Here is a 57,073-nt window from a genome sequence, read left to right on the forward strand (position 1 = left end):
TTGCCCTCCCCCTAACCCTCTCCCACTGGGAGAGGGAACTTAACACACCCTCTCCCACGGGGTGAGGGGAAGCTACCCCGCCGGCTTAAACTGCGGATTCGCCAGCATAAACCCGCCATCGACGATAAACGACTGCCCGGTGGTGTAGCTGGCGTCGCTGTCGCATAACCACGCCACCAGACTGGCGATCTCTTTGGTATATCCCGGTCTTGCGAGCGGGATCGCTGGCATCGATCCTTCCTTCACTTCACTCTCGTCCATATCATTCATCGGTGTGGCAATCGCCCCCGGCGCAACGGCATTCACCAGAATGTTGTGCTGCACCAGTTCCAGCGCCATCGATTTGGTTAATCCTCCCAGCGCATGTTTTGCGGCGGTATAGGCGCTGGCTTCCGGCAGCGGCGTATGTTCATGCACCGAGGTGATATTGACGATTCGCCCTCCTTCCCCCTGCTCCACCATTTTACGTGCGGCAATCTGCGAACAGAGAAACGCACCGTCCACGTCGACGGTGAAAATGTTTCGCCACTCGTCAAACGGCATATCCAGGAAGGGCGCTTTGGTCATCGCACCCGCATTGTTAACCAGCACGTCCAGGCGACCAAAACGGGCAATTAACGTTTCAATCGCCTGCGCGCCCTGTGGCAGGGTGCTTAGATCAAGGTGGATAGCTTCAGCCCGCCGTCCCTGCGCCTCCACTTCGCGGCAGGTATCCCGCGCCCCTTGTTCATCAGAGTGCCAGGTGACGCCAATATCAAACCCACGTTCAGCCAGCATCAGGGCCGTGGTTTTACCAATCCCGGAATCCGATGCGGTAACAATCGCTACTCTGGTCATACTCACCTCCTGAAGAACGGCAAAGAGGTAAGTATAGATAATGACCCTGATTAGCCATGATGATAACCACCACCCAGCGCGGAGGTGAGCTGTAGCGTGGCGTCGATATACTCGCCCTGCAGCATCAATCCGGCGAGATGTTCCTTCAGCGCTGGAATTCTGGCTTCACTGACGCGCGAACCGGCAATAATTCCGGCGCTAAAACGTGCCTGCGCCAGCGCTACCACGCGCGCCGCATCTTTTTCTACCTGCTGCTGATGCTGATTTTTCACCGTCAGCATTTCCACTTCGCTGGCCGTGCGCGCCACCTGGTTCACGGCGTCCACCACCGCCTTGTTGTAGTTCGCCACCGACAGATTGTTCTGCGCCTGGGCAATATCCAGCTGCGCGTTCAGCCTGCCGCTGTCAAAAATGGGCAGAGTCAGCCCGGCGGTCACCCCCATTTGCTGAGCTGAAGAACGGAAAAGATCGCTCAGGTGCAGGGCATCCTGTTGTAAAAACGCCATCAGATTCACATCAGGATAAAACGCCGCTCTGGCGGCATCGACCTCGCTCATTGACGCTTCGATATACCAGTGCGCCGCCTGCAGATCCGGCCGTCGGGCCAGCAGTTCATACCCCAGCGTCGACGGTAACGACGCTTCAACTGTCGGTAAGGCATGCCGTGTGAGCGCCAGCGCGGGGATATTTGTCAACGCGTTCAGACGCGCCTCGATGGCTTTCATTTTGCCGTGAACCTCTGCGATCTGCTCTTCGGTTTTGCTGGCACTGATGTCGGTTTCGACACCTTCCACAGAGGAGGTGATCCCGTGCTGATACAGCTCGCGATCGGCACCGATGATATTGTCCTGTTGGGATTTGATCTGCGTGAGGACCTCCTCCACGGCGGCCTGAGTTTGCCAGTCCCAGTAGAGCCGCGCCACGCTGCTGGCAAGCAGTTGACGGGTCTGCTCAAGCTCCGCTTTTTGCGCATTCACCTTGCCTATCCGGGCCTCCAACCGGGCGCGATTTTTGCCCCACAAATCCAGATCCCAGCCCGCAGTCAGACCAAAGGTACCGTTGGTATACCAGGGGCCGGTGGTGCCCGCAGCCGGGTCGGTTATGGCAAAGGGCCCCATCAGCCCTTCAGCGGACATTTTCTGACGTTCGGCATCGGCCGAAAAATCAATTTGCGGACCGTCGGCCGCCAGGGCTGCTTTGGCCTGGGCTTCGGCAAGGGTAATACGCTGACGGGCAATCTGCATATCGGGCGCATCGCTTAATGCTTTGGCAATAAGCTTATCAAGCTGGGGATCGTTATACGCTTTCCACCATGCATTTTTCGGCCAGTCCTGATGAGGCAGCACCGTATTAACCGACGCCGTGAGTGACTGGGTATTAAGGGGAGTTACCGTGGCATGTTGCGGCGCACAGCCGGCCAGAATAACGGCAAAGGGAGCACTCAGAGATAAAATAAGAAAACGTTTCATTACGCCATTCACGCCAAAAAATAAAGGCGCAAAGTACGCCTGATGCCTCTCTTTTTTTTAGTAATGCGTGGCAATGCGCAAATTGTCATACATTTTTGTAATTAGAAAATTATACATGCCAAGAATAAGTCAAATTAACAAATTCATCTTAATTATAAATTGCCTGCTACACTTACTGTTGACATACATACGCAGGAGAAGGGAATGAAAATATTATTGTGGGTCATTTTAATTATATTTCTGATAGGACTGCTGGTAGTAACGGGTGTGTTCAAGATGATTTTCTGATTCATTTGCCCGGCACCGCGCCGGGCAAAGGTCAACCAGCCCATGCGTCTGGTCCAGCGCTTCACAGCGATAATTGCGGTCACACGCTTATTATTTTGCCTGGATCACCCGCGCAATATCCGCAGAAGTCTGTAATGTCCGAATTTCCTGAAATAACCCCAGCGCTTCATCGTACTCTTTGCGTAAATAGCTGAGCCACTGTTTGATACGCGCCACGTGATATAGCCCGGTGTCGCCCTGCTTTTCCAGACGGCTATATTTTTGCAACAGCGTAACAACATCAGCCCACGGCATACGCGGCTCGTTATATTTAATCACCCGGCTAAGGTTAGGCACATTCAATGCCCCGCGGCCGATCATCACCGCCTCGCAGCCGGTGGCCTTGAGACAGGCCTGCGCGCTCTGGTAATCCCAGATTTCACCGTTGGCGATCACCGGAATGCTGAGGCGTTTGCGGATCTCACCAATTGCCTGCCAGTTAATGCGCTCGGCTTTATAACCATCTTCTTTGGTGCGGCCATGCACCACCAGTTCAGTAGCCCCGGCCTGCTGCACCGCATCGGCAATTTCAAACTGCCGCGCGTCGCTGTCCCAGCCCAGGCGCACTTTCACCGTCACCGGCAAATGGGCAGGCACGGCTTCACGCATCGCTTTCGCGCCACGGTAAATCAGCTCAGGATCTTTCAGCAGCGTCGCCCCGCCGCCGCTGCCGTTCACCAGCTTCGACGGGCAGCCACAGTTGAGATCGACCCCGTAAGAGCCGAGCTCGACGGCACGGGCGGCGTTCTCGGCCAGCCATTCAGGATACTGGCCCAGCAGCTGAATACGCACCAGCGTGCCGGAGGTGGTCCGGCTCTGGCGGTGCAGCTCCGGGCAGAGTCTGTAGAACGATTTTACCGGCAACAACATATCGACCACGCGCAAAAACTCCGTCACGCAGAGATCGTAATCGTTCACCTCGGTCAGAAGTTCGCGCACAAGGGAGTCGAGCACGCCTTCCATTGGGGCCAGTAAAACACGCATAGCAGTACCTGTGAAAAAAGACGCGCTATAGTAATCGCTCTGTATGTTTGTTGAAAGCACGACGTTCTATTCTGGAATGACGGGTATGCTTAAAATTCATGATGTGATCCATGGCACACTTTCGGGTTTAATTGTATGATGAATGCGTTTCAGCAAGGATTTTAACCATGAGAAAATCATTGAACATTATCTGGCAATATCTGCGCGCATTCGTCCTGATTTACGCCTGCCTGTACGCCGGGATTTTCATCGCTTCCCTGCTTCCTATCACCATTCCCGGCAGCATTATCGGCATGCTGATCCTCTTTGTTCTGCTGGCGTTGCAAATTCTGCCCGCTAAGTGGGTCAACCCGGGCTGCTTCGTTCTAATTCGCTATATGGCGCTGCTGTTCGTGCCGATTGGCGTCGGGGTCATGCAGTACTTCGATCTGCTTAAAGCCCAGTTCGGCCCGATTGTCGTCTCCTGCGCGGTCAGTACGCTGGTGGTTTTCCTTGTGGTGAGCTGGAGTTCGCATCTGGTACATGGCGAACGTAAAGTGGTTGGACAGAAAGGAACAAAACAATGATGGCCAATATCTGGTGGTCGCTGCCATTAACCCTGGCGGTGTTCTTCGCGGCACGCAAACTTGCCGCCCGGTTCAAGATGCCGCTGCTTAACCCGTTGCTGGTGGCGATGGTGGTGATTATCCCGTTCCTGCTGCTTACCGGTATTCCTTACGAACGCTACTTTGCCGGGAGCAAAATTTTAAACGACCTGCTACAACCCGCCGTGGTCGCGCTCGCGTTTCCTTTATATGAACAGCTGCACCAGATCCGCGCCCGCTGGAAATCCATTATTACCATCTGTTTTGTGGGGAGCCTGGTGGCGATGATCACCGGTACTTCAGTCGCACTGCTGATGGGGGCCTCTGCGCAAATTGCCGCCTCTATTCTGCCGAAATCGGTGACCACGCCTATCGCCATGGCCGTGGGCGGCAGCCTCGGCGGCATTCCTGCCATCAGCGCCATGTGCGTGATCTTTGTCGGCATTCTGGGCGCCGTGTTTGGCCATACCCTGCTCAATGTCATGCGCATTCATACCAAAGCCGCACGCGGTCTGGCGATGGGCACCGCGTCGCACGCGCTGGGCACCGCCCGCTGTGCGGAGCTGGATTATCAGGAGGGGGCGTTCAGCTCGCTGGCACTGGTGATCTGCGGAATCATGACCTCGCTGATGGCGCCGTTCATTTTCCCCGTGATTCTGGCGGTGATGGGCTAAAATTTGCGATGCGTCGCGCAAATTTCATTTTGTTTTCATAAGTTGCATACATAATGAGATATGGATCACATATAAAGCCCCAGCGGCTCCGTACACTACCGATCCATTAACCTTTATGAGGCAAACGCCATGCATCCACGTTTTCAAGCGGCTTTCGCCCGGCTTGCAGAGAATTTGCAATCAGCTCTGGCCCCGATTCTGGCGGATGAGCATTTCCCCGCCCTGCTCACCGCTGAGCAGATCACCACGCTGAAACAGGCCACGGATCTTGACGAAGACGCGCTGGCTTTCGCATTGCTGCCGCTGGCTGCCGCCTGTGCACGTGCCGATCTTTCCCACTTTAACGTTGGCGCCATTGCGCGCGGCGTCAGCGGAACCTGGTACTTCGGCGGAAACATGGAGTTCCTGGGCGCAACCATGCAGCAGACTGTTCATGCGGAACAGAGCGCCATCAGCCACGCCTGGCTGCGCGGCGAAAAGGCCCTGAGCGCCATTACCGTGAACTACACCCCGTGCGGGCACTGCCGTCAGTTTATGAATGAACTGAACAGCGGGCTGCAGCTGCGCATCAATCTGCCGGGTCGCGCGCCGCATACGCTGGGCGACTACCTGCCTGACGCCTTTGGTCCGAAAGATCTTGAAATCAAAACCCTGCTGATGGACGAGCAGGATCACGGTTTCGCGCTGACCGGTGATGACCTGACCCAGGCGGCCATTCGCGCTGCCAACAAGAGCCATACGCCGTACAGCAAATCCCCGAGCGGCGTGGCACTGCAATGCCGCGATGGGCGTATTTTTAGCGGCAGCTATGCCGAAAACGCCGCGTTTAACCCAACGCTGCCACCGCTGCAGGGCGCACTGAACCTGCTGAGCCTGAACGGCTATGACTACCCGGATATTCAGCGCGCCATTCTGGCAGAAATTGCCGATGCACCGCTGATTCAATGGGATGCCACCGCCGCCACCCTGAAAGCGCTGGGCTGCACGTCAATCGAGCGTGTATTGCTGGCGTGATCCTTCTGGCGGGCAGACATGCCCGCCCGTTTTGCTGAAAAAGCCTTCAGTTGATGCGCTGTTTCTTGCGCTAACCAGGCGGGTACAGTAGCCTGAGTTAAATTCACCTTCGGTACGAGCCATCTGCATGTTAAAGCGCGTTTTTTACAGCCTGTCTGTCCTGGTCGGCATACTGCTGTTGATCGTGCTGGGTCTCGACCGGTGGATGAGCTGGAAAACGGCCCCCTACATTTTTGATGACCTGCAGGACCTGCCCTATCGCCAGGTGGGTGTGGTGCTCGGCACCGCGAAGTATTACCGCACCGGCGTCATCAATCAGTATTACCGCTACCGCATTCAGGGCGCGCTCAACGCCTACAACAGCGGCAAGGTCAATTACTTGCTGTTAAGCGGCGATAACGCGCTGCAAAGCTACAACGAACCGGTCACCATGCGCAAAGACCTGATCGCCGCAGGCGTTGATCCGGCAGATATCGTGCTCGACTACGCCGGGTTCCGCACGCTCGACTCCATCGTGCGCACGCGCAAAGTGTTCGACACCAACGACTTCATCATCATCACCCAGCGCTTCCACTGCGAACGTGCGCTGTTTATCGCGCTGCACATGGGCATTCAGGCGCAGTGTTATGCGGTGCCCTCGCCAAAAGATATGCTGAGCGTGCGCGTGCGTGAGTTTGGCGCTCGCTTTGGCGCGCTGGCCGATCTCTATATCTTCAAACGTGAACCGCGCTTTTTAGGCCCCCTGGTGCCAATTCCGGCCATGCATGAAGTGCCGGAAGATGCGCAGGGTTATCCGGCGGTGACGCCGGAGCAGCTGCTGGACATGCAGAAGAAAAAGTAATCAAATTCTATAATGCGTGATATAACACGCACTACTCTGTCATCAGATACCTAATGAGTGATATAAGTGGCGCTAGTTGCCATTTTCATTAACAATGAGTAATATTTTACTCATTGCTGTTTTATGGAGGTGAGATGGAGACGTTAACCGTACAAGCATATCTGAATGAAACATGGACGGATATCGCCCTCATCAAATATCCGGGAAGCGAAAAAAATGACTGGAACACCACACAGTTAGACTATCTTACTGAGTATGCGATTAATTTTCTTGACTATGATGATTTTCACGCGGTCTCAGTCAACCACCCTGTATCACTCTTTTTTGATGACCAAGGTCAACCGGGCTGGCTACGATTTATCGACGATATCATTCCTGCCGGAGCCAGTCGCCGTTATTGGATAAATGCACTCGATATCAGTGGGTTGCCTGTTGGTCAGCAGAATTTTTTATTGTTGAAATTTGGCACAATGTCCCCTGTCGGGAATTTGCGTATAAAAGAATCCGTTCCTGAATGGAATGAATTCGCACGCACTAAAACGTTTACGGTTGCGGACGTCATCGATCGTGCGGCAGATTTTCTGGATTATGCCCAGGAAAGAGGCGCGGCGGCGGGTGGTGCAACCGGCGCTGGGGGTGAAGCGCCGAAACTGTTGCTGCGCTGTAGTGAAACGGATGCCATATGGATCGATACCTGGCAAAACGAACCGGATAACCGGGACCGCTATTATTTGGTTAAATATCCACGCGGAAACAGAACAGAAGTTGATTGTAATATTCTCCGGGCTGAATTTCATTATTACCATGAGCTTAACGCGATGGGCTTTTCCACGATCCCAGTGGACACAATGCGCCTTGAAGAAGGTAGCCACTATCCTTCTCTGTGGTTGCCACGTTTCGACATAATGAGAAATGAGCAGGATCAACTGATCAGGCTGGGTATGGAATCGGTGTATTCACTACTACAAAAAGCACCCGGTACTCTCCTGGATCATGAGGCAACGCTGCGCGCGTTAATTAATAAAATTACCTCCAGCCATATGGTTCAGCAGCAGGGCTATCAATTTGATATCCCTGGTTTTGTAACAGAATGGGTACGTCGCGATCTGTTAAATATTATTTTTGGGAATAGTGACAACCATGGGCGAAATACCGCCTTTGTGAAAGCTGAAAATCACATTATGCTCTCCCCTGTTTATGACTTTGCTCCAATGAAAGCCGATCCAGAGGGGATACCGCGAACCCTAAAGTGGTCATTATCTTGTGAATCTGGGGGGGATTATAATTTCAACGCTATCGCGCAGGCGCTGGCGGAGTGGATCCCTCCCACAACTTTACTTGACGCTCTGCATGAGACAGCCGTCCAGCTCATCGATCTCCCGGAAAGGCTGGCGGCGCGAGGCGTTCCCGACCAGATAATGGAAATGCCCGCGATTGGTTTTCGCTATATTCCGAATAAACTTTCTCGTTGGGGTTTATTATGAAAATATCTAATAAATCTGAATCAGAGCTTCTACAAACATTAGCCCGGGTACGCAGCGTAAATGAAAAGCGACGACATGATGAGGATGAAGATCCGGACAAGTCATCGGTAGTAAAGAGGCAACGCGTTTCATCAGGCTTAACACGGATTAGTACTCTTGATCGCCAAGCTGTACTGCATGCAGCCATACGGGACATTTTACTGGGTAAAATCACACAGGGTGAGGCGCTGAAAAGACTCAGGGTCGAAGTGTTGGGGATGAAGCAGGATGAGTATGCAAAGCTGGTCAGCGTATCCCGGAAAACATTGTCGGATGTAGAAAATGGCAGAGGTAATTATTCCGCTGACATTATAAATAAAATCTTTAAACCCTTTGGGCTTCAAACCGGACTGGTGCCCATTTCCAAATCGCTTATAGCTTCACTTTTCACGTAAAAAACCCGCATGCCATTCACGGGCAGCGGGTTTTATTTATTCGCCTGATATTTATTTCTTACGCGCGTATTTCAGTGAGTCCAGCGCAACCGCGAAGATGATAATGGCGCCCTTGATGATGTACTGCCAGTACGGGTTCACGCCGATGTAGGTCAGACCATAGTTGATGACCGTAAAGATGATCACACCGGTGACCACGCCGAGCACAGTACCCACACCGCCGCTGAAGGAGACCCCGCCCACCACGCAGGCGGCAATCGCATCCAGTTCGTACATAAAGCCGAGGTTGTTGGTGGCAGAGCCGATACGGCCCGCTTCCAGCATCCCGCCGAAGGCATAGAACACACCGGACAGGGCATAAATCATCAGCAGGTTCAGGGCCACGTTAACGCCGGACACTTTCGCTGCTTCCGGGTTACCCCCGATGGCGAAGATGTTCTTACCAAAGCGGGTTTTGTTCCACAGGATCCAGACGAACGCCACCGCAATCAACGCGTAGAAAGTGATGTACGACAGGCGGAAGCTGCCCAGCGCAATAAATCCTTGCGTGAAGGTCGAGAAGCCGCTGTCGAAGCCCGAGATGGGGGACGCACCGACGAAGTCGTAGTACAGGGAGTTGATACCGTAAACGATGATCATCGTACCCAGGGTGGTGATAAATGGCGTCACGTTCAGGTAAGCGATGATGATACCGTTAATCAGACCAATCACCGCACCGATGGCGCAGACAATCAGGATCACCACGAAAATGGGCATGGTCGCCATTTCCGGGAACACCTTGTTGGCGTTTTCCATCGACTGCAACAGGGTTGCCGCGATCACCGCCGCCAGGCCGACCTGGCGCCCTGCGGAAAGGTCAGTCCCCTGGGTGACGATGAGCCCCGCCACGCCCAGCGCAATGATAATACGTACGGAAGACTGAGTCAGAATGTTACTCAGGTTCAGCAGACTTAAGAACGTAGGGTCCTGGAAAATGATAATGGCCAGCAATACTAAAAGAACAACGTAAATACCGCCTTCTTTCAGATAAGTGAGAAAACTTTTTTTATTTAACGCACTCATGAGGAGCCCCTGATCTTAAAGGTGCAAAGACGCTAAACGCAAAATTTCGTTTTGCGTTGTCGTTTTCGTGTCAACAATACCGGCAACGAGACCATTGCTCATAACCAGAATACGGTCTGTGATCCCTAACAATTCCGGCATTTCGGAAGAGATAATAATGATCCCTTTATCCTTTTTCGCCAGTTCAGCGATCAGCTGATAAATTTCAAACTTCGCGCCGACGTCAATACCGCGGGTTGGTTCATCCAGCATCAGAATTTCTGGCTGCGTTAATAACCAACGACCGATAATGACTTTTTGCTGGTTGCCGCCCGACAACGAACCAATTTGCGTACGATGCCCCGGCGTTTTTACGCGCATAGAGTCAATAACCCACTGGGTATCACTCTTCATGCGGGAGTTATCCAGCAGACCCACTTTGTTTTTATAGTTGCGGATATTAGAAATTAACGAGTTAAAGTTAATATCCAGATAGGCATAAATACCGGTCGAACGCCGCTCTTCCGTCACCAGTGCAAAACCATTATTAATGGCTTCGTTGGCGTTGTGGTTGTTAATTTTCTTACCGTGCAGCGTGATGGTGCCTTCGGCTTTCTCGCGAATACCAAACAGGGTTTCGACGATATCGGTACGTTTTGCCCCGACCAGGCCTGCAATGCCCAGAATTTCGCCCTTGTGCAGGTCGAAGGAGACGTCGCGAATAGAGGGCTGACGCAGCGAGGTCAGATTACGCACCTCAAGGATCACCTCACCCGGCTTGTTCTCTTTGTCCGGGAAACGCTGGTTCAGGGAACGGCCCACCATCATGGCGATGATCTTGTCCATGTCCAGCCCTTCGAGAGGCTGAGTGGCAATCCACTGACCGTCGCGCAGGATGGTTATCTCATCACACAGCTGGAAGATCTCTTCCATTTTATGGGAGATATAAACAATGCCGCAGCCGCGATCTTTTAGCTTACGAATAATGGTAAAAAGGTGGTTAACCTCTTTTTCCGTTAATGACGATGTCGGTTCATCCATGATGACAATTTTGGCATCATAGGAGAACGCTTTAGCAATTTCGATCATCTGCATTTGCGAGACGGATAATGTTCCCACGCGGGCGCGCGGATCGATATCAATATCCAGCTCATCGAAAATGGCTTTGGTGTCACGGTACATTTTGTCCTGATCGACAAAAACACCTTTGGTTGGATAACGTCCCAACCACATATTATCCATTACCGAGCGTTGCAGTACCAGGTTCAATTCCTGGTGAACCATAGAGATACCGTTTTCCAGTGCTTCTTTCGCTGAATGGAAATCGATCTCTTTCCCCTGAAAAAGAATGCTGCCAGAATCTTTTTGATAGATCCCAAAAAGACATTTTAATAATGTTGATTTACCGGCACCGTTCTCACCCATTAAGGCATGAATTGAATGAGGCCGAACTTTTAAATTAACATTATCGAGTGCCTTAACACCGGGAAACGACTTGTTGATGCCGTTCATTTCCAACAAGAATTCACCGGACGACGGAGTAGTTGTGCTGACCATAATTATACCTTGTTGGCCTCGCATATCGCGTTATAAAAGGGCGCAACATGTTGCGCCCTGTGGAGACATAACTAACTATCTTATTTACCGATAAACTCAGCCAGGTTGGACTGGTCTACGCCCACGTAAGGTACGCGAACGATTTTATTGTCGATTTTCCAGTTGGTGCCATCAGCCGCACCTTTACCGTCGGCCAGGTTTTTCGCCAGATCAAAGGTGGCTTTCGCCTGGTTGTTGGCATCGTTCAGCACGGTACCGGCCATCGCACCTGATTTCACCAGTGCCAGCGCTTCTGGCAGCGCATCCACGCCGAACACAGGGATAGAGGATTTGTTGTGTGCTTTCAGGGCTTCTACCGCACCCATTGCCATCGCGTCGTTGTTAGCGATAACCACTTCAATTTTGTTCGCGTTAGGACCAGACAGCCACGCGTCCATTTTATCTTTCGCCTGAGCGGTATCCCACATCGCGGTATCTAAAGCCAGCTGCTGGGTTTTCAGACCTTTGTCGTTCAGCTCTTTGACAACGTAAGTGGTACGCGCTTCAGCATCCGGGTGGCCTGGCTCGCCTTTCAGCAGCACAAACTGGATCTGGCCGTCTTTGTTCAGATCCCAGTTCGGGTTGGCCGCCCAGTGTTTCGCGATCAGATCGCCCTGGATAATACCGGACTCTTTGGAGTCAGTACCGACGTAATACGCTTTGTCATAGCTGTCCAGCGCTTTACGGGAAGGTTCTTTGTTGAAGAAGACGATTGGCACGTTCTGGCCACGCGCTTTCTCGATAACTGTGCCTGCAGCAGCCGGGTCAACCAGGTTGATTGCCAGTGCCTTCACGCCTTTTGCCAGCAGGACGTCAATCTGATCGTTCTGTTTGGACTGGTCGTTCTGGGAGTCATTCATCAGCAGCTGAACATCTGGCGCTGCTTTAGCATCTTTCTCGATCGCTTTACGCACAACAGACATGAAGTTGTCGTCGTATTTATAGATAGTCACACCAATACGGGTATCCGCAGCGTGCGCTGCTGCACCAAAAAGCATGCTTGCCATTACAGCAGACAGAGTCAACACCTTCTTATTCATGGTATCTCCGGTTTTTTTTATGCAGGGTAGTTCTTGTGAATAACGATCGGCGGGCAGGTGTTAATAAAACGTTACTGACAGCCGAAGTTCACTTATAAAATTTCTATCTTCCGTGTTCGGTAACGCTCCAGAAATGCGTTTTATTCGTTGTTTGCGGCACGTTGGCTATAGTGAAAGTGAATAATCACTGTTACATAGCGTTTCAGCCCTAAAACGCTGACATCATAGTCAGCGCCTTGTTAAGATACTGTGAATTTACTCACAGATTGAAAACGGTTACATCAGCTGGCTTTATCAGTTAGTGATCGGAACCACAATTTGCCGGGCAGAGACCGAATGGCGGCGCACTAACGTCGGCATGAAACAGTGTGTTGCCCCCGTATCAAGCAGCCCTGCCGCGCCCTGTAACGCCAGCTCAGTCGCCAGTTTGGCCATCGAGACAATGGGATAGCGTACCGTTGTCAGCTGCGGGTCGGTGTAACGGGCAATGGGAATATCGTCAAAACCGATCAACGACAAATGCTGTGGCACCGCAATGCCGTTATCTTTTAACGCCGTCAGTGCTCCGGCAGCCATGCTGTCGTTGTAGGCAAACACCGCGGAGAGTTGCAGGTTACGGCCCAGCAGCTCGACCATCGCAGCCTCCCCTCCCTGCATGTCCGGGGTACCGGTGCCTACCCAGCTTTCAGAAGGCGCAATGCCATGCTCTTTCAGGGCGTTTTGCCAGCCTTCGCGACGCAGTTCGTCGTCCTCAATCGCGTGGCTGGAGGCCAGATAACCGATTCGCTGGTGCCCGTTATTAATCAGCATGCGCGTGGCCATCATGGCGCCACTCACGTTATCCAGCCCCACGCAACGGTGGGCATAGCCGGGCACAATCCGGTTGATGAGCACCATGCCGGGGATTTGCTCCATAAATCCGGCAAGTTCCTCATCACTCAGGGCTTTTGAATGCACAATCAGCGCGTTACAACGCTGGCGGATCAGCACTTCGATGGCATAGCGCTCTTTTTCTGCTTCATGATAGCTGTTGCCGATCAGCACATACTTTTGGTGCTGCTGGGCAACAACATCCACCGCTTTCACCAGCGCGCCAAAAAACGCATCCGACACGTCCATCACCACCACGCCAATGGTGTCACTGACCTGCGTAGCCAGCGCCTGCGCGTTAGCATTGGGGCGGTAACCCAGTTGGGTCACTGCTTTCATTACGGTTTCACGGGTTTCAGGGCTGACCAGCGCGCTGTTGTTCAGCACGCGAGAGACGGTGGCCACAGAAACGCCCGCCTGACGGGCGACGTCACGAATGGTGATCATATTCACCATCCTTAAAAGGATTGCAGCAACTCACAGACACCCCCTGTGTTTAGCAAGGTGGCTATTTTGGCAGCGAGAGAAAGGGGACTACGTGAAGAAGCTCACACAGATGAAAACGGTTACATCCATTTTGTTAATGATTGTGATCCAGATCGTTATCTGGATGTATTATTCAATGAAACACCTGACGCTTTTGCGGTTAACTGACGCCACCCCCACTCCAGCGGCCCCTGGCGGAAATACCGCAGCCAGATAACCGAAAACGCCAGGTTTATCGTCCAGACCGGAAGAACAAACGCCACCAGCGTAAGGCGGTCGAATTTCATAAACAGGCCAAATCGATAGAACAGCGTGGTACAGATGAGGGTCTGCAAAATGTAATTGCTTAACGCCATGCGGCCAACGCAGGCAACGGCACTGACAATCCAGAGGCGGGAGAGCTGCGGCCAGTAGCCATAGATGAGCGCGGCGTAGCCGATGGTCTGGAACGGGGCACCGAGCTCGCGCGGAACCTGCAGCAGGAAAGCGCACCAGCGGTAATCCCAGTGAAGATGCCACTGCGCAATCACTGCCGGGAGATTGATCGCCACGCCCAGCAGCACCAGCAAGACTCCGGTGCGACGATAGTGGCGCAGGCTAAATTCCCCTTTCAGCCAGCCGGTGCGCATCAGGGATGCGCCCATCAGCATCATCCCCGCCAGCTGCCAGCCGTATTGCGCCCCCAGCGCCAGCAGGTTATCGCCCAGCATATCCGCGCGATTGCTTATCGCTTCCGCGCCGCCTTTTAGCTTCCAGAACTGCTCATACTGCAGGTTGGCGGCGTCCGGTATCCATGAGCGGCTTGTTGCGTCGCCGGCGATCATACCCAGCAACAGCAGCACCCCAAGCCCCATGACATAGAGCATCACGCCGGTGTTAAACAGGCTTTTGACGCTATGCGCATCACGGATGAGTCGCCAGCAAATTAGCCCGACTAATCCATAGGCGAGAAGAATATCACCGTCCCAGAAGAACAGGCCGTGAATAAAGCCAAGGAGCACCAGCAGGGTCAGACGTGACTGGATCCAGCGGGTGCCGCGTTTGAGCAGCAGTTGCAGACCGGCGCCAAACAGCAGCGCAAAGAGGGTGAGGAATTTCACCTGAGCAAAGAGATCGAGGATTGCCCACGTCCAGGCATCGCGACGGGTGATCTCGCCATACCAGGCGGGGTTAAGATAAGCGGCCTTCGGCAGACCGAAGGCGCTGATATTAAGCAGCAGGATACCGAGAATGGCGACGCCGCGAACAAAATCGAGCGTGACGTTTCGCTCCATGGTCCCTGCCCTGTCTGATTAGTTGTGGTGACGCACGGCGCGCAGGAACTCCTGGCGGGTGTTCTGGCTGGATTTAAACAGACCGCCCAGCGACGTGGTGGTGGTCGCACTGGTGGCATCACGTACACCGCGCGCCTTCACGCAGTAGTGAACCGCGTCAATAGAGACCGCGACGTTATTGGTGCCCAGCAGCGTTTGCAGCGCGGTCAGGATCTGCTGCGTCAGACGCTCCTGCACCTGTGGGCGTTGGGCAAAGAACTGCACGATACGGTTGATTTTGGACAGACCAATCACCGTATCTTTTGGAATGTAAGCCACGGTCGCTTTACCGTCGATGGTCACGAAGTGGTGCTCGCAGGTGCTGGTCAGCGTAATATCGCGCACCGTCACCATCTCATCCACCTTCATTTTGTTTTCAATGACGGTGATTTTCGGGAAGTTGGCGTAGTCCAGGCCGGAGAAAATTTCGTCGACATACATTTTTGCGATGCGATGCGGCGTTTCCATCAGACTGTCGTCGCTCAGATCGAGATTCAGCAGTTGCATGATCTCGGTCATGTGCCCGGCAATCAGACGCTTACGGGTTTCATTATCCACTTCCTGAACGGGTGGACGCAGTGGCGTTTCAAGACCGCGCGCAACCAGGGCTTCGTGGACAAGGGCCGCTTCTTTACTGAGTGATGACATTCTTTTCTCCTGCAGGTGTGGCGTCTTTTGCCCTCGTTGTGGCAAAAGTGTGCGCTCATTGTGCGTGAGGCCGCGCACATAATCCAGTATTCACGACGATAATTATTGCAATTGCTGCTGCCTTTCGGCCTGACGGTTCCACACCAGCGCGCCCGCAATGAACAGCGCAACGCCCGCCAGCCCCAGCGCAGGCTCAAGCTTGTGGGTAAGCCAGGTGGATAACGCCGAGGTCATCGGCCCCACCAGCTGTCCAATGGCATAACCGGTAGTCAGCAGCCCCGCCATATAGCGGGTATGTTCGGGTGCCAGCTCGCGCCCGTAGAGTAAAGAGAGCTGAACGGCACACAGGAATCCGCCGCCGACCAGCAGGCCGCCCGTCAGCAAGCCGCCAATTCCCGGCAGTAGCCACGCCGCCAGCACACCCGCCCCCTGTAACCACAGCACGATAGCCAGCCTGCGGTTCGAGGTAGAGGTGTGGCGCAAAACGATGCTGAGCACGATGCCCACAACAGCGGCAGCGCCAAATATCGGCCAGACAAACTGTGCAAACAGGCTGCCGGGAAAACGCACGGCCGCCATTTGCGATAAAAATGTTGCAGGCAGGATGTAGCCAAATCCGGCCAGGCTGTAGCTCCAGACCAGGCACTTCAGATCTTTCGTCAGAATAAGGGGTTCAGGCGCGCTGCCCGGCCGGTGCAGTTGCCCGGCACGCGGTAAATAGCGGGCAACCAGTGCGATAAGCACCAGCGCCAGCACGCCGTAAATCTGCCATGCGGCCCCGGCCGACAACGCTTTTGCGTGAATATAGACCGCAAGCAGTCCGCTCAGGGCGATACCTGCGCCCGGCCCGGCAAACACGGCCGCGCTCAAACCCGGTTTACCCAGTTGCCCCAGCCGCTCGTTGGTCCAGGCGGCAATGAGCACCATCGACCAGCCGCTCATGCAGCCAATCACAAAGCGCAGCAGACCATGTACCAGCGCGTTATCCGCTGCGGCGGAAAGCAGCGTCAGCGCCACAGCGCCAGTAATACCCAGCCAAAGGCGGGTTTCAACGAAGCGATGGGCGCGCATCGCATCCCATGCGCCCACCAGATAGCCCAGATAGTTCATCGCCGCCACCAGACCTGCGCTGGTGAGCGTGAGTTGCCCGGCGGCAATCATCAGCGGCACCTGAGGGGTAAACGCGAAGCGCCCAATTCCCATCGCTACCACCAGAACCACAAATCCACTGAGCGCAATTCGCAGCGCCATGACCGCTCCAGTTGTTAATAAAAAGTAAATTTATGATGCAGGATCTCGCTGTCTTGCGAAAGTGAAAGTTGCTCACAGGTAAATGAAAACTCTGTATTATGGGTTGAATGAATAGCAATTCGCATTAAGGAGCCCTGCATGGAACTGCTCGAAGAGCATCGTTGTTTTGAAGGTCGACAGCAGCGCTGGCGCCACGACTCCACTGTCCTGAACTGTGCCATGACGTTCAGCATTTTCCTGCCGCCCACTGAAGAGGGTGTTAAGCCCCCGGTTCTGTTCTGGCTCTCGGGATTAACCTGTAACGATGAGAATTTCACCACCAAAGCGGGTGCGCAGCGTGTGGCGGCCGAGCTGGGTATCGCCCTGGTGATGCCAGACACCAGCCCGCGTGGCGATGAGGTGGCGGACGATGCCGGATATGATCTGGGCAAAGGGGCCGGGTTCTATCTGAACGCCACAGAGCAGCCGTGGGCGAGCCATTACCGCATGTACGACTACATTGCCGACGAGCTGCCAGCCCTGATCCAGCGTGAGTTTGCAGTAAGCAACCGGTGTGCCATCAGCGGGCATTCCATGGGTGGGCACGGCGCGTTGATCATGGCGCTAAAAAATCCTGGCAGATACACCAGCGTTTCCGCGTTTGCGCCAATAGTAAACCCCACCCAGGTACCGTGGGGGCAGAAAGCCTTCACGAACTATCTGGGTGATGACGCACAACGCTGGCAGGAATGGGACAGCTGCGCCCTGATGCTGGCGAGCCGGCCTGGAAATGCGATCCCGACGCTTGTCGATCAAGGTGATGCGGATCAGTTCCTGGCCGGACAGCTACAGCCCGCCGTGCTGGCTGAAGCCGCACGTCAGAAAGACTGGCCGCTGACGCTGCGTATTCAGCCCGGATATGACCACAGCTACTATTTCATTGCATCCTTTATTGAGGATCACCTCCGCTTCCATGCGGAGCATTTGTTCGGGTAAGTGCGGTCTTTTTTGCCCGGTAAGCGAAGCGCCACCGGGCATGAAAAACACATCAGAACTTATAATCCACACCCACAAAGTAGCGGCGGCCATCTTCCGTGTAGCTGTAATCGTCGCGGCTCAGATCTTTATCCAGCAGGTTCTGCACGCCCGCGCGCAGCTTCACGCTTTTCGTTGCCTGCCATGCCGCGCCGGTATTCCAGATGACATAGCCGCCCGGCGTTGCGTCTGCGCTGGTTAACGCACGTTTCTCGCCGGTGTAGTGGCCCTGGACGTAGAACGACCAGTCCTGCGTCGCCTTCCAGTCCACGGTACCGTTGGCGGTATGGAACGGCAGTTCGGACAGCGGTTTGTTGCCGCCGTTGCTGATATCACGCCCGTCGTTGTAGGTATAGTTCAGCGTCAGCTTCCAGTCCTCAGCCACCGGGATCTTCAGCTCGGTTTCCACGCCACGAATACGCGCCTTGTTGACGTTGTAATAGCGGAAGATCGGTTCACCGTCAGCATTCAGCCCCACGTAGTTCGGGTAGCTCTTAGCCTGGTTAACGTTCGCCGTACGGCTGATGCTGATACGGTCATCAACATTGTTCTGGAAGGTGGTAATGCTGGCCTGCACGCCCTCTAACCATCCCTCTTCCCCGCTGTAGTACAGCCCGAGTTCAAAGCTTTCGCTGGTTTCCGGTTTCAGGTTCGGGTTACCGACAATCTCGCAGGCACCGCGACACGATCCGGTGATCCAGTCCGGACTCAGTTGCAGCAGGGATGGCGCTTTAAACGCGGTTGCCCAGCCCCCTTTCACCGTGACGGTATCGGTCGCGTTATAGACCAGATACGCTCGCGGACTCCAGTGATCGCCGTAGGTGTCGTGGTCGTCCATACGGATGCCGGTAGTCAGCGCCAGCGGTTCAAATATCCGCCATTCATCTTCAAGGAAGAGAGCATACTGGCTGGTAGAGGTCGCGCTGCCGGAGCCCCCGGTCAGGTTTACCGGATCTTTCAGTTTGTCGTGACGCCATTCGCCGCCGAAGGTCAGCAGCTGATTGATTTCACCCAGCGGCAGCACGTATCTACCATCAACGGCGTTGCTCTCGGAAGTGATGGTATGGCTGTTACCCGGGTTTTTGTTGTCCACCTTCTCGCCGTAAACTTTCAGTTCGCTGTTGCCTGTCCCCCAGCGGCCGTTGTGGCTCACGGAGTAGTTCTGGCGCTCAAGGCGATTTTTATCGAGGGAATCGGAATCACGATCCTGGCGGTCGAAACCATAGCCTGCGGTAAAGTCATGATCTTCCGTCGGCGTCCAGGCGAATTCCACATTGGCATCGCGGCTGGTGAAGCCCTCAATGCGCGGCGTTTCACCGCTCGTTGTGGTAGACGATTCTTGCTGCTTGTCTTTTTCACGCTTAGACACGCTGCCGTAGGCCTTCAGCCCCAGCACACCGTCCACCAGCGGGCCGCTGGTGTAGAACTGGCCGTTGTTGGTGTCCCCGCGATCGCGGTGTTCCTGAATGGTGGAGTCGGCGCTCAGGGTGCCCGTCCACTTCTGACCGATTTTCTTGGTGATGATGTTCACCACGCCGCCCAGCGCATCTGAGCCGTAGAGCGAGGACATTGGCCCGCGCACCACTTCGATCCGCTCGATCGCATCGACCGGAACCCAGTTCAGATCGAAATCGTTATGGCGGAAGACGGCGTTGCGGGAGTTAACACGCTTACCGTCGATCAGGATCAGCGTATAGCTGCTGTCCAGACCGCGAATACTTACCCCTTTACGGTTGTCCCCTTCATTAGTGAGCTGCACGCCCGGTACGTCCTGCAACACATCTTTCAGGTTCTGAACGGGTTTACGCTGCAGGTCTTCCTGGGTGATGACGCTGATGCTCGCCGGTGCGTCCTTCAGGTTTTGCTCAGTCGCTGACGCCGTGACAACCAGTGTGTCGCTGGATTCCGCAGCGATGACAGGCAGTGCCAGGGACATTGCGGACGCACAAAGTCCTCCCCTGACGAAGGGATTCAACCTAAACATTCCATATCTCCATGAGGTAAATACAACTAAATCAAAAGATTATTGCCCACAATGCCATTTGCTCCGCCCGCATCTCCGGCGGGTCGGTGGTCTGCTTATTTTGACGTAACGATAAAGCAAACGATTATTATTATCAATTAAATTGTTAAAAATTATATCCGTTCTGCATAATGTGGAGATAAAAAAGCCCGCTCAAATGAGCGGGCTAAAAGAGAGGAAGTGCGGTTTATTTGTTAAATCGTTCAGGGAATTCCATTTCACTGTAGCGAACGAAGTGCGTTCCTTTCATCAGCTTGTAACCAAACCAGATCACCAGGAACAGCGGAATACCAATGTAGGTGGCCGTTACGGCGCCCCAGTCAATGGTGTCCGCCAGGAACGCTTCATAGTTCTGGCCCAGGGTGATAATCAGACACAGAATGAAGGCGAAAATCGGCCCCAGCGGGAAGAACCCGGAACGGTACGGCAGGTTGTTCAGATCGTGTCCCTGCATCACATAGCCGCGACGGAAGCGGTAGTGGCTGATGGCAATCCCCAGCCAGGCAATAAAGCCCGTCATACCAGAGGTGTTGAGCAGCCACAGGTAGACCGTCTGGTTACCGAACATGGAGGTCAGGAAGCACAGACCAGCAATGACCGTTGTGGCATACAGTGCGTTACGCGGCACACCGCCACGAGACAGTTTTGCGAAAATACGCGGCGCTTTACCGTCACAGGCCAGGGTATAGAGCATACGGGTTGAGGCGTACATACCGGAGTTACCCGCAGACAGCACCGCTGTCAGGATAACGGCGTTCATTACCGCCGCCGCAGAGAGCAGACCGGCATGCTGGAAGACCAGCGTGAATGGGCTGACGCTGATGTCTTTGACATCGTTGCGCAGCAGGCTTGGGTCGGTGTATGGGATAATCAGGCTGATAATCAGGATCGCGAACACATAGAACAGCAGAATACGCCAGAATACCTGACGCACCGCGCGCGGAATGTTCTTCTCCGGGTTTTCAGACTCACCGGCAGCAATACCAATCAACTCGGTGCCCTGGAAGGAGAAGCCAACAATCATCGCCACGCCAATCATCGCCGAGAAACCACCGGCAAACGGCGCATCGCCAATCGTCCAGTTGCTCCACCCGGCCGGTTCCGCCCCTTTGAAAATACCAACGATCATCGCCACACCGACGACGATAAAGATGATGACGGTTGCCACTTTGATCAAAGAGAACCAGTATTCCGCTTCGCCAAAGCCGCGAACGGAGATGTAGTTGAGCAGGAAGATGACCGCGAGGAACAGCGCACTCCAGATCCAGCCTGGCGTGTCCGGGAACCACCAGGTCATAACCAGCTGTGCGGCGACAAGGTCAACGGCGATGGTGACCGCCCAGTTGTACCAGTAGTTCCAGCCCAGCGCGAAGCCAAAGCCTTCTTCAACGTATTTCTGACCGTAGGTCGAAAACGAACCGGATACCGGCATATACGCGGCCAGTTCGCCCAGGCTGGTCATCAGGAAGTAGACCATCAGGCCAATCAGGATATAAGAGAAAAGTGCCCCACCCGGGCCAGCTGCCGAAATGGTTGCCCCGGAGGCAACGAAAAGACCTGTACCGATTGAGCCGCCGATGGCGATCATCGTCAGGTGACGCGCCTTGAGTTCGCGGCGTAGCGCGGGCGCTTCTGTGGTTTTAGTTTCTGAAACCATGTGAAAATGCTGTCCATTCAATAAATGAGGCGCGATTGTAGCAGACGATCCGCGTTCCTTCCGGCAGAAATACTGAGTTATAAGAGAGCTTCATGACTCGGCCAGGATTATAAGTAAAGCATAATTTTTCCCTCTCCCCATTGGGGTGAGGGGCGCTTTTACATGGCGCAATAGCGCAGAAAACGCTGCAGCGAGCTGGAAAGATGTTTCTGACGATGGTGAATACACCACAACGTGCGCACCAGTTTGGGCAGCGGAAGCGGAACTTCAACCAGCGTTCCGGCCTCAAGCTGTTCAATAATGACCCGTCGTGAAAGGCAGCTGATCCCAAGGCCATGTCGCACCGCATGCTTGATTGCCTCTGAGTTGCCCAGCTCCATCCCCAGCTGGAAATGCGGCAAATGGGAGAGCAGCAGATAATCAACAATTTCCCGCGTGCCGGAGCCCTGCTCACGCAGGATCCACTGCGCCTGCGCCAGACGTTCCAGGGTTACTTCACCCTGCAATAACGACGAGGCGGGTGAGGCGAAGACCACCAGCTCATCTTCCAGCCAGGGTTCCGCAATGATATCGACGTTATGGCATGGCCCTTCGATAAGACCGATATCCACGCGAAAATCGATTACCGCATTAATCACATCCTGACTGTTCCCCACGCTCATCTCCAGCGGCAGGGTCGGGAAATCCCGGCGATAGCGGGCGATCACTTCCGGCAAGATATAGTTTCCGATGGTGCTGCTGGCATACACGCGGATGGCACCGTTCTCTTCCCGGAAGAGTTGTTCAATTTCCGTTGCCTGTTCCAGCAGTGCCAGCGCGCGGGGATAAAGCAGGCGGCCATGTTCGTTAACCACCAGCCGCTTCCCTACCCTGTCGAAGAGCTGCACGCCCAACTGGCCCTCAAGATCGGTTAACGCGGCGCTGACCGCAGACTGGGAAAGCGAAAGCATCTGCGAGGCCTGGGTCGTCGACCCGCTTTTCAGCACTTCGGCAAAAACTTCCAGCTGACGCAAAGTAATGTGCATGGTTGCTTACCACTTATATAGATTGATTATAAGTATATAATCAATTTTATTTTTAAACCAGCGCGCCGTAACCTTTAGCCAGACAAAGGAGAAGGTTATGTCAGAAATCACCTTACAGCATCATCGTACATTGTGGCACTTCGTGCCGGGTCTTGCGCTCAGCGCGGTCGTCACCGGTGTGGCATTATGGGGCGGCAGCATTCCCGCCGTCGCCGGTGCCGGTTTTAGCGCCTTAACGCTGGCGATCCTGCTCGGCATGGTCGTGGGTAACACCGTTTACCCGCACATCTGGAAGTCCTGTGATGGCGGCGTTATTTTTGCCAAGCAGCATCTGCTGCGCCTCGGGATCATTCTTTACGGCTTTCGCCTCACCTTTTCACAGATTGCGGATGTTGGCATTAGCGGTATCGCCATTGACGTTCTGACCCTGACCAGCACCTTTTTACTGGCCTGCTTTATCGGACAGAAAATATTTGGCCTGGATAAACAGACCAGCTGGCTGATCGGTGCCGGGAGCAGTATTTGCGGTGCGGCGGCGGTACTGGCAACCGAACCTGTGGTCAAGGCGGAATCCAGCAAAGTTACGGTGGCGGTCGCGACCGTGGTGATCTTCGGTACGCTGGCTATTTTCCTCTACCCGGCCATGTATCCGCTGGTTGCCCACTGGTTTAGCCCGGAAACCTATGGCATCTACATTGGCTCAACCATGCATGAAGTGGCGCAGGTCGTGGCGGCGGGTCATGCCATTAACCCGGAAGCAGAAAACGCCGCGGTGATTGCTAAAATGCTGCGCGTCATGATGCTGGCACCCTTCCTGATTATCCTGGCCGCCCGCGTGAAACAGCTTGCGCCCGCGTGTGGTAATCAGAAGAGTAAAATCACCATACCGTGGTTTGCGATCCTGTTTATCGTGGTGGCGATTTTCAACTCCTTCCACCTGCTGCCAAAAGCGGTGGTCGATATGCTGGTGACGCTGGATACCGTGCTGCTGGCGATGGCGATGGCGGCGCTGGGGGTGACCACGCACGTCAGCGCGCTGAAAAAAGCCGGTGCGAAACCGCTGCTGATGGCGCTGGTGCTCTTCATCTGGCTGATTGTGGGTGGCGGTGCGATTAACCTCGTGGTTCACAGCCTGATGGCATAAACCACTACATCCTTCCCCTGTTAACCCGTTATGATACGCATTTCGGGTTAACAGGAGTCCCTTTATGAAATACGTTGGAGCGCACGTCAGCGCTGCCGGTGGCCTTGCGAATGCCGCCATTCGCGCCGCCGAAATTGAGGCGACCGCTTTCGCCCTGTTCACCAAAAACCAGCGCCAGTGGCGCGCCGCGCCGCTTACCGCTGATGTCATAGATGATTTCAAAGCCGCCTGTGAGAAGTACCACTACGGGCCGGGTCAAATCCTTCCCCACGACAGCTATCTGATCAACCTCGGTCATCCGGTTCAGGAAGCGCTGGAGAAATCCCGCGAAGCGTTTCTGGATGAAGTCCAGCGCTGCGAGCAGCTTGGGCTGACGCTGCTGAATTTCCATCCGGGTAGCCATCTGATGCAGATAGACGAAGAGGCCTGCCTGGCACGCATTGCGGAGTCCATTAACATCACGCTGGATAAAACCCAGGGGGTTACCGCGGTGATCGAGAATACCGCCGGTCAGGGCAGCAACCTCGGCTTTAAGTTTGAACATCTGGCCGCCATCATCGACGGCGTGGAAGATAAATCCCGCGTGGGCGTATGTATCGATACCTGTCACGCGTTTGCAGCCGGTTACGATCTGCGTACAACCGAGGCCACGAAAAACACCTTCGATGAGTTCGAACGCGTGGTAGGCTTTAAGTATCTGCGCGGAATGCACTTAAACGATGCCAAAAGCGCCTTTGGCAGCCGCGTAGACCGTCACCACAGCCTGGGTGAAGGTAATATTGGCCATGATGCGTTCCGCTTTATCATGCAGGACGCCCGTTTCGATGGTATCCCCATGGTGCTGGAAACCATCAATCCGGATATCTGGGCGGAAGAGATCGCCTGGCTGAAGGCACAGCAGACCGCTGAACAGGCGGCATAAAAAAAGCCGGATCGCGTTAAGCGTCCGGCTTTTTTATAGGTCGGGTAAGGCGAAACCGCCACCCGACACCTCTTTTAGGCTGCTTTTGCCACCGCTTCCGCTTCAGGGCGTTTCAGCACCGCGTAAGAGAGCCCCGCCACCAGCGTACCGGCAACAATCGCCAGCAGGTAACCCAGTACCGGGGTGATAGCGCCTGGGATCAGCAGAACGAACAGACCACCGTGCGGTGCCATCAGCTTCGCGCCAATCGCCATTGAGATAGCCCCGGTCACCGCGCCGCCAACGATACAGCAAGGCAGAACACGCATTGGGTCACGGGCAGCGAACGGAATCGCCCCTTCGGTGATAAAGCACAGGCCCAGTACCAGTGCCGCTTTGCCGCCTTCCTGCTGCGCTTTGTCGAATTTACGACGCGCAATAATCGTTGCCAGGCCGAGCGCCAGCGGTGGCACCATACCGGCTGCCATAATGGCTGCCATTGGCGCGTAGGTCTGGGTACTCAGCAGGCCCACACCGAATGCATAGGCCGCTTTGTTTACCGGACCACCCATGTCGGTACACATCATGCCACCGAGGATAGCACCCAACAGCACCGCGTTTGCCGTGCCCATGGTTTGCAGCCAGTGGGTCAGACCCGCCAGGATACCCGCCACCGGCTTACCAATCAGGTAAATCATCGCCAGACCGACCACCAGGCTTGAAATCAGCGGAATGATCAGAATCGGTTTCAGGGCTTCCATACTTTGCGGCAGCTTCAGCTTCGAGCTGATAAGCTTCGCGACGTAACCCGCCAGGAAACCAGCAATGATACCGCCAATAAAGCCGGAACCGGTGCTCACGGCCAGCATACCGCCGATAAGACCCGGCGTCAGGCCCGGACGGTCAGCGATGGAGAAGGCGATAAAGCCTGCCAGCACCGGCACCATTAGCGCGAACGCGGAGCCGCCACCAATCTGCATTAACGCCGCAGCCAGCGTTCCTTCTTCTTTAAATGCGGTGATACCAAACGCGAATGACAGTGCGATACACAGACCGCCCGCCACCACCATCGGCAGCATATAAGACACACCGGTCAGCAGGTGACGATAGGCGCCCGCGGATTCTTTTTTCCCTTCGGTAGCCGGTTTAGCCGCACCGGTTGCCTGATAAGGCTGGGCTTCCACCAGCGCTTTATCAAACTCCTGCGCGGTCTTTTTCAGCGCCAGGCCGGTAGAGGTGCGGTACATCGGTTTACCCGCGAATTTCGCCAGATCCACTTCGATATCCGCCGCAACGATCACCAGATCGGCTTCCGCCACTTCTTCCGGGGTGATGGCATTGCCCGCACCCACCGAGCCACGGGTTTCAACTTTTACCCACCAGCCGCGTTTTTTCGCTTCGGTTTCAATCGCTTCAGCCGCCATAAAGGTATGCGCGACGCCCGTCGGACAAGCTGTCACCGCCACAATGCGTTTCGGGCCCGTGGCAGCAACCGGTGCTGCCGCAGCCGGTGCGCTATAGACAGACGCATGACCTTTCGCTTCGCTCAGGAACAGTTCCGGATGTGCCACCGCGCGATTAATATCGCCCAGCCACACTTTTTTGCCGTTCAGCGCGCTGTCAGCCGGGACCTTATCACCCAGCACAATCGCCAGTTCAGCGTCGCCCGGGTTATCGGTCATTTCCAGATGTGCTTTGTTCGCCGCCGCTCCCAGCAGGGTCTTCGCCATATAGGCGCGAGCCTGTCCGAGACCGGAGTCAATAATCAGCAGCGTTTTCATTATTCCTCTCCTGCTGTTAGTTAAAAGGTTTTAAGTCAACGCGCGCCATCATCGCGGCTAACTGGGTACGATCGGTAATGCCGACATTGCTCTGACTCACGGCCAGGGCTGCAACGGCGGTGGCAAGACGTAAAGTATGTTCACTGGATTCGCGCATCAGCAGGCCATAGATCAGACCGCCAACCATCGAATCCCCGGCGCCAACGGTGCTGACAACGTCAACCGACGGCGGTTTGGCGATCCATTCGCCAGACGCGTTAACCCACAACGCCCCTTCTGCACCAAGCGAAATCACCACGTGAGCGATACCCTGCTCGCGCAGCGCATGGGCAGCGTCAATCACATCTTTTAATTCTGGCAGCTTCCGGCCAGCCCAGATCTCCAGTTCACGGCGATTAGGCTTCACCAGCCACGGGGACGCTTTCAGGCCGGCGACCAGCGCATCACGGCTGCTGTCAAAGATGATGCACGGGCACTGGCTGCGCAGGCGCGTCATCCAGTCGGTGAAGGCTTCCGGGCTTACGCCGGATGGCAGACTGCCGCTGACGCACACCATGTCGAACTGGCCCAGCCAGGTCAGAGAATCGTTAACAAAACGCTCCCAGTCAGACGGCGTCACTTCAAAGCCAGAGAAATTCAGATCGGTCACTTCCCCGTCTTTCTCCGTCAGTTTGACGTTGATACGGGTACGGCCCTGAACAACCTGGAAACGGTTAGCAATGCCCAGCTCGCTGAACAGCTGCTGGAAACCATCCTGGTTATCTTTACCGAGGAATCCCCCCACGGTGACATCGATACCGAGATCCTTGAGCACTTTCGCGACGTTAATCCCTTTGCCCGCAGCATGCAGGCCAGTGGTACGCACGAGGTTTACTTCGCCGCGCTCAATCTCCGGGCAAAACCCCACCAGGTCATAAGCCGGGTTCAGCGTAATAGTCGCAACACGTCTGCTCATTATGCGCCCTCCCCCAGACCCGCCGCGATGGCATCGCCAATCGTTTTCAGCGCCTGTTCAGCATCCGCACCCTGCGCGGTGAAACGCAGACGGTGACCCTTCTTCACGCCCAGCGCGACAACTTTCATCAGACTACGACCATTAGCCGCTTTGCCCGTGCCATCCAGGTTAGCCACGGTGATCTCACTTTCAAATTGTTTAATGGTATTCACCAGCATGGTGCCCGGACGGGCATGCAGGCCGTGCTCGTTACGTACAACGAACTCTGCGCTCAGCACGTCATCCGTCAGCGCATCATCACTGGTCAGCAGAGCCAGCACGGTGGCGGCATCCGCGTTCAGCAGTTTTTCAGCTTTGTTGTTCAGCAGCAGATCGCCCAGACGCTTCAGCACGGCAACCGGCTGGTCATCGGTCATGGCGACGGTCACCAGCAGTGCAGCACTTTCACCGTCTACGTCAAAGGCGTTTGCGGCACGGCTCACCGCGATAGCGCTCCGCAGGTTGCCTTCAGCACTGTCGTTCAGCCAGATACCCTGGCCCAGATTGAGAGGCTTATCGTTAATGACGCGCGTAACAAAGGTAGCGTCTGCTGCCCCGGCTTCTTTCAGGCGTCCGGCATTCAGGGCCTGCAGCGTCACCAGATCGGTCGCGGCAACGTCCAGCGTCAGCGTGTCGTTATCCAGTTTCAGCGCTTCGCTCTGTTTTTCGCCCATCAGCAGAGCGCGCAGCTCTTCAGCGGTGGTGGCAGATTTCAACTGCTCGGCCACGGCGTCATCGCTCAGCACATGCGTCAGCTGACGCAGCAAACCTAAGTGCTCGTCGCTGCTGGCAGCGATACCGATGGCCACGTAAGCCACCTGCCCCTCGCCCCACACAACGCCCTGCGGGAACTGATAAACCTTAACGCCGGTTTTCAGCACCTGATCGCGGGTGTCTGTGGTGCCGTGCGGAATGGCGATGCCATTGCCGAGGAAGGTCGAGGTCTGCTGCTCACGCGCCAGCATGCCGTTGACGTAGCCTTCAGCCACATTGCCGGCCTGCACAAGGGCAGCGGCAACCTGGCGAATGGCCTCTTCTTTGTTCCCGGCCTGAGCGCCCGGGTGGATATCCTGTACAGATAACTGGAACATGGTTCTCCTCTCCTGCTGAAAGTGAATCGTTTCAGCTTCACTGAGAAAAAATGCGCTAGCCTGCTCCGTTTGTTAAAACAAGATAGCGCTGAAACGTTTCAAAAAGTCTTGCGCTTTCTGCAAGACGTTGCAAGGAAAGTTACATTTCTGATTGCAGAATTTAGAGATGCAGCACATTTCTTCCTCGTTCAGCTGAATTTTGCTGACGGTCAGCAAATCAGTTTCAGCTAAGGTCAGCTGCACGCGAATATGAAATGCCATTTTGATTATTCGTGGCGAAATTGACCTCACCCTCTGTTTATTTTCTGACTCGCGACGTACACTCCGCGTCTCCTGGAAACTCACCGACTGTGAAACATGCATAACACGCCCGCCGCCGTCTCGCCGAAGCCCTTTGATTTCACCTCAACGGCATTTTTAATTGTTGCCTTTCTGACCGGCATCGCCGGTGCGCTGCAGACCCCTACGCTGAGCCTGTTCCTGACCAATGAAGTCCATGCGCGTCCGGCGATGGTGGGCTTCTTCTTTACCGGAAGCGCCATTATCGGCATCCTGGTGAGCCAGTTTCTGGCGGGGCGTTCAGATAAAAAAGGCGATCGTAAAAGCCTGATCGTCTTTTGCTGTCTGCTGGGGGTGTTCGCCTGTGTCCTGTTTGCCTGGAACCGCAACTATTTTGTTCTGCTGTTTATCGGGGTGTTTCTGAGCAGTTTCGGTTCAACGGCGAATCCGCAGATGTTCGCCCTTGCCCGTGAGCATGCCGACCATACCGGGCGAGAAGCGGTGATGTTCAGCTCTATTCTGCGTGCGCAAGTATCGCTGGCGTGGGTTATTGGCCCGCCGCTGGCTTACGCGCTGGCGATGGGGTTTGGCTTTACGGTGATGTACCTGAGTGCGGCAGTGGCCTTTGTGGTGTGTGGCGCCATGGTGTGGTTCTTTCTGCCGTCGATGCGTAAAGAGCCAAAAGTGGCAACAGGCGTGCTGGAGGCACCGCGTCGTAACCGTCGTGACGCCCTGCTCCTCTTTATTATCTGTACGCTGATGTGGGGCACAAACAGCCTGTATATCATTAATATGCCGCTGTTTATTATTGATGAGCTGCATCTGCCCGAGAAGCTTGCTGGCATCATGATGGGGACCGCAGCCGGGCTTGAAATCCCCACCATGCTGATTGCTGGCTATTACGCGAAGCGTTTCGGGAAACGTTTTCTGATGCGTATCGCCGCCGTCGCCGGGCTACTGTTCTATGTTGGAATGCTGACGGTTCATACGCCGGGGCTGCTGCTGGCTTTACAGCTGCTGAACGCCATCTATATCGGCATACTCGCCGGAATTGGCATGCTCTATTTCCAGGATCTGATGCCGGGCCAGGCAGGCTCTGCCACCACCCTTTATACTAATACCACCCGCGTGGGCTGGATCATAGCAGGCTCAATGGCCGGCGTGGTGGCTGAAATCTGGAACTATCACACGGTGTTCTGGATTGCGCTGGTGATGTGCACCCTGACGATAGCGTGCCTGACAAGAATTAAAGACGTTTAAGGTGCGGTGAGTGCTTCCAGATTAAGCAGGTACGTCATCGCCTGCGCGCGCGTGTTGCCGCACATCTCGGCGGAGGGCTGCAGCCCGGAGCAGACCTTCGGGCGCAGAGGCGAGCCAAAGACCATGCACAGGTTGGTTTCAGAGAGCTGAACGCAGCGGGTATTCGCAGGCTTGCCCTCCGGCATACCTGGAATGGGGCTGGAAATGGACGGTGCGGTACAGCACGCGCCGCAATCGGGACGACAATCCATAAATGCTCTCTATCGGTGAAAGACCCGCGCAGTCGGGTATCGGGCGCACAGTAACACCTTTTATGTATTGATAGCAAAAGCCACGAATTCCGCTTGCCTGAAAGGCCGCGCACGAGTAATTTGGCGCGATATTTTTTACCTCCCGTAGACAGGATTACTGCAATGCCAAGAGCGAACGAAATTAAGAAAGGTATGGTACTGAATTACAACGGCAAACTGCTGATTGTGAAAGATATCGATATTCAGGCCCCGAGCGCCCGTGGTGCAGCAACGCTGTACAAAATGCGTTTCGCCGATGTACGTACCGGCCTTAAAGTGGAAGAACGTTTTAAAGGTGACGATATCGTTGATACCGTCACTCTGACCCGTCGCTATGTTGATTTCTCCTATATCGACGGCAACGAATATGTATTCATGGATAAAGAAGATTACACCCCGTATATCTTCACCAAAGATCAGATTGAAGAAGAGCTGCTGTTCATTCCTGAAGGCGGTATGCCGGATATGCAGGTTCTGACCTGGGACGGCGTGCTGCTGGCGCTGGAACTGCCGCAGACGGTTGATCTGGAAATCGTTGAAACGGCACCGGGTATCAAAGGCGCGTCCGCCAGTGCGCGTAACAAACCCGCGACGCTGACCACCGGTCTGGTGGTGCAGGTGCCTGAATACCTGTCCGCGGGTGAGAAAATCCGCATCCATATCGAAGAAAAACGCTATATGGGTCGTGCTGACTGAGTGCGGCTTTTGTCGGGTGGCGGCTTCGCCTTACCCGATCTACAAAAACACAAAAACCGGCTCTCAGGCCGGTTTTTTGTAGGCCCGGTAAGCGTAGCGCCACCGGGCAACAGAACTTACAGAAGCTCAGGATACTTCGTCATCTTCAGCGCCAGCTCTACGCCGCGCACTTCTGCCATCCCTTTCAGGCGGCCAATCGCCGAATAGCCCGGGTTCGTTTTCTTACGCAGATCGTCCAGCATCTGGTGTCCGTGATCCGGGCGGAACGGAATAGGACGTAAATCGCCAGCCTGTTTACGACGTGCCTCTTCCGCCAGAATGGCATCCACCACCGCCACCATATTCACATCACCGCTCAGGTGCGCCGCTTCGTGGAAGGTTTTCGGGTTCTCTTCACGGCAGGTCGCACGCAGATGCGTGAAGTGAATACGATCGCCAAAGGTTTCAATCATCCGCACCAGGTCATTATCCGCACGCACGCCGTACGAGCCCGTGCACATGGTAAAGCCGTTATAGATGCTATCGACCGTCTCTTTCAGCCACTGCATATCTTCAATGGTTGAGACGATACGCGGCAGGCCGAGGATGGGACGCGGAGGATCGTCCGGATGTACGGCCAGACGCACGCCCGCCTCTTCCGCGACCGGCACAATCGCGCGCAGGAAGTACGCCATGTTTTCGCGCAGCTGATTTTTATCAATGCCGCCGTACTCTGCCAGACGGGCGCGGAACTGATCCAGCGTGTAGCCCTCTTCTGCACCCGGCAGGCCCGCGATGATATTGCGGGTCAGCTTTTCAATGTCTGCTTCACTTGCTGCGTTAAACCATTCGCGCGCCTGCTGCTGCTCGTCGGCCGTGTAATCGGCTTCCGCGCCAGGGCGTTTCAGAATGTGTAACTCAAAGGCCGCGAAGGCGATCTGATCAAAACGCAACGCTCGGGAACCGTCTGGCAGCTGATACTCAAGGTCAGTACGCGTCCAGTCAAGAACAGGCATGAAGTTATAGCAAACGGTATCGATGCCGCAGGCCGCCAGGTTGCGGATGCTCTGCTGATAGTTAGCAATCCAGGTCTGATACTCCCCAGAATGGGTTTTGATATCTTCGTGAACGGGAATACTTTCCACAACAGACCAGGTTAAGCCTTTTTCTGCCAGCAGCGCCTGACGCTGTTGAATCTCCTCTACCGGCCACACCTGGCCATTCGGAATATGATGCAGCGCCGTGACGACACCCGTTGCGCCAGCCTGACGCACATCATCTAGAGAAACTGGATCGTTCGGCCCGTACCAACGCCAGGTTTGTTCCATTGCCCACCCTCCAAAGTTGTTATACCAATATGTATTACTGCGATGACGACTACCATACATGTTTAATGAAGAGGGTCAACACAACGCCACAGATTGATTGATCGAACTCACAGAACGGCGATATTTACGGCTTACCAATTCTCTTTGTTGTCATATAACTTTACACTGGCATTGTTAATTAATGGTTAATCAGGTGTGTATTTCATGAAGACAATTGCCTCCACCTCGCTTCCTGCCCATGTTCAGCAGCCGCGCTACGATCGCTCGCTTCTGCGCTCGCGCATCGTTCACTTCGGCTTTGGTGCTTTTCACCGTGCGCATCAGGCGTTATTAACCCATCGGGTGCTGAATGCCAAAGGAGGCGACTGGGGCATTTGTGAGATTAGTCTGTTCAGCGGCGACGTGTTGATGAGCCAGCTGCGGGCGCAGGATCACCTCTTCACCGTGCTGGAGAAAGGCGCGGAGGGCAACCAGCCGATTATCACTGGAGCCGTGCATGAATGCCTGAACGCAAAACTGGACTCGCTGGCCGCCATCATTGAGAAATTTTGCGAGCCGCAGGTGGCAATTGTTTCCCTCACCATTACTGAAAAAGGCTATTGCATCGACCCCGCAACCGGGAAACTCGATTTGCAAAACACCCGGATCGTTCACGATCTGGAAAACCCGACGGAGCCCCATTCCGCCCCAGGGATCATAGTCGAAGCGCTCCACCGCCGCCGTGAACGCGGCTTACCCGCCTTTACGGTGCTTTCCTGCGATAACATCCCGGATAACGGCCACGTGGTGAAAAATGCCGTGCTCGGCATGGCGCAGAAACGCTCTGAAGACCTGGCCGGATGGATTGATACCCATGTGAGTTTCCCGGGCACAATGGTTGACAGGATTGTGCCCGCCGCCACCGATGCCTCGCTGGCGGAGGTCGCGCAGGAACTCGGTGTGGAAGATCCGTGCGCCATCAGCTGCGAGCCCTTTATTCAGTGGGTCGTGGAAGATAACTTTGTCGCCGGACGCCCGGAGTGGGAAGTGGCAGGCGTGCAGATGGTGCAGGACGTTCTGCCGTGGGAACAGATGAAATTACGTATGCTGAACGGCAGCCACTCCTTCCTGGCGTATCTGGGCTATCTCGCCGGGTATGCGCACATTAATGAATGTATGGAGGATAAGGCGTTTCGTCAGGCCGCGCGGCGGTTAATGCTGGATGAACAGGCCCCTACGCTGCGTATCACCGACGTTGATCTAACGGCTTACGCCGACAGCCTGCTCGACCGTTTTGCCAACCCGGCACTGCAGCACCGTACCTGGCAAATTGCGATGGACGGCAGTCAAAAGCTGCCCCAGCGCATGCTGGATGGGATCCGTATTCATCTGGAGCGTCAAAGCGCGTGGCCACTGCTGGCGCTGGGCGTGGCGGGCTGGATCCGCTACGTCAGCGGTACAGATGAACAAGGCAATACGATTGATGTCCGCGATCCGCTCAGCGACAAAATCCGTGCGAAGGTTGAAGCCAGCAATGACGCAAACCGCGTAAACGCTCTGCTGACGCTGAGCGAAGTCTTTGGACACGATCTCGCGCAAAACCACGTTTTTGTCGAGGCGGTGAACCAGGCATACCAACGTATAGCCCGCCTCGGGGCGCGCAAGGCTGTTATCGAAACGTTAAATCTTTAACGTTTATTGCGCTTAAGGCGAACGGACATGCGCTCCGTTTGCCCTTCCTCTTCTCATTGCGCCCTTTTTTCGTCAGGATGAGAGATAATTGTTACATCATCACAATTATCTACCGGAGCGCACGTGACCAGGACCAACCTTATTACCGGTTTTCTCGGTAGCGGGAAAACCACCTCAATTCTCCACCTGCTGGGCAATAAAGATCCGGCAGAAAAATGGGCCGTGCTGGTCAACGAATTCGGCGAAGTGGGTATTGATGGCGCGTTACTGTCTGACAGCGGCGCCATGATCAAAGAGATCCCGGGCGGATGCATGTGCTGTGTGAATGGCCTGCCCATGCAGGTGGGGCTGAACACGCTGCTGCGTCAGGGTAAACCCGACCGCCTGCTGATTGAACCGACGGGGCTTGGCCACCCGAAGCAAATTCTTGATTTACTCACCGCACCGGTTTACGAGCCGTGGATAGACTTACGCGCCACGCTTTGCCTGCTCGACCCGCGACAGCTGCTGGATGAAAAAGCGGTAGCCAACGACAACTTCCGCGATCAGCTCGCCTGCGCAGATATTATCGTCGCCAATAAAGAAGATCGGGCTACGGCTGAAAGCCAGGCGGCATTCGATGCCTGGTGGCAACATTTCGGGGGCAACCGTCAGCGGGTACAAACCACTCAGGGGAAGATAGATGTCGCCCTGCTCGACCTGCCACGCCTGAACCTCACCGAGCTGCCCGCCAGTGCGGAGCATGCGCATAGTCATCCCGCAAAGCAGGGTCTGGCGGCGTTGAGCCTGCCGGAACACCAGCGCTGGCGACGTAATCTCAACAGCGGTCAGGGTCATCAGGCCTGCGGGTGGATCTTTGATGCCGACACCGTTTTCGACACCATAGGCGTGCTTGAGTGGGCAAGACTGGCGCCGGTCGATCGCGTTAAGGGGATTATGCGCACCCCCGACGGCCTGGTGCGCATCAATCGTCAGGGTGAAGATTTCTTTATTGAAACGCAGAATGTTGCGCCCCCGGATAGCCGAATAGAGTTAATTAGTGCGGTTAACGCCGACTGGAATGCCCTGCAGTCCAGCCTGTTGAAGCTTCGTTTAAGTTCGGGCGGCTAACGTTGCCCCTGTTTTCCCTGTATGCTGAATGTTATGACAACTCGAATTCCCCTGATTTTGCTGCTCAATGTCGCCGGACTGGCGCTCTTTTTCTCCTGGTATATCCCGGTGGATCACGGTTTCTGGTTTCCGCTGGATTCTGCCATCTTCCATTTCTTTAACCAGGCCCTGGTGAAGAGTGATGCCTTCCTGTGGCTGGTGGCGATTACCAACAACCGCGCGTTTGACGGCTGTTCGCTGGTGGCGATGGGCTGCCTGATGCTCTCTTTCTGGCTGAAAGAGGACAAAACCGGGCGTCGCCGCATTATGATTATTGGTCTGATGATGCTGCTGCTGGCTGTCGCCATTAACCAACTTGCTACGGCTATTATCCCGGTCAAGCGCTCAAGCCCAACGCTGTTCTTTACCGATATTTATCGCGTCAGCGAATTGCTGCATATTCCAACGAAAGATGCCTCGAAGGCCAGTTTCCCTGGCGATCACGGCATGATGCTGCTTATTTTTTGTGCAGTTATGCTGCGCTATTTCGGCAGGAAGGCATTCGCCATAGCCCTGATTATTTTTGTGGTTTTCGCCTTCCCTCGCGTAATGATTGGCGCACACTGGTTCACCGATATTGCCGTGGGCTCGCTCTCTGTTGCGCTGGTCGCGTTACCGTGGTGCCTGATGACACCGCTGAGCGACCGGATAATAGCCCTGTTCGATCGCTATCTGCCGGGTAAAAAGCAACAAGCATTAAACAAATAATTAACCAAAATTAACGTCCGCTATCAGGGATCATTGCGATCCCTGATAGATCTCCCGCCACGATCGTTTCGCACTGTCATCTTCCCGTCATCTCTTTCATGATAAAAATGAATCAATTGCGTGATTAAGCGCCGGATCTGACTGCATTTTAAGCAATGTCGGATTTTTACTTTCTGTATCACAATTTCTTATAAAAAAAAGGCTTTTTTTACTCGCAATAGCCCTGGCAATCGGTTAATCTCGAACTCGTTTTGCCCCATAGAGATAATTATTTCCTTGGTGAATAAATTTGTGCGCTGCGCCACAAATGTGACCAGAAAGAATTGTCTCATTGTGAACAGATAATTAGTCTCGTCACGTTTGGCATTTTTATAACGATATTTGTCGTTAAGGACTTCAAGGGAAAATAAACAAAATGGTCAAATCTCAACCGATTTTGAGATATATCTTGCGGGGGATCCCGGCGATAGCAGTTGCGGTACTGTTGTCTGCATGTAGTACATCGAACACCGCAAAGAATATGCATCCTGAGACGCGTGTTGTGGGAATAGAAGATTCCTCGTCACTGCAAGCCTCTCAGGATGAATTTGAAAATATGGTACGTAATCTGGACGTGAAGTCCCGTATTATGGACCAGTATGCTGACTGGAAAGGCGTGCGTTACCGTCTGGGCGGCAGCACCAAAAAAGGTATCGATTGTTCCAGCTTTGTACAGCGTACCTTCCGTGAGCAGTTTGGGTTAGACCTGCCGCGTTCAACTTACGAACAGCAGGAAGTGGGTAAGTCGATTTCACGTACAAAACTGCGCACCGGTGATTTAGTTCTGTTCCGTGCCGGTTCAACGGGTCGACATGTCGGCATCTATATTGGTAATGATCAGTTTGTGCATGCCTCCACCAGCAGCGGTGTGACCATTTCCAGCATGAACGAGCCATACTGGAAGAAGCGCTACAACGAAGCGCGTCGCGTACTGACCCGCAGTTAATATGATGATTGTATCGTTGGTTATCCCTTGGCTGGCGATATGATGAAAAAAAGACACTGCTTCGGCGGTGTTTTTTTTTGCCCGTTACACTGAATACATCCAGCGGCAATTCAGGAATCACGACGTCTATGTTCACCCGCTACTTTTCCAGTCATCGCAAGATACTTTTCCTCAGTATTATTACAGGTCTGGTCACTGCCCTGCTTTTGGGTTCATTGCAATTTTTCTGGAGTTACCACAAGCGGGAAGTCCGGTTCGACACCCTGATTACCGATGTGAGCCTCTATATGGAGAGCTATTTCGAAGAGTTGAAAACCTCTATCGATGTTCTTCAGCCCCTCACGCTGAACAGCTGCCATGACGTCAATGCCGAGCTGACGTCGCGCGCTGCCTTCAGCCTCAATGTGCGCGCATTCTTGCTGGTCAGGGACAAAATCGCCTTCTGCTCGTCGGCCACCGGGCCGATGGATACGCCGATGGAAGCCCTTATTCCTGAGCTGCACATCAACAAGAAGATTGATATGGCATTACTGCCGGGCACGCCTATGCTGCCGAATAAACCCGCCATTGCCATCTGGTACCGAAACCCTCTGGTTAAAGACGGCGGGGTGTTTACGTCAGTTAATCTCAATCTGACCCCGTACCTGCTTTATACCGCGCGCCAGGACGACTTCGCAGGGATTGCCATCATCATCGGTGATATGGCGCTGTCCACCATGTCCAGTACCCTGGTCAGGGCGCAAGATTTACATGCCGTGCCCGAGCGTACCGCCACGCTTAAGGCCGTGCCGCTGACCATTAAGCTGTACGCTGAAAAGTGGACAAGCGACGAAATCCTCTACGCCCTGTTCTTTGGGCTGGTGTGCGGTATTGCGGCAGGATCGCTGAATTTCTATATCCTTACCATCCGCGTAAATCCCGGCAAAGAGATCCTCAGCGCCATTAAGCGCGGCCAGTTTTATGTGGTCTATCAGCCCGTGGTGGATGCAAAAGATCTGCAAATGCGGGGGGTTGAGATCCTGATGCGCTGGAAGCACCCCACCATGGGTGAGATCCCCCCTGATGCGTTTATCAATTTTGCTGAAGCGCAGCAGCTGATTGTTCCGCTCACGCTGCATCTGTTTGACCTTATCATTCACGATGCGCCGGTATTACAGACCCAGCTACCGCCGGGCGCAAAACTCGGTATCAACATTGCGCCGGGGCATCTGCACGCCGACAGCTTTAAAGATGATATGCGCACGTTTAAAGAGTTACTGCCGCCGGATCACTTCCAGTTGGTGCTGGAAATTACCGAGCGCGACATGCTCAACCACCGTGAAGCCAACAACCTGTTCGAATGGCTGCACAACGAAGGGTTTGAGATAGCGATCGATGATTTTGGAACCGGCCACAGTGCACTGATCTATCTTGAACATTTCACCATGGATTACATCAAAATCGACCGGGGTTTTGTTAACGCCATCGGGACGGAAACCGTCACCTCACCGGTGCTTGATGCCGTACTGATGCTGGCAAGACGGCTGAACATGTCCACCGTCGCAGAGGGCGTGGAAACGCCGGAACAGGCGGCCTGGCTGCGCGAACATGGCGTTAACTTCCTGCAGGGATACTGGATTAGCCGTCCGATGCCGCTGGAGCAGTTCCGTGAGTGGCGGCCCGACCTGACGCACGCTGGCGAATAATTTCACATTGCCCGTGACGTCACTTATTATTCAGCTTAACTGAGCCGGTCTGTTAAAGAGGGAGCTGTCGCGAGATGTTTATGCGCTTCATACTGTTGCTGTTGGCACTGACGGCCCTGTCCAGCCAGGCGCAAACCATCAAAGAAGACGTTGCGTTTGCGGTGATTGGTGAACCGAAATACGCGGTGAATTTCACCCATTATGATTACGTCAACCCTGCCGCGCCGAAAGGCGGGAATGTGACGCTCTCCGCCACCGGCACGTTCGATAACTTCAACCGCTTTGCCCTGCGCGGTGTGGCCGCGGCGCGCACAGAATCTCTCTACGATACCCTGTTTGTCACCTCTGATGATGAGCCCGGAAGCTACTATCCGCTGATCGCCGAAAACGTGCGGTATGCGGATAATTTTGCCTGGGCGGAAATTTCGCTTAACCCGCGGGCGCGTTTTCATGACGGTTCGCCGGTCAGGGCAAGCGATGTCGCCTTTACGTTTCATAAATTTATGACTGAAGGCGTTCCCCAGTTCCGTATTGTCTACAAAGGCGCGTCGGTCAGGGCCATCGCACCGCTCACCGTGCGCATTGAGCTGAGCGAGCCGAATAAAGAGAATATGCTGAGCCTGTTCTCCCTGCCCGTAATGCCTGAATCGTTCTGGAAAGCTCATAAGCTGAGCGACCCGCTCTCCACACCGCCGCTGGCTGGAGGCCCGTACCGCATCACCGACTGGCGCATGGGGCAGTATGTGGTCTACTCCCGTGTAAAAGACTACTGGGCCGCCAACCTGCCGGTAAACCGGGGGCGCTGGAATTTCGACACCCTTCGCTATGATTACTACCTGGACGATAACGTGGCTTTTGAGGCCTTTAAGGCCGGAGCCTTCGATTTACGCCTGGAGAGCAGCGCCAAAAACTGGGCCACGCGCTATATCGGTAAAAACTTCGCCAAAGGCTACATCGTCAAGGACGAGCACAAAAATAGCTCTGCCCAGGACACGCGCTGGCTGGCGTTTAATATTCAGCGCCCGGTGTTTAACGACCGCCGGGTACGTCAGGCCATTACCCTGGCCTTTGACTTTGAGTGGATGAACAAGGCGCTGTTTTATGGCGCCTACAGCCGCGCTAACAGCTATTTTCAGAATACCGAATACGCGGCGCGCGCTTACCCCAATGCCGACGAGTTGACGCTGCTGGCCCCCTTCAAAGCACAATTGCCGCCGGAAGTGTTTACCACCGTGTTTGATCCCCCCACCTCCGATGGCAACGGCTTTGATCGTGACAATTTGCTGAAAGCCAGCAAACTGCTGGATGAGGCCGGTTGGGTCCTGAAAAATCAAAAACGGGTCAATGCCCAAACGGGAAAACCGTTGAGCTTCGAGCTACTGATCGCGTCAGGGGCAAACGATCAGTGGGTTTTGCCGTTTAAGCACAACCTGGCCCGGCTGGGGATCACAATGAACATACGCCAGGTGGATATCGCCCAGCTGACCAACCGCAAGCGCAGCCGGGATTACGATATGATGCAGAGCCTGTGGCCCGCGCAGCCCTGGCCAAGCTCCGACCTGCAGATTTCCTGGGCTTCCAGTTACATCGACTCCTCGTACAATGCGCCGGGGGTAAAAAGCCCGGTCGTTGACGCGCTAATTGCAAAGATCGTGGCGGCACAGGGCGATAAACAGAAGCTCCTGCCATTAGGACGCGCACTCGACAGAGTGTTAACCTGGAACTACTACATGCTGCCCATGTGGTATATGGGTGAAGATCGTCTTGCCCGCTGGGACAAATTTTCGCTGCCTGCCGTGCGCCCGATCTATTCGCTGGGCTTCGATACCTGGTGGTATGACGTTAACAAAGCCGCCAGACTCCCAGCTGAGCGGCGATAAGGAATCATCATGGGTGCGTATCTAATCCGCCGTCTCCTGCTGATCATCCCAACCCTGTGGGCCATCATCACTATTAACTTTTTTATTGTGCAAATCGCGCCCGGCGGGCCGGTCGATCAGGCGATTGCGGCCATTGAATTTGGTACCAGCGGCGGGATGCCCGGCGGGGGCGGAGAAGGAATGGGCGCAAGCCATGCCAAAACGGGCGTAGGGAATATCAGCGAAAGCCATTATCGCGGCGGCCGCGGGCTGGATCCGGAGGTGATTGCCGAGATCACCCATCGCTATGGCTTTGATAAACCGATTCACGAGCGCTATTTCAAAATGCTGTGGGATTACGTCCGGTTTGATTTTGGTGATAGCCTGTTCCGCAGTGCCTCGGTCTTAACCCTGATCAAACAAAGCCTGCCGGTGTCGATCACCCTGGGACTGTGGGGAACGCTGATTATCTACCTGGTTTCCATTCCGCTTGGGATCCGCAAAGCGGTCAACAACGGCAGCCGTTTTGATATCTGGAGCAGCACGTTCATTATCATCGGCTATGCCATTCCGGCGTTTCTGTTCGCTGTGCTGTTGATTGTCTTTTTTGCCGGCGGCAGCTATTTCGATCTCTTCCCGCTGCGGGGGCTGGTATCCGCCGATTTCAGCACCCTGCCGTGGTATCAGAAAGTCACCGACTATCTCTGGCACATCACGCTGCCGGTGCTGGCAACGGTGATTGGCGGATTTGCCGCCCTGACCATGCTGACCAAAAACGCCTTTCTTGATGAAATCCGCAAACAGTATGTCGTCACCGCCCGCGCGAAGGGCGTGGGTGAAAAACAGATCATGTGGAAGCACGTGTTCCGCAACGCCATGCTGCTGGTGATTGCCGGATTTCCTGCCACGTTCATCAGTATGTTTTTTACCGGCTCGCTGCTTATTGAGGTGATGTTCTCGCTTAACGGTCTGGGGCTGTTGGGCTATGAAGCCACCGTGTCGCGGGATTATCCGGTGATGTTTGGCACACTCTACATTTTTACCCTGATTGGCCTGCTGCTGAATATCGTCAGTGATATCAGCTATACGCTGGTCGATCCCCGAATCGATTTTGAGGGCCGATGATGCCGCGTTTAAGCCCCGTCAATCAGGCCCGCTGGGCCCGTTTTCGCCACAACCGTCGTGGCTACTGGTCGTTATGGATTTTTGCCGTCCTGTTTGTGTTAAGCCTGTGCTCAGAGCTGATTGCCAACGATAAACCCTTGCTGGTGCATTTCAACGACCGCTGGTATGTACCCGTGCTTAACAACTACAGTGAAAGTGACTTTGGCGGCCCGTTTGCAACACCGGCGGAGTATCAGGATCCGTGGCTGCGCCAGCAGATTGATCAACACGGCTGGGCACTGTGGGCCCCGATCCGTTTTGGCGCCAACAGTATCAATTTCGCCACCACGACCCCCTTCCCTTCTCCCCCGTCCGCGCAAAACTGGCTGGGAACGGATGCCAACGGTGGCGACGTGCTGGCGCGCATCCTCTACGGTACCCGAATCTCGATCCTCTTTGGGCTGATGCTGACGCTCTTCTCCAGCGTGATGGGCGTGGTGGCAGGTGCCGTCCAGGGCTACTATGGCGGTAAAATTGACCTCTGGGGTCAGCGCGTGATTGAGGTGTGGTCAGGTATGCCAACGCTGTTTCTGATCATCCTGCTGTCGAGCGTGGTGCAGCCAAACTTCTGGTGGCTGCTGGGGATCACCGTATTGTTTGGCTGGATGGCGCTGGTGGGCGTCGTGCGCGCAGAATTTCTGCGCACCCGTAATTTTGATTATATTCGTGCCGCGCAGGCACTGGGCGTGAGCGACCGTGGGATCATCTTCCGCCATATGCTGCCGAACGCCGTGGTGGCGACACTGACCTTTCTGCCGTTTATTTTGTGCAGCTCCATCACCACCCTCACCTCGCTCGATTTTCTGGGCTTCGGGCTACCGCTCGGTTCCCCCTCGCTCGGCGAGCTGTTGCTGCAGGGCAAAAACAACCTGCAGGCACCGTGGCTGGGCATTACAGCCTTTCTTTCCGTGGCGGTACTGCTTTCGCTGCTGATTTTTATTGGCGAAGCCGTGCGCGACGCCTTCGATCCCAACAAGGCGGTGTAACATGACGCAGCCCCTTCTCAGTATCGATAATCTGTCGATTGCCTTTTCGAAACAGGGTGAGACGCGCACCGTGGTCAGCGATCTGTCGCTGCAGATCCAGCGTGGCGAAACGCTGGCGCTGGTGGGGGAATCCGGCTCCGGCAAGAGCGTCTCGGCACTCTCCATTCTGCGCCTGCTCCCGTCTCCGCCAGTGAGCTACCCGCAAGGAGATATTCTGTTTCACGGCAGCTCGCTGCTGCACGCCGACGAACAGACCCTGCGGGGCGTCCGCGGCAATAAGATTGCGATGATTTTCCAGGAGCCGATGGTCTCACTCAACCCGCTGCATACTCTGGAAAAACAGCTTTACGAGGTGCTCTCCCTGCACCGGGGCATGCGCAAAGAGGCCGCGCGCGGGGAAATCCTCGACTGCCTCGACAGAACCGGCATCCGCAACGCGGCAAAACGGCTGAGCGATTTCCCGCATCAGCTTTCCGGCGGTGAACGTCAACGTGTGATGATTGCCATGGCGCTACTGACGCGCCCGGAACTGCTGATCGCCGATGAGCCCACCACCGCGCTGGACGTCACGGTGCAGGCGCAAATTTTGCAGCTGCTGCGGGAGCTACGTAGCGAGCTGAACATGAGTCTGCTGTTTATCACCCATAACCTGAGCATTGTGAAAAAGCTGGCCGACAGCGTCGCCGTAATGCAAAACGGACGCTGTGTAGAGCAGAACACCGCCGCCGCACTGCTGAACACGCCTCAGCACGCCTATACGCAGCGGCTGCTCGACAGTGAACCCTCAGGCGATCCTGTGCCTCTCCGGGGGGACAGCGCGCCGTTGCTCAACGTCGAGGGGCTGTCTGTCTCCTTCCCCATCCGTAAAGGTATTCTGCGCCGCGTGGTCGACCAGAACGCCGTGCTGAAGAACATCCGTTTTTCACTGCGCCCGGGTGAGTCGCTGGGACTGGTGGGCGAGTCGGGTTCAGGCAAAAGCACCACCGGCCTGGCACTGCTGCGTTTAATTGCCTCGCAGGGCGAGATCCTGTTTGACGGCATGCCGCTGCACCGCTGGAACCGTCGGCAGATGCTGCCGGTACGCCCCCGCATGCAGGTGGTGTTTCAGGATCCCAACTCCTCGCTCAATCCAAGGCTGAGTATTTTGCAGATCATCGAAGAAGGATTGCGCGTCCATCAGCCTACCCTGACGGCTCTGCAACGTGAAAATGAGGTCAGGCGTGTGATGGCAGAGGTAGGGTTAGATCCCGAGACGCGGCATCGCTACCCGGCTGAATTTTCTGGCGGACAGCGCCAGCGTATCGCCATTGCCCGCGCGCTGATCCTCAAACCTGAGCTGATCATCCTGGATGAACCGACCTCCTCGCTGGACAGAACCGTGCAGGCACAGATCCTGACCCTGTTAAAAGGGTTACAGGAAAAGCACCGGCTGGCCTATATCTTTATCAGCCACGATCTACAGGTAGTGCGGGCGTTATGCCATCAGGTGATTGTGCTACGGCAGGGAGAAGTGGTCGAGCAAGGTGAGTGCCAGCGCGTATTTACTGCACCGACGCAGAGCTACACGCGCCAGCTGTTATCGGCAGACTAGCACTCAGAAGGGATACTGGCCCGAGAAAGGCTCAGCAATGGCCACGCCGAAGTTTTTCAGGCGGCAGGTTGCGGCAAATTCATCCTGACTTTTAACAAACAGGCACGGCTCGCCTTCACACTCCAGTACGGAGCTGTCCACTTCGATATCCGACAGCGCCTGGCTTAAGCGTTCCATTACCGGCCATGCATCTTCGTCGCTCGGGCTAAGCAGTTTGAGCGCGACCAGACAATTCTCGCAACCTGCAACGTTTTGCGGAATCGGTTCAACTTTCGAACCTGCAAAACCCGCCGACCAGCGATAGCTCTGGGGCAAGCGATGGACTATGGAGAGTTGTAATGTATTCACGTTCGATCCCCGGAAGCAAATTTACTTCACAATTTATTTACATTTATAGTAACACATCATCGCCAACCTGCACTATTCAGCGCTTTTTTATAGGTATCCAGGCTCGCGTCGGCGCTATATGTACCCGTTTCTGCGATCTAACTCAACCTTTTTAAATACAATGATGTGACTTTTTACACAAATAGATTTTACATAAAAGAAACAAACACAGGGTAAACGAACGCAAGTTTGGTTGATATGGGTCAACAAAAAGGCCCGTATCGGGCCTGATGTGCAGATTAATGAGCGGCTTTTCGCGGTCGGCTGGCATAAAGACAGAAGAGAATGGAGCTGGTGGCACAGAACGCCATCGCCCACAGCATTGGCCAGGCCGTGTTAAAGGTCGCCATTGAGAGTAACGCCCCCACCACGGCACCAATCCCGAAGCGGAACGTCCCCGCCAGCGATGACGCGGTGCCAGCCATATGCGGGAACTCGTCGAGAATGACCGCCATCGCATTGGATGAGATCATCGAGACGCAGCCAACAAAAGCGGCAACCCCCACCACCAGCGCCCAGAAGCCCACGCCGAAAAACGCGCTGACCACCAGCCAGATAGCCATCACAAACTGGATCCACAGCCCGGCACGGAACATGTTCAGTGCTCCAATCCGGCGAACAAAGCGGCTGTTGATGATGGTCATGATGAACAGGAACACAATGTTCAGCGCAAAGTAATACCCAAAGTGCTGAGGGGAAACGTGGTTCAGCTCAATATAGACAAATGGCCCGGCGCTCAGGAAGGAGAACATGCCGGCAAAGCTGAAGCCGCTTGCCAGCATGTAGCTCAGCACGCGCTTGTGGCGGAACAGCGAGGCAAAATTCCCCATTGTGGTACGGATGTGGAATTTCTGGCGGCGCTCGACGGCTAACGTTTCATCAATAAAGAAGAAAATCATCGCCGAGGCCAGCAGTGCGGCAAGCGCCAGGATCCAGAAAATGGCATGCCAGCTGAACCATACCAGCACCGCGCCACCGGCCATCGGCGCCACCAGCGGCGCAATGGTGGTCACCAGCATGACAAATGACATCATGCGGGAGAACTCTTCTTTCGGGTAGATATCACGCATCAGGGCGTTAATCACCACGCTTGCCGCCGCCGCCGCGAGGCCGTGGAATAAACGCATCACGATCAGCTGATCGATACTCTGTGCCAGCGCACAGGCCACGGCTGCGGCTGCAAAGATCAGCGTTCCGCCCAGAATAACCGGCTTACGTCCGAGGCTGTCGGCCATCGGGCCATAAAACAGCTGGCCAAGGGCAAAACCGAGAATATAGGTACTGAGCGTCATCTGTGCGCTGCCAGCCGGTACGCCAAACTGCGCCGAAATCACCGGCAGCGCAGGCAGATACATATCAATCGACAGCGGCATCAACATGGCCAGCAGGCCAAGAATGAACACGATTTTGAAAGACGAGTGTGGCCTGGTGGTCACAGGGTTCTCCTGAAATTAATGCGAGGGCAGACCGACGCTGGCGATCTCTTCTTCTGTCAGCGGGCGATATTCGCCAGGCGCCAGATCGGGATCGAGTTCAATTGCCCCAATACGTTCACGATGCAGACCCACAACGTGGTTACCCACCGCGGCGAACATACGTTTCACCTGATGATAACGCCCTTCGCTGATGGTCAGACGGACTTCGGTCGGGGTAATGACTTCCAGCACCGCCGGTTTGGTGAGGTCTTTTTCATTATGCAGCTGAACGCCTTTGGCAAATTGTTCTGCCGTGTCATCTGCCACCGGCGATTCCAGCGTCACCAGATAGGTTTTTTCACAGTGATGACGCGGAGAGGTAATGCGGTGGGACCACTGACCGTCGTCGGTCATCAGCACCAGCCCCGTGGTGTCGATATCGAGGCGGCCAGCCGCATGCAGCTTGTGCGCAACCGGTTCGTCGAGGAAATAGAGCACCGTCGGGTGATCCGGATCGTCCGTAGAACAGACGTAGCCTTCCGGCTTATTGAGCATGAAATAGCGCGGGCCGTGCTGCTGGGTGAGCGGATTGCCGTCATACTCCACCTGATGGTCAGGTTGCAGTTTGAACGCGCTGTCTCTCACAATGTCGCCATCCACGGTAACGCGGCTGGCGCGGATCTCGCGCCCGGCAATAGCACGGCTTACGCCGAGTTGCTGAGCGATAAACTTATCAAGTCGCATGAAATCTTTTTAGCCTTAATGGTGCTGGAAGTCGGACAATGCGTCCGAAAAAGAAGCAGTCAGGAACGGTTCAGTATAATGGTCTGGTTGCGCCACTCAAGGGAAAAAGTTTCGTGGCATACTATATGCGGAATAACGATACAGAGACCCCATGACTTTTACACTTCGCCCCTATCAGCAGGAAGCCGTTGACGCCACCCTGGCCTGGTTTCGCAAACACCGTGAGCCCGCGGCCATTGTGCTCCCCACTGGCGCAGGCAAAAGCCTGGTGATCGCCGAACTTGCCCGCCTGGCGCGCGGCCGCGTGCTGGTGCTGGCGCACGTCAAAGAGCTGGTTGCGCAAAACCATGCCAAGTATTGTGCGCTTGGTCTGGAGGCCGATATCTTCGCCGCCGGGCTAAAGCGGAAAGAGAGCCACGGCAAAGTGGTGTTCGGCAGCGTGCAGTCTGTTGCCCGCAACCTTGAGCTGTTTCGCAGCGAATTTTCGCTGCTGATTGTCGACGAGTGCCATCGCATCAGTGATGACGACGATAGCCAGTATCAGCAAATCCTCACTCACCTGAAAGAGGTGAACCCTCACTTACGTCTGCTGGGCCTGACGGCAACCCCGTTTCGCCTGGGTAAAGGCTGGATTTACCGCTTTCATTATCACGGTATGGTGCGAGGGGATGAGAAGGCGCTGTTCAGCGACTGTATTTATGAACTTCCGCTGCGCTATATGATTAAACACGGCTACCTGACCCCGCCTGAACGGCTGGATATGCCGGTCGTCCAGTACGATTTCAGCCGCTTACAGGCGCAGAGCAACGGTTTATTTAGCGAAGCGGATTTGAACCAGGAGCTGAAAAAGCAAAAGCGCATCACTCCGCACATTATCAGCCAGATTGAAGAGTTCGCTGAAACGCGCAAAGGGGTAATGATTTTTGCCGCCACCGTTGAGCATGCGCGCGAAATCACCGGCTTACTGCCCGCTGGCGACGCGGCGCTGATCACCGGCGAGACGCCCGGCCCGGAGCGCGACAGCCTGATTGAGGCGTTTAAAGCACAGCAGTTTCGCTATCTGGTAAACGTCTCGGTACTCACCACCGGGTTTGATGCCCCTCACGTCGACCTGATTGCTATTCTGCGTCCGACCGAATCGGTCAGCCTGTATCAGCAAATCGTTGGCCGCGGTCTGCGTCTGGCCCCCGGTAAAACCGACTGCCTGATCCTGGATTACGCCGGTAACCCGCACGATCTCTACTCGCCTGAAGTGGGTACCCCGAAAGGAAAAAGTGACAACGTGCCGGTACAGGTCTTCTGTCCTGCCTGTGGCTTTGCCAACACCTTTTGGGGCAAGACGACGGCTGACGGTACGCTGATCGAACATTTTGGCCGCCGCTGTCAGGGCTGGTTTGAAGATGATGAAGGGCATCGCGAGCAGTGCGATTTCCGTTTCCGCTTTAAAAACTGCCCCCAATGCAACGCAGAAAATGATATTGCCGCCCGCCGCTGCCGTGAATGTGACACGGTTCTGGTCGACCCTGATGACATGCTGAAGGCCGCGCTGAAGTTAAAGGATGCCCTGGTGCTGCGCTGCTCTGGCATGGTGCTGCAACCGGGAGCGGATGAAAAAGGCGAATGGCTGAAAATCACCTATTACGATGAGGACGGTGCCGACGTCAGCGAGCGCTTCCGGGTGCACACTCCGGCTCAGCGCACGGCTTTCGAACAGCTCTTTATCCGCCCGCATACCCGCACGCCGGGCGTACCGCTGCGCTGGATAACCGTAGCGGATATCGTGCATCAGCAGGTGCTGCTGCGCCATCCGGATTTTGTTGTCGCCCGCAAGAAAGGCCAGTACTGGCAAGTCCGTGAAAAGGTTTTTGACTATGAAGGCCGTTTTCGTCGGGCCAACGAACTGCGTTAATGGCAGGCAGGCCTTGAATAGGAAACGATTGTTTCCTATTATGTATTATCGCGTTACAACAGGACTCACTCATGTCACGTCTTCCCGGTCGCCCGCGTGAATTTGACACCGACGCTGCCATCGACAGCGCCCTGCTCGTTTTCCGCGAGCGCGGCTACCATGCTACCTCAATCAAAGAGCTGAGTGACGCGACGGGCCTTACGGCGGGAAGCCTGTATAAAGCCTTTGGCAGCAAGAATGGCCTGTTTCTCGCGGCGTTCGACCGTTACACCCGGACGCGCAGCGCCGCCCTGCGCCAGCGTACCGAGGCGGCACGCAGCGGGCGAGATAAAATCGCGGCGGTGTTACGTTTCTACGCCGAGAGCAGCCACGGTCCTGAGGGCATACGCGGCTGTCTGGTGGTCGCCAGCGCGACCGAGCTGGCGGTTTTTGATGAGGCAACCACGCAGTACATCAAAGCCGCCATGCAGCGTACCGAGCAGCTGTTACTCGAACTGGTTCAGGAAGGCCAGCGGGACGGTAGCCTTTCCCTCGCGCTGCCCACGGAGCAAACGGCACGTAATCTTTTCGCGCTGCTGCAGGGTTACCGCGTGATCGGCAAAAAAGGCCTGTCTGAGGACGAAATCAATAGCGCCGTTAACGCGGCACTCAGCCTGCTCGGCTGAGTTTTTTTAACCAATTAGGAAACGATTATTTCCTATTATTCTGGAGATCGTTATGACCATGCCCATCGCCCCGCAGCACCACTTCACGCTCATCAATGGCATCCGCACGCACTACGTCACCGCCGGAGAACAGCACGCGCAGACGGTTGTCCTGCTGGCAGGTTTCCCCGAAAGCTGGTACGCCTGGCGCCATGTTATCCCTGTGCTGGCCGAGCGTTACCATGTGATCGCCCCGGACTTACCCGGACAGGGTGATACCGATTGTCCGTCAGAGGGGTATGACACCCACACCCTCGCCAGCCATGTTCATGAACTGCTGACCCAGCTTGGCGTGCATCGCTACTATCTGGCCGGTCACGACGTGGGAGCCTGGGTTGCCTGGCCTTATGCGGCGATGTACAGCGATGAGGTGATAAAGCTGGCGCTGCTGGACGCCGGCATTCCGGGTATTACCTTACCCGATGCCCTCCCCGTCACCGCGGACCGCGCCTGGCGCACCTGGCATTTTGCCTTTCACGTAATTGCAGACCTGCCTGAATTCCTCATCAGGGGTAAAGAGCGTGGCTATCTGGAGTGGTTTCTGCGTCGCAAAGCGGCGAATCCCCTCACCTTCAGCGAGGCGGATCTTGACGAGTATCTGCGCATTTTTACGCGCGAAGGTGGCTTACGCGCAGGGCTGGCTTACTATCGCGCTGCCGCCCTCTCCGCTGCGCAAAACCGGGCGCTTAGCGAACGGGGTAAACTCTCTGTTCCTGTTCTGGCACTCAGTGCCGATCAGGGTTCGATTCCTGATATGGCCTCGCCGCTGAGGGCGTTTGCAGAACGCGTTGACGGGCGCGTGATCCCTCGTTGCGGCCATTTTCAGCCAGAAGAGCAGCCTCAGGCCGTCGCCGACGCCCTAAGCGGTTTCTTTAGTGGGGATTAATTCATTGCCCTGAGGTGGATTGGGGGCTATAATGCCGCCCGCTTTTGCATCCGCAAAGCAGAACACTCACCTGCTGCTGGGTCGCCTGTAGTAGGGTTTTAAATACAGAGAGAAATCAATGTTCACTATCGAAGCAGAAGTACGTAACGTGCAGGGTAAGGGTGCGAGCCGCCGCCTGCGTACCGCTAACAAGTTCCCGGCTATCGTTTACGGTGGCGAAGCTGCTCCAGTTTCTATCGAACTGGATCACGACAAAGTATGGAACATGCAGACCAAAGCTGAATTCTACAGCGAAGTTCTGACCATCGTTGTTGGCGGTAAAGAAGAAAAAGTGAAAGTTCAGGCTGTTCAGCGTCACGCGTTCAAGCCAAAACTGACTCACATCGACTTCGTTCGCGCGTAATCGCAAACATGTCGAAAAAAAGCCCCGCTTCGGCGGGGTTTTTTTATGGCGGTTATTTACCGCCAGTAGTACGACGCTGCAGCTGATCGCGCAGGTTGGGTGGTGTACCTTTAATGGTCAGCGTATCGGTGGCCGGATCCCAGAAGATACGTTCCCCCAGCAGCATGGCATCAAAGTTGATGGTTAACCCGCCGCCGCTTCCGGCAAATTTGGTTAACTGACGCAGCGTACTGCGATCCGCCGGGAAGCTCTCTTCCAGCTCATACCCTTTCTCAGCGGTAAATTCCTGGAAACTGACTTCACTGACGCCGGCCAGCTCTTTTGACAGCGACTCCAGCTCAATCTCTTCCCCCGCCTGCAGCTGTTCGTTGCAGTAGCTGTAAACCTGCTGACGCACGTTCTGGCGCTCAGATTTATCGAGCTGCGCTTCCGCCGTGAAGTCATCCACCGCCTGCAGCAGCCCTTTGTTCTGCGCTTTGGCGTTGAGACCTTCGCTGGCACCGAGGAAGTCCATAAAGAAATCGGCCACTTTACGGCCAACACGCCCTTTGAGGAAGGTCAGGTAGCGCGTCGACTCTGGATTGGTTTCCCACTCGGTCAAATCAATACGCGCAACGATATCCGCATGATTGATATCCAGATAATGGGTGGAGCTGATATCCAGCTGCTCATTCACGCGCATACTGCTTAAATTGTTCAGCACGGTGACCAGCAGATACTCGACCGCCAGGTAGCGATAGTGGCAGAACAGAACGATACCGCCGTCGGCAAACGGGTATTTTGCCAGTTCGTCGCGCAGACGCCCGGTTGCCGCGCGGCTAAACGCCAGGAAATCTTCTTCACCCTGACGTTGCAGGCGCAGGCTATCAGCCAGTTCACTCTCGTCGCTGAACAGACCATAGGCTTTATTTTTTGCACTGTAGACGCGGTGCAGTTCCGCCATCATTTCCACAACGGTTGCCGTGGGTTCCAGTAACGAATCGCGCAGCACCACTTCAAGGGTTTGCTCATCACGCTTGATAAGCTGGTGCAAGGCAATCTGGTTGATTTCCAGACTCATGATAAACTCTCCTTTTAGACCGGGCGGTATTCAACCACCACCAGGACATGTGTGCAACAACTGATAAAAAAGGGGAAAAAAAGCTGTTGCTACGGTAATATGTTGCCCTTTCATCAACAAACTGATTTTGATTTATGCCACAACATTCCCGCTACAGTGATGAACACGTTGAACAATTGCTCAGTGAGCTGGTCAACGTACTGGAAAAACATAAAACACCGACCGATCTCTCCCTGATGGTTTTGGGAAATATGGTCACCAACCTTATCAATACCAGCGTTGCTCCGGCTCAGCGTCAGGCGATCGCCAAATCTTTCGCCCAGGCTTTACAGTCTTCCGTTAGCGACGACCAGGCCCATTAAGGGAAACGAACAACAGTTTATGGTGACGAATCGTCAGCGCTACCGTGAAAAAGTCTCCCAGATGGTCAGCTGGGGGCACTGGTTTGCCCTGTTCAACATTCTGCTGGCGACGCTTATCGGCTGTCGTTATCTGTTTGTCGCAGACTGGCCGACGACGCTAACCGGGCGTATTTACTCCTGGATAAGCGTTGTAGGGCACTTTAGCTTTTTGGTTTTCGCCACCTATCTGCTGATCCTCTTCCCGCTGACGTTTATCGTCATGTCGCAGCGTCTGATGCGATTTTTATCCGCCATCCTTGCAACGGCAGGGATGACGCTGCTGCTTATCGACAGTGAAGTGTTCACCCGCTTCCACCTGCATCTCAATCCCATCGTCTGGGAGCTGGTGATTAACCCCGATCAGAACGAAACGGCCCGTGACTGGCAGCTGATGTTTATCAGCGTTCCGGTGATCCTTCTGATAGAGATGCTGTTTGCCACCTGGAGCTGGCAAAAACTGCGCAGCCTGACCCGCCGACGCCATTACGCGAAACCGGTGGCCGCGATCTTTTTCATCTCCTTTATCAGTTCGCACATCATGTATATCTGGGCGGATGCGAACTTCTATCGTCCGATCACCATGCAGCGGGCGAACCTGCCGCTCTCTTATCCAATGACGGCGCGTCGTTTCCTTGAGAAGCACGGGCTGCTGGACGCGCAGGAGTACCAGCGTCGTCTGATTGAGCAAGGGAATCCGGAAGCGGTTAGCGTGCAGTATCCGCTGAGCGATCTGCGCTATCGCGATATGGGACGCGGACAGAACGTCCTGCTGATCACCGTCGATGGTCTGAACTACTCCCGTTACGAGAAGCAGATGCCCGCGCTGGCCGAATTCGCCAGCAAGAACGTGACGTTCACCCAGCATATGAGCTCCGGCAACACCGCCGATGCGGGCATTTTTGGCCTGTTCTATGGCATTTCAGCCGCCTACATGGACGGCGTGCTTTCTGCGCGCATTCCTGCCGCGCTGATCACCGGGCTCAATCAGCAGGGATATCAGTTAGGGTTGTTCTCCTCAGACGGCTTTAACAGCGCGCTGTACCGCCAGGCGCTGCTGTCTGATTTCTCCCTGCCAGCCGCAGAAAGCCAGTCGGACGAGCAGACCGCCAGTCAGTGGATTAACTGGCTGCAGCGTTATGCGCAGGAAGATAACCGCTGGTTCTCCTGGGTTGCCTTTAATGGCACCACGCTCGATGACAGCAATCAGAAAGGCTTTGCGCGCCGCTACAGCCGTGCAGCAGGCAATGTTGATGACCAGATTAGCCGCGTGCTTGATGCCTTACGCGAATCCGGCAAGCTCGAAAACACCGTGGTGATCGTGACGGCAGCCCACGGCGTACCGCTGGGCGACGAAGCGAAGAGTATGAGCTGGTCGCGACCGAATCTGCATGTTCCGCTGGTGATCCACTGGCCGGGCACCCCCGCTCAGCGCATTAACATGCTCACCGAACATAAAGATGTGATGACCACGCTGATGCAACGGCTGCTGCACGTCAGTACACCGGCAAATGAGTATTCACAGGGGCAGGATCTCTTCAGCGCCACGCGTCGCCACAACTGGGTCACGGCAGCGGGCAATGATACGCTGGCGGTCACCACGCCAATGCTGACGCTGGTATTGAACAATAACGGAAACTACCAGACGTATAATCTGCAGGGTGAACGGCTGAAAGACCAGAAACCGCAGTTGAATCTGCTGCTACAGGTTCTGACGGATGAGAAACGGTTTATCGCTAACTGATTAATTATAAACCAGTTAGCCTCAGATTCCCTTGCATTCAAAACGGAATCGAGTAGTATTCATTTCATGCGTCGGCACGTAGCGCAGCCTGGTAGCGCACCGTCATGGGGTGTCGGGGGTCGGAGGTTCAAATCCTCTCGTGCCGACCAAAACTATTTAAAAACCAGCCATATGGCTGGTTTTTTTGTGCACAAAAAAAGCCAACCCGCAGGCTGGCTTTTGAGATCGCAAGTGAACGCTTAGTGCTTGTCGCGCCCGCCAAGGAAGAAAATACCCAGCGGAATGGCAAGCAGGACGGTGAACACCAGGCTGTAAACGAAGATCATCGCCGACTGCAGGACATACATGCTGGTCGTCCACGCAGAGAGTGGAATGTTGTACTGTTCGATGACGCCGACAATAGTTGCCCGGCCCACGCACGCGGCCGCAATCATAAACACAACCAGCAGCGCCAGGAGGAACTTACGGCCTTCAGGTGTTTTCAGTTTTGCACGAATCATCTCTCTTCCCTTTACAGATGAATAACATTATGTATGCCTTAAAATAACACGATCTGCCGCCAGACTCCACAGAAGTACAAACCACCACAAAAATGGCACTGCATTAGCTCATTACACTGCTTTTATTGAAAATGTAAGTAAATCACGCTAATCATTCATGGGCGTTATGCTAATCTCATCAGGATGGTTTTGACATAAAGGAATGACTGTGAAAAACGCACCTAAATTTGCCCTTGCCCTGATCGCCGCCGCGTGCGTCAGCACCAGCGCCTTCGCAACTGAAAGCCAGAAGGTGCAGCCTCTGGAAAAAATCGCGCCTTATCCGCAAGCGGAAAAAGGCATGAAGCGTCAGGTGATCCAGTTACCGGCTCAGCAAAATGAAGCGAATTTCAAAGTGGAACTGTTGATCGGCCAGACGCTGGAAGTGGATTGCAACCAGCATCGTCTCGGCGGACAGCTGGAAAGCAAAACGCTGGAAGGCTGGGGCTACGACTACTTTATCTTTGATAAAGTGACGTCACCGGTTTCCACCATGATGGCCTGCCCGGATGGCAAGAAAGAGAAGAAATTCGTGACCGCGTATCTGGGTGATAATAGCCTGTTACGCTACAACAGCAAGCTGCCAATCGTGGTGTATACGCCGGAAAACGTGGAAGTGAAATATCGCGTGTGGAAGGCGGATGAAAATATCGGACAAGCGGTAGTACGTTAAGAATAAGTCGGGTGGCGGCTTCGCCTTACCCGACCCGGAATGGGTGTGCTCTGGTGCCCTCACCCCAACCCTCTCCCACCGGGAGAGGGAGAAAACACTAAAAACGGTAACGGATGTTACCGTTTTGCTTTTACCTTACAGCGCGATATCCGCCACCGGTTTGTTTTCTGCCTGCGGCTTCAGCTCCGCTTTTGGTGCAGCATCAGCAGCCTGCGGCTTAACGTATTGCAGCTGCAGCACGCGGCTGGTGTATTCCAGCTCCTGCTCCGTCGCGTCCACGTTACCGTTCAGCTTCGTACCGTAGGATGGAATAATCGTTTTCAGCTTCGCCTGCCATTCCGGCGTGGCGACTTTATCTTTAAACACTTTTTCCATCAGGTGCAGCATGATAGGTGCAGCGGTAGAGGCACCAGGGGAAGCCCCCAGCAGGGCGGCAATAGTGCCGTCTTTATCGCTTACCACTTCGGTACCCAGACGCAGCACACCGCCCTCTTTCGGATCGCGTTTGATGATCTGTACGCGCTGACCCGCCTGCCACAGACGCCAGTCTTCTTTCTTCGCCTGCGGATAGTACTCTTTCAGCGCCTCGAAGCGTTCTTCATCAGAAAGCATCACCTGGCTAATCAGGTATTTCACCAGATCGAAGTTATCCAGCCCGACATCCATCATTGGCTTCACGTTTGAGGTGGTGGTTGCGCTCAGCAGATCCCACAACGAGCCGTTTTTCAGGAACTTAGTGGAGAAGGTTGCAAACGGCCCGAACAGCACCACACGCTTACCATCAAGCATACGGGTATCGATGTGTGGAACGGACATTGGCGGCGCCCCCACGGAGGCCTGACCATACACTTTTGCCAGATGACGGTTCACCACTTCCGGGTTTTCCGATACCAGGAACTGACCGCCCACCGGGAAGCCCGCGTAGTCGTCCGCTTCCGGAATACCGGACTCCTGCAGCAGTTTCAGCGCCGCACCGCCCGCACCAATAAAGACAAACTTTGCCTTGATGACGTGCTCGGCTTCGTTGTTTTTCAGATCGGCAACGGTCACGCTCCAGCTGTTGTCAGCGTTGCGCTTAAAGCCACGCACTTCGGTGCTGAGCTGCAGATTGAAGTTCTCTTTTTTCTTCAGAGAGGCCACCAGCTGACGGGTGATTTCGCCATAGTTGACGTCAGTACCAATCTCAGTACGGGTTGCCGCCACCTTCTGGTTCGGGTCACGACCTTCCATCACCAGCGGTGCCCACTCTTTGATCTGCGCGTGATCTTCAGAATATTTCATGCCGCGGAACAGCGTGCTCTGCTGCAGCGCCGCGTAGCGTGCGCGCAGGAAGTTCACGTTCTGCTCGCCCCACACAAAGCTCATGTGCGGCACGGTGTTGATGAAGGAGTGCGGATCGTGCAACACGCCGCTGTTCACCTGGTGAGACCAGAACTGGCGAGAAATCTGGAATGCTTCGTTGATCTCTACCGCCTTCTCGATACTAATGGAACCGTCCTTTTTCTGCGGCGTATAGTTCAGTTCCATGAGTGCCGAATGTCCGGTACCGGCGTTATTCCAGCCGTTTGAGCTTTCCTGCGCCACGCCATCGAGGCGCTCGACCATGGTCATTGACCAGTCCGGCTGAAGCTCTTGCAGATAGGTTCCCAGCGTGGCGCTCATGATGCCGCCGCCAATTAAAAGGACGTCCGTTTCCTGCTCTTTTGGTGCGTCAGCTTTCGCCGCCATGGAGACGGTGTTCAGCCCCACGGCCAGAGAAAAGAGCATGGCAGTCATTTTTTTCATAATTTTGCCTTAGTTGAGTAGTGCTTGAAGCGTGGAAATTGCAGGTGAAAAAAGCTGCGGGGGGAACGGTAGCAACTTTTAAATATTGTTTAAAGGTTACGAAATTATTGTAATTGTGAAATTTAATGATGGATTGTTTGTGTGGGATTGCCGGATGAAACTGGCAAGGCGCGTTATTTCTGGTTACTATGCTGCACTTTGTGATCGCGCGCACGGAAGCCCGCCCTAATCTGCGAATTGTTATGTCATTACCCCATGCTTCTCTTTCCCGTG

Annotated in this window: 53 protein-coding genes and 1 tRNA gene (1 of these 54 cut by a window edge); 30 read left to right on the forward strand and 24 right to left on the reverse strand. The window is 54.8% G+C overall.

The features are described 5' to 3' along the window. Positions 1–72: 72 nt before the first annotated feature. Positions 73–837, reverse strand: a complete 765-nt coding sequence (locus AK59_RS0114070; RefSeq protein WP_029883068.1) for an SDR family oxidoreductase — start codon at positions 835–837, stop codon at positions 73–75. 50 nt (positions 838–887) lie between these two features. Then, a complete protein-coding gene (mdtQ, locus tag AK59_RS0114075) occupies positions 888–2,306 on the reverse strand; it encodes a multidrug resistance outer membrane protein MdtQ (RefSeq protein ID WP_029883069.1) in 1,419 nt (472 codons plus the stop codon). 204 nt (positions 2,307–2,510) lie between these two features. Between mdtQ and yohP the strand changes: the two genes are divergently transcribed. Continuing rightward, the gene (gene yohP, locus AK59_RS1000000125485; protein WP_015572324.1) at positions 2,511–2,594 is read left to right on the forward strand and encodes a small membrane protein YohP; all 84 of its coding nucleotides are present in this window, start codon (positions 2,511–2,513) and stop codon (positions 2,592–2,594) included. 90 nt (positions 2,595–2,684) lie between these two features. On the opposite strand, the gene dusC is transcribed toward yohP, so the two are convergent. Next, a complete protein-coding gene (gene dusC, locus AK59_RS0114085) occupies positions 2,685–3,617 on the reverse strand; it encodes a tRNA dihydrouridine(16) synthase DusC (protein ID WP_013097946.1) in 933 nt (310 codons plus the stop codon). Between the two features lie 167 nt (positions 3,618–3,784). Between dusC and AK59_RS0114090 the strand changes: the two genes are divergently transcribed. The 6 genes from AK59_RS0114090 (at position 3,785) to AK59_RS0114115 (ending at position 8,648) form a co-directional block, all read left to right on the forward strand. Then, positions 3,785–4,183 carry a CidA/LrgA family protein gene (locus AK59_RS0114090; RefSeq protein ID WP_023619766.1) on the forward strand — a complete coding sequence of 133 codons (399 nt, stop codon included), beginning with the start codon at positions 3,785–3,787 and terminating at the stop codon, positions 4,181–4,183. Then, entirely contained in the window at positions 4,180–4,875 is a 696-nt protein-coding gene (locus AK59_RS0114095; protein WP_013097948.1) for a CidB/LrgB family autolysis modulator, read from the forward strand. The genes AK59_RS0114090 and AK59_RS0114095 overlap by 4 nt, the downstream gene beginning before the upstream one ends. Before the next feature lie 129 nt (positions 4,876–5,004). Beyond that, on the forward strand, positions 5,005–5,889 hold the full coding sequence (gene cdd, locus AK59_RS0114100; RefSeq protein ID WP_029883070.1) for a cytidine deaminase: 885 nt from the start codon (positions 5,005–5,007) through the stop codon (positions 5,887–5,889). 127 nt (positions 5,890–6,016) lie between these two features. Next, complete coding sequence (gene sanA, locus AK59_RS0114105) at positions 6,017–6,730, forward strand: outer membrane permeability protein SanA (protein WP_023619764.1); 714 nt, start codon at positions 6,017–6,019, stop codon at positions 6,728–6,730. Positions 6,731–6,864: 134 nt separating this feature from the next. Then, positions 6,865–8,214, forward strand: coding sequence for a type II toxin-antitoxin system HipA family toxin (locus AK59_RS0114110; protein WP_029883071.1), 1,350 nt, complete (start codon positions 6,865–6,867; stop codon positions 8,212–8,214). Then, a complete protein-coding gene (locus AK59_RS0114115) occupies positions 8,211–8,648 on the forward strand; it encodes a helix-turn-helix transcriptional regulator (protein ID WP_029883072.1) in 438 nt (145 codons plus the stop codon). The genes AK59_RS0114110 and AK59_RS0114115 overlap by 4 nt, the downstream gene beginning before the upstream one ends. 51 nt (positions 8,649–8,699) lie before the next feature. On the opposite strand, the gene mglC is transcribed toward AK59_RS0114115, so the two are convergent. The 7 genes from mglC to AK59_RS0114150 form a co-directional block, all read right to left on the reverse strand. Next, complete coding sequence (mglC, locus tag AK59_RS0114120) at positions 8,700–9,710, reverse strand: galactose/methyl galactoside ABC transporter permease MglC (RefSeq protein ID WP_013097952.1); 1,011 nt, start codon at positions 9,708–9,710, stop codon at positions 8,700–8,702. A 15-nt stretch (positions 9,711–9,725) separates the two neighbouring features. After that, positions 9,726–11,246: a galactose/methyl galactoside ABC transporter ATP-binding protein MglA gene (mglA, locus tag AK59_RS0114125; protein WP_029883073.1), complete on the reverse strand. Its 1,521-nt coding sequence runs from the start codon at positions 11,244–11,246 to the stop codon at positions 9,726–9,728. An 80-nt stretch (positions 11,247–11,326) separates the two neighbouring features. Then, positions 11,327–12,325: a galactose/glucose ABC transporter substrate-binding protein MglB gene (gene mglB, locus AK59_RS0114130; RefSeq protein WP_014832691.1), complete on the reverse strand. Its 999-nt coding sequence runs from the start codon at positions 12,323–12,325 to the stop codon at positions 11,327–11,329. Between the two features lie 294 nt (positions 12,326–12,619). Continuing rightward, complete coding sequence (gene galS / locus AK59_RS0114135) at positions 12,620–13,642, reverse strand: HTH-type transcriptional regulator GalS (protein WP_029883074.1); 1,023 nt, start codon at positions 13,640–13,642, stop codon at positions 12,620–12,622. Positions 13,643–13,797: 155 nt separating this feature from the next. Then, positions 13,798–14,955 carry a DUF418 domain-containing protein YeiB gene (gene yeiB / locus AK59_RS0114140; protein WP_029883075.1) on the reverse strand — a complete coding sequence of 386 codons (1,158 nt, stop codon included), beginning with the start codon at positions 14,953–14,955 and terminating at the stop codon, positions 13,798–13,800. A gap of 18 nt (positions 14,956–14,973) precedes the next feature. Continuing rightward, a complete protein-coding gene (folE, locus tag AK59_RS0114145) occupies positions 14,974–15,642 on the reverse strand; it encodes a GTP cyclohydrolase I FolE (protein ID WP_013097957.1) in 669 nt (222 codons plus the stop codon). A gap of 102 nt (positions 15,643–15,744) precedes the next feature. Next, entirely contained in the window at positions 15,745–16,893 is a 1,149-nt protein-coding gene (locus AK59_RS0114150; RefSeq protein ID WP_029883076.1) for a YbfB/YjiJ family MFS transporter, read from the reverse strand. Positions 16,894–17,031: 138 nt separating this feature from the next. Between AK59_RS0114150 and fghA the strand changes: the two genes are divergently transcribed. Beyond that, on the forward strand, positions 17,032–17,868 hold the full coding sequence (gene fghA, locus AK59_RS0114155; RefSeq protein WP_029883077.1) for an S-formylglutathione hydrolase: 837 nt from the start codon (positions 17,032–17,034) through the stop codon (positions 17,866–17,868). A gap of 52 nt (positions 17,869–17,920) precedes the next feature. Here the strand turns inward: fghA and cirA are convergent, their stop codons facing one another. The 3 genes from cirA to yieE form a co-directional block, all read right to left on the reverse strand. Continuing rightward, positions 17,921–19,891, reverse strand: a complete 1,971-nt coding sequence (gene cirA / locus AK59_RS0114160) for a catecholate siderophore receptor CirA (RefSeq protein WP_029883078.1) — start codon at positions 19,889–19,891, stop codon at positions 17,921–17,923. A 226-nt stretch (positions 19,892–20,117) separates the two neighbouring features. Next, on the reverse strand, positions 20,118–21,587 hold the full coding sequence (locus AK59_RS0114165) for an amino acid permease (RefSeq protein ID WP_013097961.1): 1,470 nt from the start codon (positions 21,585–21,587) through the stop codon (positions 20,118–20,120). Positions 21,588–21,745: 158 nt separating this feature from the next. Further along, the gene (gene yieE, locus AK59_RS0114170) at positions 21,746–22,612 is read right to left on the reverse strand and encodes a DNA-binding transcriptional regulator YeiE (RefSeq protein WP_029883079.1); all 867 of its coding nucleotides are present in this window, start codon (positions 22,610–22,612) and stop codon (positions 21,746–21,748) included. 97 nt (positions 22,613–22,709) lie between these two features. Between yieE and AK59_RS0114175 the strand changes: the two genes are divergently transcribed. Both AK59_RS0114175 and nfo read left to right on the forward strand, forming a co-directional pair. After that, the gene (locus AK59_RS0114175) at positions 22,710–23,756 is read left to right on the forward strand and encodes a YeiH family protein (protein ID WP_029883080.1); all 1,047 of its coding nucleotides are present in this window, start codon (positions 22,710–22,712) and stop codon (positions 23,754–23,756) included. Positions 23,757–23,820: 64 nt separating this feature from the next. Next, positions 23,821–24,678 (forward strand): deoxyribonuclease IV, encoded by an 858-nt coding sequence (gene nfo / locus AK59_RS0114180; RefSeq protein ID WP_013097964.1) that lies wholly within the window; start codon positions 23,821–23,823, stop codon positions 24,676–24,678. 74 nt (positions 24,679–24,752) lie between these two features. Here nfo and fruA read toward each other — a convergent pair whose 3' ends face one another. Genes fruA through fruB form a run of 3 tightly spaced genes read right to left on the reverse strand, consistent with a single transcriptional unit; the run spans position 24,753 to position 28,523 of the window. Continuing rightward, positions 24,753–26,438 carry a PTS fructose transporter subunit IIBC gene (gene fruA / locus AK59_RS0114185; protein WP_023619758.1) on the reverse strand — a complete coding sequence of 562 codons (1,686 nt, stop codon included), beginning with the start codon at positions 26,436–26,438 and terminating at the stop codon, positions 24,753–24,755. A gap of 16 nt (positions 26,439–26,454) precedes the next feature. Next, positions 26,455–27,393 carry a 1-phosphofructokinase gene (gene fruK, locus AK59_RS0114190; protein WP_014170919.1) on the reverse strand — a complete coding sequence of 313 codons (939 nt, stop codon included), beginning with the start codon at positions 27,391–27,393 and terminating at the stop codon, positions 26,455–26,457. After that, positions 27,393–28,523 carry a fused PTS fructose transporter subunit IIA/HPr protein gene (fruB, locus tag AK59_RS0114195; protein ID WP_029883081.1) on the reverse strand — a complete coding sequence of 377 codons (1,131 nt, stop codon included), beginning with the start codon at positions 28,521–28,523 and terminating at the stop codon, positions 27,393–27,395. Before fruB ends, fruK begins: the two co-directional genes overlap by 1 nt. A gap of 357 nt (positions 28,524–28,880) precedes the next feature. On the opposite strand from fruB, the gene setB reads away from it, so the two are divergent. Next, positions 28,881–30,062, forward strand: coding sequence for a sugar efflux transporter SetB (gene setB, locus AK59_RS0114205; RefSeq protein ID WP_013097970.1), 1,182 nt, complete (start codon positions 28,881–28,883; stop codon positions 30,060–30,062). Here the strand turns inward: setB and AK59_RS0114210 are convergent. Continuing rightward, positions 30,059–30,313 carry a YkgJ family cysteine cluster protein gene (locus tag AK59_RS0114210; RefSeq protein ID WP_029883083.1) on the reverse strand — a complete coding sequence of 85 codons (255 nt, stop codon included), beginning with the start codon at positions 30,311–30,313 and terminating at the stop codon, positions 30,059–30,061. The genes setB and AK59_RS0114210 overlap by 4 nt on opposite strands. A gap of 162 nt (positions 30,314–30,475) precedes the next feature. On the opposite strand from AK59_RS0114210, the gene yeiP reads away from it, so the two are divergent. After that, positions 30,476–31,048 (forward strand): elongation factor P-like protein YeiP, encoded by a 573-nt coding sequence (yeiP, locus tag AK59_RS0114215; protein WP_008500940.1) that lies wholly within the window; start codon positions 30,476–30,478, stop codon positions 31,046–31,048. Positions 31,049–31,164: 116 nt separating this feature from the next. On the opposite strand, the gene uxuA is transcribed toward yeiP, so the two are convergent. Beyond that, positions 31,165–32,355: a mannonate dehydratase gene (gene uxuA, locus AK59_RS0114220; RefSeq protein WP_029883084.1), complete on the reverse strand. Its 1,191-nt coding sequence runs from the start codon at positions 32,353–32,355 to the stop codon at positions 31,165–31,167. 204 nt (positions 32,356–32,559) lie between these two features. On the opposite strand from uxuA, the gene AK59_RS0114225 reads away from it, so the two are divergent. From AK59_RS0114225 to yejF, 9 genes are all read left to right on the forward strand, one after another. After that, positions 32,560–34,026 carry a mannitol dehydrogenase family protein gene (locus AK59_RS0114225; RefSeq protein ID WP_029883085.1) on the forward strand — a complete coding sequence of 489 codons (1,467 nt, stop codon included), beginning with the start codon at positions 32,560–32,562 and terminating at the stop codon, positions 34,024–34,026. Between the two features lie 123 nt (positions 34,027–34,149). Then, positions 34,150–35,136, forward strand: coding sequence for a CobW family GTP-binding protein (locus AK59_RS0114230; protein WP_029883086.1), 987 nt, complete (start codon positions 34,150–34,152; stop codon positions 35,134–35,136). Between the two features lie 33 nt (positions 35,137–35,169). Next, positions 35,170–35,883: a phosphatase PAP2 family protein gene (locus AK59_RS0114235; protein ID WP_029883087.1), complete on the forward strand. Its 714-nt coding sequence runs from the start codon at positions 35,170–35,172 to the stop codon at positions 35,881–35,883. A 415-nt stretch (positions 35,884–36,298) separates the two neighbouring features. After that, complete coding sequence (gene mepS / locus AK59_RS0114240) at positions 36,299–36,868, forward strand: bifunctional murein DD-endopeptidase/murein LD-carboxypeptidase (protein WP_029883088.1); 570 nt, start codon at positions 36,299–36,301, stop codon at positions 36,866–36,868. Between the two features lie 128 nt (positions 36,869–36,996). Next, positions 36,997–38,553, forward strand: a complete 1,557-nt coding sequence (locus tag AK59_RS0114245) for a cyclic di-GMP phosphodiesterase (protein WP_029883089.1) — start codon at positions 36,997–36,999, stop codon at positions 38,551–38,553. A gap of 74 nt (positions 38,554–38,627) precedes the next feature. Beyond that, positions 38,628–40,433, forward strand: coding sequence for an extracellular solute-binding protein (locus AK59_RS0114250; protein ID WP_020690112.1), 1,806 nt, complete (start codon positions 38,628–38,630; stop codon positions 40,431–40,433). 9 nt (positions 40,434–40,442) lie between these two features. Then, on the forward strand, positions 40,443–41,537 hold the full coding sequence (locus AK59_RS0114255; RefSeq protein ID WP_029883090.1) for a microcin C ABC transporter permease YejB: 1,095 nt from the start codon (positions 40,443–40,445) through the stop codon (positions 41,535–41,537). Continuing rightward, entirely contained in the window at positions 41,537–42,562 is a 1,026-nt protein-coding gene (locus tag AK59_RS0114260; RefSeq protein WP_029883091.1) for an ABC transporter permease, read from the forward strand. The genes AK59_RS0114255 and AK59_RS0114260 overlap by 1 nt, the downstream gene beginning before the upstream one ends. A gap of 1 nt (position 42,563) precedes the next feature. After that, positions 42,564–44,153, forward strand: a complete 1,590-nt coding sequence (gene yejF / locus AK59_RS0114265; RefSeq protein WP_029883092.1) for a microcin C ABC transporter ATP-binding protein YejF — start codon at positions 42,564–42,566, stop codon at positions 44,151–44,153. A 3-nt stretch (positions 44,154–44,156) separates the two neighbouring features. Here yejF and AK59_RS0114270 read toward each other — a convergent pair whose 3' ends face one another. From AK59_RS0114270 to rsuA, 3 genes are all read right to left on the reverse strand, one after another. Further along, a complete protein-coding gene (locus AK59_RS0114270) occupies positions 44,157–44,501 on the reverse strand; it encodes a YejG family protein (RefSeq protein ID WP_013097988.1) in 345 nt (114 codons plus the stop codon). A gap of 278 nt (positions 44,502–44,779) precedes the next feature. Next, on the reverse strand, positions 44,780–45,976 hold the full coding sequence (locus AK59_RS0114275; RefSeq protein ID WP_013097989.1) for a Bcr/CflA family multidrug efflux MFS transporter: 1,197 nt from the start codon (positions 45,974–45,976) through the stop codon (positions 44,780–44,782). Positions 45,977–45,991: 15 nt separating this feature from the next. Further along, entirely contained in the window at positions 45,992–46,699 is a 708-nt protein-coding gene (rsuA, locus tag AK59_RS0114280) for a 16S rRNA pseudouridine(516) synthase RsuA (protein WP_013097990.1), read from the reverse strand. Between the two features lie 151 nt (positions 46,700–46,850). Between rsuA and AK59_RS0114285 the strand changes: the two genes are divergently transcribed. The 4 genes from AK59_RS0114285 (at position 46,851) to rplY (ending at position 50,601) form a co-directional block, all read left to right on the forward strand. Continuing rightward, the gene (locus AK59_RS0114285) at positions 46,851–48,608 is read left to right on the forward strand and encodes a DEAD/DEAH box helicase (protein ID WP_029883093.1); all 1,758 of its coding nucleotides are present in this window, start codon (positions 46,851–46,853) and stop codon (positions 48,606–48,608) included. Between the two features lie 71 nt (positions 48,609–48,679). Further along, on the forward strand, positions 48,680–49,273 hold the full coding sequence (locus AK59_RS0114290) for a TetR/AcrR family transcriptional regulator (protein WP_029883094.1): 594 nt from the start codon (positions 48,680–48,682) through the stop codon (positions 49,271–49,273). 52 nt (positions 49,274–49,325) lie between these two features. After that, a complete protein-coding gene (locus tag AK59_RS0114295) occupies positions 49,326–50,198 on the forward strand; it encodes an alpha/beta fold hydrolase (RefSeq protein ID WP_029883095.1) in 873 nt (290 codons plus the stop codon). Between the two features lie 118 nt (positions 50,199–50,316). Further along, positions 50,317–50,601, forward strand: a complete 285-nt coding sequence (gene rplY / locus AK59_RS0114300) for a 50S ribosomal protein L25 (RefSeq protein ID WP_013097994.1) — start codon at positions 50,317–50,319, stop codon at positions 50,599–50,601. 52 nt (positions 50,602–50,653) lie between these two features. Here the strand turns inward: rplY and yejK are convergent, their stop codons facing one another. After that, the gene (gene yejK / locus AK59_RS0114305) at positions 50,654–51,661 is read right to left on the reverse strand and encodes a nucleoid-associated protein YejK (RefSeq protein ID WP_014832722.1); all 1,008 of its coding nucleotides are present in this window, start codon (positions 51,659–51,661) and stop codon (positions 50,654–50,656) included. Between the two features lie 134 nt (positions 51,662–51,795). On the opposite strand from yejK, the gene AK59_RS0114310 reads away from it, so the two are divergent. The 3 genes from AK59_RS0114310 (at position 51,796) to AK59_RS0114320 (ending at position 53,952) form a co-directional block, all read left to right on the forward strand. Then, the gene (locus AK59_RS0114310; RefSeq protein ID WP_001135586.1) at positions 51,796–52,023 is read left to right on the forward strand and encodes a YejL family protein; all 228 of its coding nucleotides are present in this window, start codon (positions 51,796–51,798) and stop codon (positions 52,021–52,023) included. Between the two features lie 19 nt (positions 52,024–52,042). Beyond that, the gene (yejM, locus tag AK59_RS0114315) at positions 52,043–53,803 is read left to right on the forward strand and encodes an LPS biosynthesis-modulating metalloenzyme YejM (RefSeq protein ID WP_029883096.1); all 1,761 of its coding nucleotides are present in this window, start codon (positions 52,043–52,045) and stop codon (positions 53,801–53,803) included. 72 nt (positions 53,804–53,875) lie between these two features. Beyond that, positions 53,876–53,952: transfer RNA gene (locus AK59_RS0114320), tRNA-Pro, on the forward strand. 90 nt (positions 53,953–54,042) lie between these two features. Here AK59_RS0114320 and AK59_RS0114325 read toward each other — a convergent pair. After that, positions 54,043–54,303, reverse strand: a complete 261-nt coding sequence (locus AK59_RS0114325) for a DUF2534 family protein (protein WP_013097997.1) — start codon at positions 54,301–54,303, stop codon at positions 54,043–54,045. 202 nt (positions 54,304–54,505) lie between these two features. Between AK59_RS0114325 and eco the strand changes: the two genes are divergently transcribed. Next, positions 54,506–55,015 carry a serine protease inhibitor ecotin gene (gene eco, locus AK59_RS0114330; protein WP_029883097.1) on the forward strand — a complete coding sequence of 170 codons (510 nt, stop codon included), beginning with the start codon at positions 54,506–54,508 and terminating at the stop codon, positions 55,013–55,015. Positions 55,016–55,150: 135 nt separating this feature from the next. Here the strand turns inward: eco and mqo are convergent, their stop codons facing one another. Further along, positions 55,151–56,800 carry a malate dehydrogenase (quinone) gene (gene mqo / locus AK59_RS0114335; protein WP_020690675.1) on the reverse strand — a complete coding sequence of 550 codons (1,650 nt, stop codon included), beginning with the start codon at positions 56,798–56,800 and terminating at the stop codon, positions 55,151–55,153. Positions 56,801–56,988: 188 nt separating this feature from the next. Here mqo and AK59_RS0114340 point away from each other — a divergent pair, with 188 nt between their 5' ends. After that, positions 56,989–57,073: the start of a SulP family inorganic anion transporter gene (locus AK59_RS0114340; protein WP_029883098.1), read on the forward strand. The gene runs 1,205 nt beyond the window's last position; the window shows 85 of its 1,290 coding nt (coding positions 1–85); it begins with the start codon at positions 56,989–56,991; its stop codon lies off the right edge, out of view.

This window comes from Enterobacter sp. T1-1 (genome assembly GCF_000710795.1).
GTDB lineage: Bacteria > Pseudomonadota > Gammaproteobacteria > Enterobacterales > Enterobacteriaceae > Enterobacter > Enterobacter cloacae.

What these genes read in the sequence shown, in the direction of transcription:
- sanA (WP_023619764.1), top strand. Translation starts at nt 6,017, where the DNA reads ATGTTAAAGCGCGTTTTTTACAGCCTGTCTGTCCTGGTCGGCATACTG.
- mqo (WP_020690675.1), bottom strand. Translation starts at nt 56,800, where the DNA reads ATGAAAAAAATGACTGCCATGCTCTTTTCTCTGGCCGTGGGGCTGAAC.
- AK59_RS0114245 (WP_029883089.1), top strand. Translation starts at nt 36,997, where the DNA reads ATGTTCACCCGCTACTTTTCCAGTCATCGCAAGATACTTTTCCTCAGT.
- yieE (WP_029883079.1), bottom strand. Translation starts at nt 22,612, where the DNA reads ATGCACATTACTTTGCGTCAGCTGGAAGTTTTTGCCGAAGTGCTGAAA.
- mglA (WP_029883073.1), bottom strand. Translation starts at nt 11,246, where the DNA reads ATGGTCAGCACAACTACTCCGTCGTCCGGTGAATTCTTGTTGGAAATG.
- AK59_RS0114165 (WP_013097961.1), bottom strand. Translation starts at nt 21,587, where the DNA reads ATGGTTTCAGAAACTAAAACCACAGAAGCGCCCGCGCTACGCCGCGAA.
- rplY (WP_013097994.1), top strand. Translation starts at nt 50,317, where the DNA reads ATGTTCACTATCGAAGCAGAAGTACGTAACGTGCAGGGTAAGGGTGCG.
- cirA (WP_029883078.1), bottom strand. Translation starts at nt 19,891, where the DNA reads ATGTTTAGGTTGAATCCCTTCGTCAGGGGAGGACTTTGTGCGTCCGCA.
- uxuA (WP_029883084.1), bottom strand. Translation starts at nt 32,355, where the DNA reads ATGGAACAAACCTGGCGTTGGTACGGGCCGAACGATCCAGTTTCTCTA.
- mdtQ (WP_029883069.1), bottom strand. Translation starts at nt 2,306, where the DNA reads ATGAAACGTTTTCTTATTTTATCTCTGAGTGCTCCCTTTGCCGTTATT.
- mglC (WP_013097952.1), bottom strand. Translation starts at nt 9,710, where the DNA reads ATGAGTGCGTTAAATAAAAAAAGTTTTCTCACTTATCTGAAAGAAGGC.
- AK59_RS0114115 (WP_029883072.1), top strand. Translation starts at nt 8,211, where the DNA reads ATGAAAATATCTAATAAATCTGAATCAGAGCTTCTACAAACATTAGCC.
- yeiP (WP_008500940.1), top strand. Translation starts at nt 30,476, where the DNA reads ATGCCAAGAGCGAACGAAATTAAGAAAGGTATGGTACTGAATTACAAC.
- AK59_RS0114095 (WP_013097948.1), top strand. Translation starts at nt 4,180, where the DNA reads ATGATGGCCAATATCTGGTGGTCGCTGCCATTAACCCTGGCGGTGTTC.
- fruA (WP_023619758.1), bottom strand. Translation starts at nt 26,438, where the DNA reads ATGAAAACGCTGCTGATTATTGACTCCGGTCTCGGACAGGCTCGCGCC.
- fruK (WP_014170919.1), bottom strand. Translation starts at nt 27,393, where the DNA reads ATGAGCAGACGTGTTGCGACTATTACGCTGAACCCGGCTTATGACCTG.
- AK59_RS0114235 (WP_029883087.1), top strand. Translation starts at nt 35,170, where the DNA reads ATGACAACTCGAATTCCCCTGATTTTGCTGCTCAATGTCGCCGGACTG.
- mglB (WP_014832691.1), bottom strand. Translation starts at nt 12,325, where the DNA reads ATGAATAAGAAGGTGTTGACTCTGTCTGCTGTAATGGCAAGCATGCTT.
- AK59_RS0114175 (WP_029883080.1), top strand. Translation starts at nt 22,710, where the DNA reads ATGTCAGAAATCACCTTACAGCATCATCGTACATTGTGGCACTTCGTG.
- AK59_RS0114070 (WP_029883068.1), bottom strand. Translation starts at nt 837, where the DNA reads ATGACCAGAGTAGCGATTGTTACCGCATCGGATTCCGGGATTGGTAAA.
- cdd (WP_029883070.1), top strand. Translation starts at nt 5,005, where the DNA reads ATGCATCCACGTTTTCAAGCGGCTTTCGCCCGGCTTGCAGAGAATTTG.
- AK59_RS0114110 (WP_029883071.1), top strand. Translation starts at nt 6,865, where the DNA reads ATGGAGACGTTAACCGTACAAGCATATCTGAATGAAACATGGACGGAT.
- yejF (WP_029883092.1), top strand. Translation starts at nt 42,564, where the DNA reads ATGACGCAGCCCCTTCTCAGTATCGATAATCTGTCGATTGCCTTTTCG.
- galS (WP_029883074.1), bottom strand. Translation starts at nt 13,642, where the DNA reads ATGATCACCATTCGTGACGTCGCCCGTCAGGCGGGCGTTTCTGTGGCC.
- AK59_RS0114285 (WP_029883093.1), top strand. Translation starts at nt 46,851, where the DNA reads ATGACTTTTACACTTCGCCCCTATCAGCAGGAAGCCGTTGACGCCACC.
- nfo (WP_013097964.1), top strand. Translation starts at nt 23,821, where the DNA reads ATGAAATACGTTGGAGCGCACGTCAGCGCTGCCGGTGGCCTTGCGAAT.
- yejM (WP_029883096.1), top strand. Translation starts at nt 52,043, where the DNA reads ATGGTGACGAATCGTCAGCGCTACCGTGAAAAAGTCTCCCAGATGGTC.
- AK59_RS0114225 (WP_029883085.1), top strand. Translation starts at nt 32,560, where the DNA reads ATGAAGACAATTGCCTCCACCTCGCTTCCTGCCCATGTTCAGCAGCCG.
- yejK (WP_014832722.1), bottom strand. Translation starts at nt 51,661, where the DNA reads ATGAGTCTGGAAATCAACCAGATTGCCTTGCACCAGCTTATCAAGCGT.
- rsuA (WP_013097990.1), bottom strand. Translation starts at nt 46,699, where the DNA reads ATGCGACTTGATAAGTTTATCGCTCAGCAACTCGGCGTAAGCCGTGCT.
- AK59_RS0114090 (WP_023619766.1), top strand. Translation starts at nt 3,785, where the DNA reads ATGAGAAAATCATTGAACATTATCTGGCAATATCTGCGCGCATTCGTC.
- eco (WP_029883097.1), top strand. Translation starts at nt 54,506, where the DNA reads ATGACTGTGAAAAACGCACCTAAATTTGCCCTTGCCCTGATCGCCGCC.
- fghA (WP_029883077.1), top strand. Translation starts at nt 17,032, where the DNA reads ATGGAACTGCTCGAAGAGCATCGTTGTTTTGAAGGTCGACAGCAGCGC.
- AK59_RS0114310 (WP_001135586.1), top strand. Translation starts at nt 51,796, where the DNA reads ATGCCACAACATTCCCGCTACAGTGATGAACACGTTGAACAATTGCTC.
- AK59_RS0114255 (WP_029883090.1), top strand. Translation starts at nt 40,443, where the DNA reads ATGGGTGCGTATCTAATCCGCCGTCTCCTGCTGATCATCCCAACCCTG.
- yeiB (WP_029883075.1), bottom strand. Translation starts at nt 14,955, where the DNA reads ATGGAGCGAAACGTCACGCTCGATTTTGTTCGCGGCGTCGCCATTCTC.
- mepS (WP_029883088.1), top strand. Translation starts at nt 36,299, where the DNA reads ATGGTCAAATCTCAACCGATTTTGAGATATATCTTGCGGGGGATCCCG.
- fruB (WP_029883081.1), bottom strand. Translation starts at nt 28,523, where the DNA reads ATGTTCCAGTTATCTGTACAGGATATCCACCCGGGCGCTCAGGCCGGG.
- yohP (WP_015572324.1), top strand. Translation starts at nt 2,511, where the DNA reads ATGAAAATATTATTGTGGGTCATTTTAATTATATTTCTGATAGGACTG.
- setB (WP_013097970.1), top strand. Translation starts at nt 28,881, where the DNA reads ATGCATAACACGCCCGCCGCCGTCTCGCCGAAGCCCTTTGATTTCACC.
- AK59_RS0114150 (WP_029883076.1), bottom strand. Translation starts at nt 16,893, where the DNA reads ATGGCGCTGCGAATTGCGCTCAGTGGATTTGTGGTTCTGGTGGTAGCG.
- AK59_RS0114250 (WP_020690112.1), top strand. Translation starts at nt 38,628, where the DNA reads ATGTTTATGCGCTTCATACTGTTGCTGTTGGCACTGACGGCCCTGTCC.
- dusC (WP_013097946.1), bottom strand. Translation starts at nt 3,617, where the DNA reads ATGCGTGTTTTACTGGCCCCAATGGAAGGCGTGCTCGACTCCCTTGTG.
- folE (WP_013097957.1), bottom strand. Translation starts at nt 15,642, where the DNA reads ATGTCATCACTCAGTAAAGAAGCGGCCCTTGTCCACGAAGCCCTGGTT.
- AK59_RS0114260 (WP_029883091.1), top strand. Translation starts at nt 41,537, where the DNA reads ATGCCGCGTTTAAGCCCCGTCAATCAGGCCCGCTGGGCCCGTTTTCGC.
- AK59_RS0114210 (WP_029883083.1), bottom strand. Translation starts at nt 30,313, where the DNA reads ATGGATTGTCGTCCCGATTGCGGCGCGTGCTGTACCGCACCGTCCATT.
- AK59_RS0114295 (WP_029883095.1), top strand. Translation starts at nt 49,326, where the DNA reads ATGACCATGCCCATCGCCCCGCAGCACCACTTCACGCTCATCAATGGC.
- AK59_RS0114290 (WP_029883094.1), top strand. Translation starts at nt 48,680, where the DNA reads ATGTCACGTCTTCCCGGTCGCCCGCGTGAATTTGACACCGACGCTGCC.
- AK59_RS0114325 (WP_013097997.1), bottom strand. Translation starts at nt 54,303, where the DNA reads ATGATTCGTGCAAAACTGAAAACACCTGAAGGCCGTAAGTTCCTCCTG.